The organism is Cupriavidus necator (assembly GCF_013141915.1).
In the GTDB taxonomy this organism is placed as follows: domain Bacteria; phylum Pseudomonadota; class Gammaproteobacteria; order Burkholderiales; family Burkholderiaceae; genus Cupriavidus; species Cupriavidus necator_B.
Map to the genome: position 1 here is coordinate 1 of NZ_SROX01000016.1, position 57,441 is coordinate 57,441.

A 57,441-nucleotide genomic window follows, 5' to 3' on the forward strand; every position below is an offset into this window, starting at 1 on the left:
CACAAGTTGATCCGGCGCCTGATGCTGCAGTTGGGCTTGAAGTCGCTGGTACGACCGAAGAAATACCGCTCTTACCGTGGAATGCTAGGACGGGTGGCGCCGAACTTGCTCAACCGGCAGTTCGCTGCGCAACGGCCCAACGAGAAATGGGTGACGGATGTGACCGCGTTCAACGTGAAGGGGCAGAAGCTGTACCTGTCGCCGGTGATGGATCTGTACAACGGCGAGATCATCGCCTGGCAGAGCTCCACAAGGCCCACCTTTGATTTGGTCCGTGGCATGCTGAAGAAAGCGATCCCACGCCTTAAGCGTAGTGAGCGGCCTTTGCTGCATTCGGATCAGGGCTGGCAGTATCAGATGCCAGCCTATCGACGCCTGCTGGGCAAGAAGGTCCGTCAGAGCATGTCACGCAAGGGCAATTGCCTTGATAATGCCGCGATGGAAAGCTTCTTTGGAACGCTCAAGTCGGAGTTCTTCTACCTGAACGAATTCGACAGCGTGAAGCAGTTGCAGGCTGGAATCCGGCAATACATCCACTACTACAACCACGAACGTATCCGACAGAAACTAAATGGGCTGAGTCCCGTGCAATACAGGACTCAGCCCTTGCAAGCCTAGTCTTCTTGAACCGTCCAACTTCTGGGGTTCAGTTCACATTGCGGGCTTTTCTTCTTTGTGTATGGTCCCCTACTTACTTGCAGACTTCATACATGGAGCTGTTTCCGTAGTTGCCGTTGCCGATCGTTGACAATTTCCACGCGCCCAGCCGATATTGGCTTGTCGCAAGGGCGGCCATAGCTTTATTTGAGAAATCCTGTTCATCAGAAATTTCTGCGTTGGACCACATTCTCGACCAGGCTGGTGTATAGCTTCCATCATTGACGACAATCCCGTAGCCAGCGCAGCCCCCATCCGCTGAGCAGTTGCCCATGGGCCCCATCGTGATCGCGAAAATGGGATTCTGAAACCGGCACGTCAGCGGCGGGGGCGGTGGCGGTGGCGGCGGCAGCGGTGCGGGTTCCGGGACGCCACAGTATGGCAATCCGTTTCCTCTCCGCAACCACTGTTGTCCCGGTAGGCAATCGGCAACGGTCATCGGGGGGGCGGGAAACGAATAGAGTTGCGCGTTGGCCACTATCGCTTCACAGGCGAGCACGCAAGTTAAAATAATTCGCTTCATCATGGATTCCTAATACATGCAACCGGTGGTTACGGTACCAACCAACTGGCCACCGAGTGCCCCGACGTCGTTACCGCTGTACCAGGCTGCTGGTGACATGGCACTGGCCTGCGCGTACCAGTAAGTGCCGTAGTCGTTCATTGAGAAGAACGTCCCTTGAATCGGTGGCATCACGTTCCCAGTAATGTTGACCATCTGCTGCTTCGGCGTGTACAGGGCCCATGCAGTACCGCCCGGGCAATAGTCCTTGCCGAATGTCATCCCATCGGTCACGTTGTCGTACTTCCGTGTAACGGACATGTTGCCGAGCGCATTGTTCAGCGACACATATCGATTGCCCTTGCAGATGTAGCCGACGTTGGTCGCACCCGTCGCCAGCTGGCCGCTGTTTGCGCATGCCATGCCCTCGTAGATGTTCGCCACCGCGGTGCCGATCGGCTGCCAAACACCACCGAAGCAGATCACGAAGCCTGTGCCTGTGCTGCTCCTGCGCGTAGATGGCTCCACATTGCAGGCCGAGCCAGGCACGGCGGTGTTGGTGATGTAGGTCTCGCCATTGCTGGTCAGCGCCGTGGTGGCGGTCGCGCGCCTGGCGTTGTTCACGTCGTTGCCACCCATGTCGATCGACGTCTGCATCCGGTTCAGCTCGGGATGCCCCGGCACCTGAACGCGGTACAAGTAGCCGTTGTTGGCTTGCGTGCCGGTAAAGGCTAGCAATGACGCCAGCCGGCCGCTGCCGGGATTGGTGTAGTTGGCCAGCGGCACCTGCCAGGCGCCGTAGGCGCCATAGGCATTGCTGGCCACCATCGTCGGATCCCCGTTCTGCCCCGGATACGGCACGAACCCGCCCTGCGCGCCCGCCTGGGCCGCGATTTGCACCAGCTGGCGTGTGTCCGTGATGGGCCGGCCGCCTTGCGAAGTCACGAGTGCCTGCAGGGTGTTCGGCGTCGGCTGCAGGACCTGGAGCAGCCACGTCTGTCCGAATACGTTCGCCGCCGAGAACCCCGCCGGCAAGTAGCCACCGTTGAGGAGCATCGCCGGCGTGACCGACACCGGTACACTGGCCGTGGCTTGCGCAGCAAGGGTGGCGGCTTCATCCTGCACAAACTGCAATGCCGCCTTGTCGAAGACCAGCATTTGGCTCGCTGCTGCCGCTGTCTGGACGTTGGTGACGCCAGCCTTTGCCCACGTCGCAAAGCCAGCGATGCTCAGCATCGACAGCATCAGCGCAACGAGATAACCGAGTATGGCTTCCATGCAACTCTCAGGTATTCAGCTGGACCCACTGGACCAGCGTGCCAACAGGAATTGACGCTGGCACGCTGTAGGCCGTGCCGGTCGTGAGGCTAATCGCAGTGCCCTGGCTACGAACCCGGAACCACGCCGCGCTACCTTCCGTGCTGCTGAGCAGCACCGCGCCGGCACCGGGAGAGACACGCACAAATCCATAGACATCCCTGCCACCCGCGGGGTTGGCCACCGCCATGCACCCCGCGCCAGAAGGTGCCACCATCCCCGCCGGCAGGATCGGCGCCACATTCGAACCTACGAGGCCTGGCGTTGCGCCGGCGGTCGAGACGCACGCGGCACCATAAGCCTGTGCTTGCTGCGCAGTCACCGCAGCCAAGGCCTCCATGCGCCCCGGCTCGCCGGCGCCGGGGACCGACTGCGACAGTTGGCGGCTCTGCGCCACGATGCCCAGACAGAACAGCACCGTAGCGAGTGGCAGAATGAGATACCCCATGCTCGTCTCCTCAGATCCCGGCGTCACGCCGGTCGCATCACTGGAAGGTCAGGGCGAAGGTCGCGGTGGCGCTGCAGGCGGCACTGGCGGTGACCTGGTCCGGCAGGTTGGTCTGGTCGAACGTCGTCGTGCCAACCGTCAGCGTCACGTAGTCCTTCATACCAAGCGTCGCGCTCACGCACTGCTTTGCCGTCTGCGCGTTGCCACCACCAAAGGTAATCACCCCGCGCGAACCATTGTTTGCCGAAGCCAGCGTGACCGCGTTACCCCAGGGGTCAACCAGCGCATTGCCGCGGACCATGTCGGTGGGGAACATGCCGCCGTTGATCATCGCCGCAATGTTGGCCGTGGTGAAGTTGGTATAGCCATTGTTGCCTTGGGAGAATCCGGCGCGAGCGTTGGTAATCAATTGCGCAATATTGGTCGCCACCACGCTCGCCTTGTGGTTCTGGAAGCCGTTGTAGCCGGCATAAGCGATGCCAACCAGTGCAAGCAGGCCCAAGACAATGGCGACGACGCGCCCGAGAATGCCATCCATTTGAAACTCCTATGCTGTTGAACACGCCAAGATTTAGAACTTGCCCATCGACGACGTGAGGATCGATGAGAGAGAGTTGGAACCCAGTTGCAGCACGACGAAGGCGAGGAACATCAGGCCGGTGAAGGCAGCGGACATGACCATCCCTTTGGCGAGCAATTGCCGCTCGATGACTTCAGCGTTCTGCCGCACGGCGACCGTGATCTTCTCGGTGAAGTCATCGAATCCAGCATACGCACCGATTTCGTCAATCAAGTCCATCGATGGGAAGCCATATCCGGTTTGCCGCATCGCCTCGGCCAGGTCCAGGCCGTCGGTGAGTCCGAGGCGGATAGGCTTGAGGCGCGACGCCATCCATGGCGAGGCGGTCTGAATCTGTCCCTCCAATGCGACCACGTCCGGCACGTTCGCCCGCAGTAGCGCAACAAACGACCTGAGCCAGGTGAATCCGTTAATCTCGCGATACACCGTAAAAGGGAAGACATGGTGGTCAAGGAACCGTCTGGCCGAGCCATCCCATCGCGGTAGCGCCCACCAGCTCCATATCGCATAGGCACCCAGGCTGCCGAACAGGACCGGCGCCGGCCAGCCCACCGCCAGCTGACCCATCCAGTACATGGCATAGGCCCAGTCCGTCCACTGGTCGAGCGGCACGAAATCCAGAAACTGCGGCACGATCTGGGCACCGATCAGGAACAGCACCGCGTATAGCGTCAGCAAATAGACCGTCGGAGCAAAAAAGCTAGCCTGCAACTTCTGACGCAGCCGCGTTGTCTGCTCGCGCACCTCAAGGACCAGACGCATGGCTTCCGGCAACTGCCCGGCGCGCTCGCCCGCATCCAGCACGCTGCGCTCCAGATCGCTGAGCCCGGCGCCCATGGCCGCCATCAGGGTCATGCCGTCCCGCACCTTGCGGGCGACGTCATGCGCCGCCTCGGCCGCTCGCTCACGCCCCCGACGGGCCAGCCGCTCGCGGAAGTCCTCCAGGATCTGTGCGAGGGTGAGGCCGTTTTCCAGCTGGCTCGATGCCTGCTGGTACAGGCGTCGGCGCATGGTCCAAGAAAGTCCGCTCATGTTTCGTCTCGGTGGGGGATAGCGTCGACACTGCGCTCGGCATCAATAGGCGATAGCCTGCCAGCGAGCACCAGATCCATCGCATGGGCAATCATGGGCTTGTCGGCGCCGGCGCGATTGCGATGCTTCCGGCGGGCCACCAGCACCCCTTCCTTGATGCAGTCCTGCATCAGATCCTCGCTTGTCACCACAACTTCAGCCACCGCCTGTTGGCCAACGATTGCATCGCCATGGCAATGGTCGCAACCTGCCCCGCGCACGCGCACCTCCGACAGATCGCCCCAAGTCCGCATGGCACGCAGCATGTATTCCGGCAAGGCACCCGGCGCGTCCTCCAACTTCACGCTGCACTTCGGACAGAGCAACGGGACCACGCGCTGTGCAATCAGGCCGATGATCTGGTTGTGGTTGCAGATCACCTCCATGGCCAGCCGGACGTGGTCCAGCATCATCAGACGCGAGAACGTTTCGAATGGATCCGTCACGTGCAGCGTGGTGAGCACAAGGTGGCCGGTGGCCGCGGCTTGCAGCGTGGCCACCGCTTCCTCGACACCACGGATTTCGCCAAGCAGGATGGCGTCCGGGTCCATCCGCAGCGTCATGCGCAGCATCTCCGGGAAGCGCTCGCTCTCGGTGGTCAGCTGGATCGCCCAATCCATCGGATACTCGGTCGGGTTCTCGATCGTGACCAGACGCTTTTCCGGGAACATTCGTGCCTGATGCCGGGTGCACTCGAATAGCGTCGTGGTCTTGCCGCTACCCGTCGGCCCTGTCACGACTACCACACCCATCGGCCGGCGCAGCAGCTGCGAGATCAGATCCACCTGCAGCGGCGTGTATCCCATCTGGCCGAGCATGAATTCACCCGAAGGGCTCTTCGGCGTGCTCAAGTCCAGCCGCTTCGCCGCATCGATGGCGTCTGCCTTGCGAGCGCCCTGGTGGTGCTCTCGATACTGCAGGCGCGCCACGAGGAAGCCGCCGCCGCTCTCCACCGGATAGGCCGGCCCTCGGACGATCCGCACGCTCGATAACCCGGTGCCAGGCAGTGCATCGCCCGCAATCTGGGCATCCTGTACGTCCAGAGGGTTGTAGGTCGCGGCTTTCACGGTGGCCAGGCCGGTGTACATGGCGCGCACGAGCCGCTCCCCCTCCTCCCGTCGCATCGACAGCGCCCCGACAGTACGCAGATCCCCCTGCACGCGTACCTGAATCTCGGTGTGGTGTTCCCGCACCAGCACGTGAATATCCGAGGCAATCAGCGCCGCGCAGTCGGCCACCAGCCGGCGCGCCAGGCTCAACGTCTGGAGGTCGGCATCCTGTTGCTGGCCGGAGCCGCGCTGCTGCCGCAGGACCGCCAGCTCCTGGGCCGACACTTTACGAACCTGAGGCGCAGCGCCGCTGCGGCGTACCTTAGCCTCCCAAGTGAGAAAGCGCGGGGTGCCGAAATGGCGGGCATCCACGTATATGTCGCAGGCGTGCACAGCGAGGGCTTTCTGGACGGTCTCACTGGTGAGCCCGTGGTCCAGGGCGAGGTCCTCGACATAGAGGCCGGTCTCGGCTACGCGTTGGCGCAGCGCTGCCGCATCCTCCGGCGCAAGCAGATTCAACATGCAGGCAACCTTGTCGAAGCTGCCCGCGAGCGTGCGCGGGTAGAGGATGTGCGGCGCCAGCACTTCTGGCGGGGGCGGCAGCGTGAGCATGTCGGACTTTGCCGACGGCTCCGATCGCGCGGCGACGACCGCGGTACGGTCCCCCTTGCGAGCGGCACCGCCCCACAGGCGCGAAAGTGTCCCGATCATCATGGCTTTCCTTGGTGTTGAGGCCCGGCAGCAGGAGCAGCGGCATTCCCGTTCCGCTGGGCGTACAGCTTCCCGACGCCCTTCCATGTCTGGTTCGCCGCTTCATAGCTGACTTCGGTCAGGCGCAAGCCAGCCACGTTATCGAGACCAGTGCCGATACCCATCCATGGCGGCGCGCCAAAGTGGATGTCCGCAGTCATCACAATCCATGGGTCGACAGGCGTCTTGCCATCCGAGGGAAGCAACGGCGGCGGCATCGTGACTTGCAGCGCCATGCCGCGCGCCTGCGCGTATGTCCAGATCGCGCGCTGGGCCTCGCGAACGGTGTCGATCCCTGACGGGGACGAGAGGAATGCTGCGCGGGCAACGGCGGTTGCATTCGCCTGATTGCCGTCCGCCGACAAGGAGCCTGGCGCGTTGGCAGCCACGCCACCCTCTCGCTTCCAGCTTGTCTCGATATTGAGCGTGGTCGCCGTCGCCGGCTTGCAGCTCCATGCGGCCATCGTCCAGCCGTTCTCTGCGAGCGGCTGCCCCTCCCATGCGCGCCGGCAGGCCTGCAGGAACGCCGACGGCAGCGCTTCTTCCACCCACGGAAGGGTTCGCGGGCGGGAAGCTTCGTTCAGCTGCTGCGCGGCGGCGATTGCGCGCTGGCGCGCCCGCTGTGCCTCCCGCTCAGCCTCCTGTTGCGCGTCATACCAGTACCAGCCACCGCCGACGAGCACGCCTAACACACCCACTGCGGCCAACGTATAAGCGGTTGACCGCCAAGGGCCTCGCAGCACATCGTGCATTGCCGACACGCCCTTGCTCGCGCGCGCCATGGCGGCGAGATCTCGTACGGTACCCTCGACCTCAGTCCAATCGCCCAGCGTGCGATGGCGGGCCCGGATCGTGTCCAGCTCCTCGAGGGTACCCACTCGATCGCCGCCCGAGATAATGGCGTGGCCCTGTCGAACCGCGACATACCAGTAGAGGTTGTCTTGAAGGTGAAAGAGGCCCATCCAAGGCTGGTGATGCTGGGCGGCCACGACGGCGGCGAGCGGCTTGACCGTGGCAACCTTGACACCAGCCATCGGCTCGCAAAAGCCGCTCTGCACGGCGCCTTCGGCGCTCTGGTGCACGACGCCCCAACGGAAGTGTCGGCCGAGTGCCATCGCGCTGCCGCGCACGGCGCTCTTGCTCGGCTGAACCTCCTCGTGCTGCCAGGTCAGCCCAATCGCGAAGGCGCCTTTCAACCCGGGAAACGACAGGATTTGCGCCATGAATCAGGGCCTCAGCGTACGCATGCGCTTGCCGTTGGCGAGCTTGACGCCGCCATCGTCGATGCCGACGACTTTCCAGCCACCATCCAGCGCGTCGCCGGCCACGACCGGCACAGTGCGCCCGTTGACCTCGACAACCGCGTTGAACTGGCCATCGAACGCGCGCAACGAAACGAGCCGCGGTGCCTCGGCCGCTTGCCGAGGCATCCGTTCAGCAACGCCGGCCGCCGGCATGGGTGCCCCAAGCGAAATGGCCGGCGCTGCTCCGGCAGGCGCAGCTGCACCTGCCGTGCCCGTCAACAGCGATTCTTCCGCCCGCTTCACCTCGGCCTTGAATTTCGCAATCTCGGCCCGGGCCTTCCACAAGGCAATCTGCGACTGCAACGCCGCGAGTTCCGATGCCTCGGTATGCCGCGGCGTTGTTGTCGCGTCGGCCGCCACTGCCGCATTGGCAGACGATGCCCCCGCCCCAGCAGCTGCGCCAGCAGCGCTGGCACTGGACGGCTGGGCCGCGGGCGTGGATGCAGGCGGCGCGGCCTCCTGCGTCCGCGCCGGCGGCCGAGCTGCCTGCTGCGAGGCTGGCTGTGACGCCTGCTTGCGGCCAGCTTCCGCAATCGCCGCGGAGATCGGGTCGGACATGGAAGACGCCGCGTTTGCCGAACCAGCCACCGATTGCAGCAAGGCTGCCGCGATAGCTATCCCGAGATGACTGCAACGAAGGTTGAATGCGCGATTCTGCATGGGATTGTCTGAAGTGTTACAGCAAGCGGGCCGAGATCATGATTGCGATGACGGTATCGCCACGGGTCGCCCCAACCCCGCCACCGAGCGCGGCCATCCACGGCTCACCCACGCCGTTGTTGGTGGTCGCCGCCTTCTGGTTGCGCAAGCCCGTGAGTACCAGGGATTCGCCCGGCTTCAGCGTGATGGATTGCGTGAAGCGGTTGGTCGGCATGGTCCGCAGCTGCACGCTGGTCTGATTGGCCGAGCCGCCCGAGTTGAACGGCTGCAGGGGCAGGAGGTCCGAGAGCGTCATGTCGAAGTTCATCAGGATCCGGCCATCAACGACCTTGGGCAGGAAGTTGCTGGTGAAGCCATAGGTGACCGTCGCAGTCTGAATCGAACTGGTGGAGCCGACATTCGCGGCGAGCGTCGTTTGCGCCTGTGCAACGTAGTCCTGCAGCGTCGCGGTCTGCAGCGCGAGGACCTTCCCGTTCTGCGTAACGCCCGAGCGAGACACCACCTGCGACACGTTGCCCAGCGTCGAGAGCGCCTGGATCACAGCCTTGCTGCCGGCAAATGGCCCGCTCATGATGGTCGCGCCGAGGTTCATCGGCGAAGCGCTGCCCGAGACATTCGGCATGCTGGCGGAATTAAACGTGACCCCTGGCTGCCCGCTGGAGCTCTGGTACGCGAGGGCCAGGTTCAGGCCATAGTTGTCCTCGCGCGTCACGCGGACCTCGTAGACCTGCACGTCGATGGCCACCTGCTTGCCATACATGGCGGCCAAGCTCTTGACGAACTGTTCGATGCGGTCGCACTGGGCCGGATCCCCGGTTACTGTGAGGGTGCCCAGGTTCTTGTCGACAACCACCTCGGCGCTGGCGCCGGCAACGGCCTTTGCGGTCACCTGGAGCGTCTCCCACGGCTTCATCTCGACCGACATGCTCATCGACTGCCCGCTGCGCCCGGCTCCGCTGCTACCATTGCTGGCCCCGGTCCCGCCGGCGCCCGACATGCCGCTCGAGCTGCTGTCCGTCGTGGTGATCGATCCATTCATCGAGGACGAATCAGCGAGGCTCGGCAGCATGAAGGTGCGGGTTTCCGTCTTAAAGAACGTGACCGTGCCGTCGTTGTACCGAGACCAGACCCCGAAATGCGCTTCCACGGCATCCAGGAAGCCCTTGAAACTTCCTTCGTACCGAAGGGTCAGCGGGAGCGCCGCGGCCCCGCCAGCGCTCCCACCCGCAGCAACGCTGAGCGGAGCGCCCAGATCTACCCGTGCCGTGCCGCCCATCGGAATCGGCCCGCCCGGGCGGACTGCGCCTGCCGGCTGTACCACCGGCGCTGCGCTTGACGCTGCAGCGACTGCCGACGGATCGACGGTAGAGCGCACGCCAACGCTTTGGGCGATCCAGTTGGCGGCTTCATTCAGTGAGCCGAGGGTGCCCTTGAACACCACATGCTTGCCGTAGATGTCAGGCTGAGGCTTGCTGGCGCGGATCTTCTCACCCATCAACCAGGCCCCTTCATGCACGCGGAACACCGGCCGGCTGCGCGGCGCGTCGGCGTAGCGCGCCTGCGCCTCGCTGTTGATGGCGCTCTGAATCTGGCGCGTCTCCATCACGCCGCAGCCGGAGAGCAGCGTGGCTGCCGCCACGGCCGCCGCGGTATAGCGTTTGCATTGCTTCATCATTGGACGATCCCGTTTTGGCTGATAATCACGGTGCGGTTGCCGCGCCAACTGTCGCCCACCACATCGGCACCGTTGTTGGCCAGCTCCTCAACCACACGCTTGACGGCGAGCTCGAAGTCCCCGCCGTAGTCCTTGTCGCCCGGGACGATCCAGCCATCCGGGACATTCCAGACCACCGTCCAGCCCGCGCGTGTAGCCCATTTCTGCAACTGCTGTTGCAGCGGCTCGCCTTTCACGAGGCGGTAGACGTCACCGACCACGGCGGCGGGAGGCGCGCTCACTGCGGTTGCGGCCGATAAACTCGCACTGGCAGCAGGCGAAGCGCCATTCGCTGCAAGCAGCGTGCGATCGATCGAGGCAGCATTCGCGCGGGAGGGCTGCAGTGACTGCCAGCCGTCGTTTTGCAACTGAGCGGCGTGCAAGGCCGGCGCGATGAACAGACCGCTCAAGAGCGAGCCCGCAGTCACGACTAGGCGGACGATTCGAAGGGGTTGGGACATAGCTATGGTCTCGATTGAACGGGTAGGACTAGCGCAGGGCCGCGCGCTGCAGCGCTTGCCATCGGGCATGAATCTGATTGGCGTACCGCAGTTGTTTGTCGGGCGACGAGGCGTTGTAGGCCCCGACCGCCTTCCACGTTGGGCCGAAGCGCTGAATGTTCTCGCGCAGAATCCACGCGCCGACGTACGCATTGGTGCATCCATCGAACAGATGCGCGCGCGTGATGCCGTATCGCCCCAGCCGAGGAAGATGGATGGAGTTGATCTGCATGAGTCCGATATCTTCCGAACCGTTGGTATTGCGGTTGGTCACCCATGGCCGCATGCCGGACTCCTGCCAGGCGATGCTGCGCAGCAGGGTCGGGCTCACACCGTGGAAGGTCGCAGCATCGTCCAGGCAGTCGGCACGGACGGCGCCCGCGAGCATGGCCAGACAGATGACTGTCCCGATTGGGATGACCCTCATAGCGCCACCTTCCCGGGCTGCTCTTTGAACCGAACCTGCGGTACACGATCCACGTAGACCACGTTCCCGTCGGCGATCACGGTCATCCGCGCGGCAATCCCGTTGAACTTGTAATAGCGGTCCTTCTGCTCGCCGTTGCGCTGGTGGTCGTCGCCGAACACCGACACGCTCACCATCGATTTCTTGAAGCTGAGGTAGGTGGCGCCGTCCTTCTCGAACACCATGTCCAAGCCGGCCCCGTTCTCCGCTGGGAACACATACTCGATTTCTGGGGTGCGATCCACCTGCACCGACTTACCGTTTGCGGTGGCGGTGAAGCGGTCGACCGTCGAAAACGACAGGATGCGCTGCGCCTCGTCCCACTTCGTCCAGATCTTGCTGTCGGAACCGTCACGCAGAGCCAGGTCCTTCGGTTCCTGCTCGAATCGGATTTCAATGAGCCCCTGCTTGTTGTCGCGGATCGCAACCGCGCCGAATGCCGAAGCCAGCGTGGGCCCTTCCGGTAGCGGCGTCGCGACAACGGGGATAGGCGCCGCTGTTGATTCGGTCGCGACTTGCAGCGTTCCGCCCTTCTGCGAAGGCTCGCCAATCACAGCGAAGCCCTTCGGCGGTGCAGCACGCAGCGCAATGTTGCGCCGGGTGAAGTCCACCTCCGCATACAGGTTGCGGCGATCCAGCACGCGCGCGAGCGCCTGCAACCAGTTCTCCCCGCTGCCGAGCTCAACGGTGACATCCTCGGTCATCGGAATGTCCTTCTGCGCGGTGCCGGTCCAGCCGGCCGGCGCGATGGACTTGATCATCTGCGCCAGAGGCAGGGTCGATCGGCCGGGACGCACCACCTGGAGCGTGGTATGGCTTCCGATCAGCGCCAGCCGCCCGGAAATGCCGGCCAGACTTCGTGGCAGGTCTCCTGCAGGATTCGCAGGCTCAGACGTGAATCCGTTCGCGCGCTTCCAGCGCGCCAGCACCGGCTGGCCGTTCACGGAATAGCGTACGACGTCGGGCACGCCATCGACCACCCAGTAAGGCCCGGTCTGCAAGGCGCCATCGGCCTGGACCGCCTGGCCCGGCCGAGGTTGGATGTACGTGGAGAGCCCGTCGTTGAAGATGAGCGCAGGACGATCGGCCGCCCGGGCAACGATCTGATAATCGAAGTCGAGCGGGTCGGTATCGGCCGCCATGGCGCTGGCGCTCGCCGTCAATACCAAAGCGGAGAGAAGGAGCGGCCTGATCATCGGAATTTTGCGACGTGGTTCATGAAGCGAGCGAAGTACGGGCCACCACGCTCCGGATTGGCGCTGTGGTACCAGGCCACAGCCTTCATCGTGGAGCCGCTGCGCCGCAGGTTTTCGGTCAGAATGTCTTCGGCCACGCGGATGTTGGTCGCCGGCGCCAGCGCGTCCCACGGCGAGGAGAAGCGCTTGCCGTGGTAGCACCAGTTCACCTGCATGAGCCCGACGTCGAAATCGCAGCGCTGGCTCGCCAGCAGCCGATTGATCGCCGTATAGGCTTCCTCTCGCGTGGCGAAGAACATGCCGCGACCGGCCACGTTCAAGGTCCAGGGCCAGGGCCGCCCGCGATAGGCCGACTCGTTCATCGCGATACCCGCGGTAATCTTCGGATCCACACGTTGGCCCATCTGCGCAAACGGCTCGGTTTTCGGCGCGCATGCCCATCCGCCACGGCGCTCAGCAAGCGCCTCCTGCGCTGCCTCAGTCAACTCGGACGGGCGCAGCCAGCCTTCGCGCGCAAAGAATCCCGAAATCGGCACCGCCTTGCCGCTGAGCTGGACAACAGGACCGGCATCCGACCCTGCTTCGATCGACGCGCCGATCAGGCGTGATGACCACGCAAGGAATGCGTCGAGCCCGCAGTAGAGCACCGGTTTTCCCACGATCGTGTGCAACAGGTCCTTGCCGTCGGCATTCACGACCACCGCATTCGGGCTGATGACCGCCTGGATCGTCGCGGCGGGCGCGGAGCTCATCAGCAGACCAGCAACGAGTGCGACCAGCGTCTTAATCACGGTAGGCCTCCAGCACCATGTCGTGCTTGACCTGCACCATCATCTTCTGGCCCGGCTCCGTCGTGATCGTCGGCCGGATGCCCTGGTTGCGGCTCAGGATCGTGGATGCGGTCTGGGCAGCGATTTGGCCGGCAGCAGTTCCATAGGTCGTCAGGCCATTGGCGCCGACTGTGGTCGCCGTGTTGTTGTCCTTAAAGGCATGCTCAAGCATGCCGATAACCAGGGCAGCGCCGAAGATCCTCAGGAAATGATTGTTGACGTCACCACTGATACCGGAGTAGCCGTTGGGGTCGGCACCCTGCATGCCCATCAGCGGCACGGTCTTGCCGTTCGGCAGCTGCATGCGCACGAAGGCGGCGAGGATGCGCTCCTGACCCACGGCGATATCCGCGCTGTACGTACCCACCAGCGTGCTGCCGGCCGGGATCACCTTGCACCGCCCCGTCACCGTGTCGTAGACGTCCTGCGAGACGGTCGCGCGGAATTCGCCTGGCTTGTCCGAGTTGAGGCCTCCTGCGAACGTCGCAGGAATGACGAAGCCGCGGCTGACCGTGCATTTCGGAAGTTTCCCGTCGAAACCGGTCCGCAAGGTCTTCGCGGCGGTGGCATCGCGCAGGAACTTGTTGTCGGAAGACGCGGGCGCTTCGGCAGGTTCGGGAACGCCATTGCTTGCACTGGCGCGTGCGACCGCTGCCTGCTGCAGGGCGCGCATCTGCGCGGGGTCGGTTAAGTCCGCCATGCCAGCCGGCATCTTCGTGCCGCCTATCTGCGACTTGCGCATGCCCTTCTTGTAAATCGATGAGGTGAAGATGTCGTCTTCCTCGTTCTTCTTCACCTCGGCAGTGGTTGGCTTGGCAGCGCCAACCAGGTCGCCAGCCTTCATGATCGGTGCCGTGCCGCTGTCCGGCTTCTCCGCGCGAGCCCGTTGCCGCTCAGCCTCTTCCCGTGCCCTTGCCGCCTGTTCGCGGATCGTGGCCTCGAGCGACTGGCCGTTGTCGCCGCTGCTGGCCCGCTGGCGCAGCTGCTCCGCGCGGTCCTGCTCGGCCTTGGCATCGGACTGCTCCTCGCTGACCGACTGGAAGTAGTAGCCGAGCCCGCCGACGAGGAACGCCGCGACGACACCAAGCGCCATCACGATGTTGCGCGGCAGCTTCCCCTTGACGGTGCGTTCCTGCGCATCCGTCACGTCGGAGACGTTGGTGGACGACTTCCGATCGCGCATCAGAACAACCCCAGAATGCGGCGACGGCCGCGCTCGATCTTCACTTCATCCGAGCCCGAGCGCAGTGCGATCGTTTCGGCCAGGCGCTGGACGACGAGGAATTCGCCTCGGCGGATGAAGTTCACCACCACGAAGTCGCTGCCGTCCTTGACCAGAGCAACCGGCCAGTCGGCGCCCTTCGGGATGCGCAGCCAGATCGCCTTGCCGTCGTCAAAGACGGTGTCCGGGCGGAAGCCAGCACTGCCGGAAATGGAATAGTCGAAGTTGAGCTGCTCCGGCGCCACCGCGACGGCATCGGCGCTGCGGCCACCAGCTTCGGGGGACAGCGCTTCTGCGCCGTCGGCACGCGATTCACTGCGCGCCTTCGCCTTGGCAGCAAAGGACGTCGGGATACGAAAGCGCACCTTCTGGTAGAAGATCCCACCCAGGGGCGAGGACACCAGTGTGAATTCGTAGCTGCGCTTGTTGGTGTTGACCGACAGTGTGTTGACCAGGCCGGCAGCCTGCGGCTTGACGTACAGGTGGTTGAGTCCATCTGTCTCGTAATCCCAGCGAACGCTCTCGCCCCAGGCTGGTTCGCCGACGATTTGTTCATCGTCGGGGAACTCGATGGTGGTCATCTTCAGCGGTGCGGACAGGATGCGAAAGATCTGGTCTCGGTTATAGGTGAAGACGACCAGTCGGGAATCGCCGGGCAGGGCTATGGGGTCCACCCCACCGTTGAAGGGATTGGCAGGGTTCATCGCATCGCTGATGTCGCCGATGCCCAGCGCTGCCACGCCTGCGCCGGGGCGGCGCATCGGCTTGTCGGCAGCGTGGGTTTCGGTCACGGCAAAGCTCAGCGCCAGCACGGCGGCAGCCAAGGCACTCAGCGGGGATGACTTGCGAATTTCCATGAGCGTGGTCGCGGCCTCAGGCCGGCGATTTCTGAAGGCTGAAGAAGACGGGGTGGACACCGAACGGATTGGTACCGAGCACGGCATCACTGGTCGGCGGCTTCACCTGGTAACGGAAGGTCATCGCGTACCGCATCTTGCGGGGCTTGTAGCCATCTTCCGTCGTGGTGGTGATGAACTCGACCGCGACCGTGCTGTCGGGAAGCACCGCGACATTGGTAACCTTGACCTCGCGCACCAGGGTGGCTGACGTGCCCACCTGCCGGAACGGCTCGTCCTCGGTCACCCAATCCTCGAATTGCTTGCGCGAAGATCCGATCATCTGTTCTCGGACCGACCGCAGGTTCCGCGCCATGCGGGAATCCTCGACCTGTGTGGTCAGAATCGGCTCGATCGTGAACCAGCGCGTGACGAGGTCCTTGAATGCCCACTGCAGCTGAATGCCTTCCGGCTGGAACGCTTCCAGCTCCCGCACGATGGGCTTGCCGCTGGCGTCGGCTGACACGCCGACCGCCTTCACCACGGAGGGCGGTGGCTCGCGGGTCATGATTGCCGCGAGCGCAATGCAACCCAGCCCGAGCGTGGCCACCTTCCAGTGATTTCGCTCAATGGCAATCCTGGTCGTACGGTCGAAGATCACCTGTTCGGGACTCTCATTGCCGTACATCCCCGGGGATACCGCCAGGGTCTTGGCATTGCTGGAATTCTTGCGGAAGAGAGGCATGCTGCGGCAGTCCATTGGGATGCCGCTAATTGAAGCAGTGAACCCTCACCGGAGTACCGAGGAAAGCAGTGCGATTTTGCGCGGCTTTCTGAAATTGTTTCCCTCTACGCAGTCCGCATCCGCTTTGGATGCTGACTCCATTGGGAGAGCTAGCGAGTTTCAATAGTCCGAAAAGCTCGCAGTTTTGGTATGGCTTTCCGGAAATCAGGTATGAGCATGCTCAGCCTTACAAGCACGGTCTGCTTCGCTTGAGATCACTTCAGCAGAGCGATGCGTGCGCAAGTTTTCTGGAAAGCTCGCAAAAATCACCCTGCTTTTGACGGCCCACTTCATGGGCCGGCCGCCAACAATAGCGGGCATGCAATCCTCCGACCTGACCCATCCAGTCCTGCAGCTCAGCCAGCTCGAAGCCAGCGCCGTTGCGATGTTCTTTGAGTCGCTGGCACCAATCCGCGCATTCATCGATGCGTCGGATGTGGCCGAGGTCATGGTGAACCGTCATGACAGCATTTGGGTCGAGCGACGCGGCGAAATGACACGCCTGGACGTGCAGCTGGAACCGGCCAAGCTCGAGGGCGCAGTCCGATCGCTGGCCTCCTCCGTCCAGAAGTCTGCCGTGCGTGGCACGGCACAGGGCATCATCAACGCCGGCCATAAGGGCCTGCGCATTGCTGCCGTGATGCAACCCACAGCCATTGATGGCCACGCATTGAGCATCCGACGTCACCGTGAGACGAACTTGTCCCTCAGCGACTACGTCAAGGCAGGCGCATTCTCGGCCCGGCATGCCCGCAGCAAACACACAGACCTTCCCATCTTCAAGGGGGCGGTCGAAGACGACGCGCTGAAGGATGCCCTCATCGAGTTGGTGCGCCAGCGCAAGAACATCCTCGTCGCCGGCGGCACCTCCTCCGGCAAGACCACCTTCCTGAATGCGCTCGTTGAGAACATCCCCGACGGCGAGCGCGTCCTGACCATCGAAGACACGATGGAGCTAAAGACGCGTGTGCCGAACGCGGTGCGCTTGCTCTCCAACACCGACAAGAACGTGACCACCCAGCAGCTGGTGGCCCTTGCACTGCGATTCCGCCCAGATCGCATTCTCGTTGGCGAAGTGCGCGGTGGCGAGGCCTTCGACCTGCTCCAGGCGCTCAACACCGGCCACGACGGCGGCATGGCGTCGCTGCATGCCAACAACGCCCGCTCGGCGCTCTCCCGCATGGAGAGCCTTGCGATGCTCGGTATCCCCCACGGCTCACGTTGGGAGCTGGACGACATGCGCAAGCTGATCGCGGAGTGCTTTAACTACGTCGTCCATATGCGCCGCACCGGCGAGATGCGCCATATCTCGGAAATCATTGAAATCAAGGGTTTTCGCAACAACGACTACGACCTCGAACGCGTTTTCTAACCACCAGGAGTCTCTCCCATGTCTCACCGCTTTACCCAACGTGCAGCCGCAACGGCGCGAAAATCCCTCCCCTCCATGCTGGTTCTGGTCGGATTGATGGGCGTCGCCACCTCGGCCGCGGCTGCCGATTTCGGCTTCCTCGGCAACCTCGGCGAGTTCATCTGCGGCATTGCCACCTTCATCAACACAAAGTACCTCTTCGTGGCCGGCCTGATCCTGATCGTGCTGGGCGCCATCGGTATTGCCAACTCCGAGTCGACCATCATGAAGTTCGTCTCGGTCATCTGTATCGGCATCGGTCTGGCCGCCGCTGCACCGGCAATCATGAAAACGCTGGGCGTCGCCGCTCAGTGCACCGGCTTCTGATCATGCGCGAGCACCACGTCAGCATCGGCCTTTCCCGGCCGCGCCAGATCGGCGGTGCCGTTCGTGGTCTGGCCATCGCCAATGGCACCGTTGTCGCCCTGCTGGTGTACGTGACCTTCCGCAGCGGCTGGAAGATCCCGGTGGCCGTCGTGGTGATGGGCATGGCCTTCCACGCGCTCCTGCGATGGCTTACCAGTCGGGACCCGTGGTGGAACCAGATCCTCAACGTCTACAACCACTACGGCGATCTGTACGAATCAACTCCCTGGCACGGCAAGCTGAGCACCCTCTTTCGCCGCCCCTATGGCTTTGACAGCGACCTGCCATGCTGAACCTGAAACGCCGCCCCCTCTACGAGATTGCGCCCTGGCTGACGTCGATCACCCCGGAGCTGATCCTGAACAAGGATGGGTCGTTACTCGCGACCTACGAGTTCCTGGGTGTCGATGCCGACAGCCCGGACAGCAACGACATTACGTCGGCCCGCAATCAGCTGGACCAGGCGTGCCGGTCGTTCGATAACCGGATCACCGCATGGTGGAAAATCAGCCATCGGCGGGCGCGCAGCTATATCGACGGCGATTTTACGGCGGGGGCGGATGCCCGGCTGGACGCGCTGAACCGCGCGCACATGACGACCGGGAAGTACTTCCACAATACCCACTCGCTGGCGCTCGCCTATACGCCGGAGAGCGGCATCGCGAAGTTCTTCGACAAAACCGGCTACCACATGACGGTTGGCGGCAAGTCGGTCATTCCTGCCATTTTCGAGGCGACGAAAGACACCCTCTTTGCGCGCAGCGCCTTTGCGTTCGATCTGGAGAAGCTGACGACGGACGCGCGCCGCTTCGAATCCATGCTGGACGCATTCACGGGGGGCGTGCCGCGCCTGCGCACGCGCCGACTGGTCATGCAGGACAGCTACGCCGTCCTGCACCAGGCGGCCAACCCGAGTGTGCCGCCCCGCCGGATTCGATACCCGGTGACCCTTCTCGATACCCATCTGACGGAATCCGAAGTCACGGTCGGCTCCGAGCGGCTGCTGTTCGAATCCGCCCACGGGAAGCGCTACGCCGCGATCGTTGCCGTCAAGGAATGGATGAGCTTCCAGGAAGCGGCACTGGATAGCCTGATGCAGATCGATGCCGAGCTCGACGTCTGCATCATGTACCGGTTCCTCGATACGGCGCGGGCGGCAGCCTACATCGAGAAGGTCCGGCGCTTCTACAAGATGGCGGCGCTCAACGTGCGGGCGATCCTGAAACAGTACTTCGCCAAGGAAGAAGCCGAGAACGATGAAGGTCGCGAGGAACTGGCCAAGGAAGCGGGCAAGGCCCTCAAGCGGCTGACGGCCGAAGGCACCCAGCACGGCTTCGCCAATATCTCGATCGTCGTCTATGGCGATACCGAATCGGCTCTGGAAGACTCGGTGAGCGAGGTGGTGGGCGCGCTCACAAACGCCGGCTTTGGTGCCATCCGCGAGAAGGCCAACCTGATGCCGGCATGGAACAGCACCCTGCCTGGCCGATGGGACAAGCAGCGGCGTCTCCAGTTTGTCGAGACACCCGCGGTTTCCGACCTTGCACCGGTGCGTTCCGTCATGCCCGGGCCCACCCGCAACGCGTGGCTGTCGGACAAGGCCGGCAAGGAGGTGCCCCCCCTCACCTGTCTGCCCACACGTCATCGCACCGCACAGCGCGTTGACCTGCATCAGCCTGGCGGCAACGGGCATCTGCTGATCATCGGCCCCATCGGCGCGGGCAAGTCAGTGTTCCTGAACTTCCTGGTCTCGCAGGCCGGGCGTCACGACGCGCGCCGGATCCGATTCGACAAGGACCGCTCGACCCGCATCCCGACGCTGCTCAGTGGCGGCGCATTCGTCGACGTGACCGGCAAGTTCCAGGCGGCGACACACGTGAACCCCCTGTCGCTTCTCAATAGCCCGACGAACTTCACCTATGTCACCGAATGGGTGACGCTGGCCCTCGAGGATGAAGATTTCTCCCTCAGCCCTCAACAATCGCAGGACATCTTCGAGGCGGTGAAGATTCTCGCGACGTACCCGCGCGAGCACTGGACCCTCGGGCGCCTGGCCACACTGCTGCACGACAGCCTGCGCGAACGGCTGCAAATCTGGCTGCAGGGCGGCCAGTACGGGCACTTCTTTGACCACGCAGAGGACGCATTTGACGTCAGCGACAACCTGTCGATCGAGATGGGCGACCTCTTCGAGAAGTATCCACGCGCCGCGGTGCTGTTCTCGGACTATGCGTTCTATCGCATCAGCCAGTCGATGGACGGGCTCCGGTACACCATCATCGAAGTCGAAGAGGCGGGCTTCTTCTTCCAGCATCCCCGGTTCTACAAGCGGCTGGAGACCTGGATCACCACCATCCGGAAGCTCAACGGCGCCGTCTGGATGGCCACGCAGTCGCTGCGGCAGCTCGAACGTGTCCCGGACTTCGAAATTCTCAAGGACAACGTCGGCAATCTGATCTACCTGCCGAACAGCCAGGCCAATACCAGCAAGGACCTCTACAAGGACAAGTTCGGCCTGACCGACGACCAGATCCAGATGATCAACGACGCGGTGCCGAACCGGGACTATCTGTGGATCACGCGGGCACAGACGCGGATGCTTCAGAGCACGTTCTCCGACGAGATGGTGGCGATGCTCCGCTCCGATGGCGTGGCCCAGTCGATCCTCGATCGTCACTACGCTTCCGGCGCCACGGACTGGCAGCAAAACTACGTGCGCGAGATGCTCGCGCGCTCTGCATAAGGAGAGACCCATGAAACGTTGGATTGTCCGTGCCGCCATGGTGGCAAGCCTCGCAGTTTCCACGAATGTTCACGCCGCGCTTCCGGTGATCGATGGCGCCAACCTCGTGCAGACGACCAGGACGGCACTGCAGGCGCTCAAGACTGAAATCTACGAGAACACCAATATCGCCTACCAGTACCGCATGATGGCGAATCAGTTGCTACAGGCCACCGGAATGGACCCGGCCCATCTTACCGAGCAGCTCGACGCGATCAAGGACGAGATCGGCAAGTTCGATCTCTACGGCGTGACGCTGAACGATCTCTATGGGGCCGTCTCCGACAACGCGGACTATTTGTCTAAGGTGCGCAGCATGGTCAAGGCTTCGGGCAAGCCCAGCGGGCAATGGCTTGAGGACCAGCGCACGCTGCTGGCAAATGGAGACAAGACCGCGAAGAACCTGTTCGATCTGGGCACCTCGGTGGTCAAGAACGTGCAGACGCAGGCCAAGCGTCGGCAGAAGATCCAGAAGGAGATGAAACTCACTGGCACGGCGCAGGCCGCGGCGGAAGCGACCAACGAAATGCTCGACGTCCTCGCAAACCAGAACTCGGATCTGCTGCAGATGATGAGCGCCAAGGTGCAGTCGGATGCCGACAAGGACCAGAAGGCGCTGGCCATCGAGACCGAGTCGCTCGACACGGCGCGTCGCCTGCAAGCCGAGCGTGACCAGCAACGTCAGAAGATCCTCAACCTCAAATGAACTGGACCTCGATCACTCCAACGCGGATGTGCTGGGGCTTTGTCGCGCTGCTCCTCGCCACGCTTTGCGTCGTACCACAGCTGGCCACGGCACAGGAAGCTACAGCGGGAAATCAACCGGTCGTAGCTGCAAGTGCAGGCAAGCCGGGCGACATCAGTGAGGGGATCAGGAAGACACTGAGCAAGCTCGATGGGATGCGCAGCAGCCTGATTCAGGCGGCTACGTCGCTGAGTAAAGCCACCGTGGAGGACGCCAACAAGATTGCATTCGGGCTGGGGGTGATCACGCTGGTCCTGGCCGGGCTTCGATTCGCGGCTACTTCGGATCCCGTCAGTGCCTGGACGGATCTCTTCGAGACCTTTCTGGTGCTCGGCATTTTTGCTTCGCTGTACGCGAGCTATACAAGCTTCTCCTCGGGCCTGTTCCTTTGGTTCGACCATCTCGCCACGTCTATCAACGGAGGAAATAGCATCTATGACCTCCCCGCATCATTGGCCGATACAGGTGGCAAGTTTGTAGATTCAATCTTGAAGACGCTGAAGGCCGGAATTGTGAATCCCCTTTCCCTACTTGATGCCGTCGTCGCCGCAATTCTGTTCGCGTTCGCATTCATCGCTGTCCTGATTGCCGCATTGATCTATTCGTGGTTCATCCTGGTCGGGCATCTGTTGGTGGCCGTGGGTATCGTCGTGGGACCTCTCGCCGTGGCATTCGGTATGGCGGAGATCTCCCGACGGTTCTTCAATGCCTGGCTGGACTACATGGTCACCGGCTCGATGTACATGGTGGTGGCAGCCATCATCTCGCAGCTGGTGAGCAAATCGCTCATCGCCATGGTCACAGACATCGGCAAAGTAGGGACTGACACAACCATTGCGGCCAGCTATGCGCTCAGCACCGCGATCATCCTGGTCTTCGTTGCCATGGAGATTCCGAAAATTGCGGGCTCCCTCTTCGGAACCGGCGGCGGCGTTGGTGCCACCGGCGGGATGAAGATGCTGGGCCGGGGCGCCTGGAGTCTCGGCAACAAGCTGGCAGGGAAATGATGACTACACATGTACACCTGCCGTCGGATGCGCTGCTGGCGTCCTTCTCCGACCGCGTTGCGCTGATCCGCCAGTACGCGAACGAAGCGGAGAGCGCCGATTTCACCACCAAATGGTTCGATGTGCTGGAGCGCTGCGCCACATGGTTTTCGAGCATGCCGCTGCGACCCGGCGAGCACGCTGAGCCAGGCGGAGCATTCCGCGCTACGGTTGAAGCAGCCTATTTCGCCATGCGTCTATCCGGCGCGCAGAAGTTCGCCGCCGACATGACCTCCGAGCGCCGCCGGAAGCTGGAGCCGCAGTACCTGTATGCGCTCTTCCTGGCCGCCTGCTGTTCGCGCCTGGATGAGCCATGCCGGCACTTCCAGTTTCATCGGGAAAGCGATGGCGTGGAATGGATGCCCGCCATCCACGGCGCGTTTGGCCCATGGCTTGCTGGCAGCACCTACCGTGTCACGCGTCGAGAGACCGCCCTTCCCATCGAGCGCATGCGCACAGCGCTCCTCGCACGCGAGATCCTCGGTGCGGAGCGCCTTGCGGGATTCGACGGCCAGGTGCTTGCCGACCTGTTCGGCGCCATCAATCCTGATCCCCGACCGAGCGGTCTCGAAACGCTTCTGCACAAGGTCGCTCGCCAAGCAATCGACACGGTTACGCAGTTCGAGATCAAGGCGCGGCGTGCCGCCTTCTCGCCCGATACGACGCCGGCGCCGAAGGCGGATTTGCTGAGCGCCGCTGCAGATGCCACAGCCCAAGCGAAGCCGCCTGCCGCAGCTGCAACCGAGCAAGCAGCGGCAACTGCGCCTGCCTCTGTCGACTCCCGTGCGCCCACCCCGCCTCCGGTAGGCGCTGATACCTCTCCCGCGCACCCGCCAGCGCCGTCGATGGCGCTGGCCCCGCGCGAAACGATCCGGCCTGCAGTGCAGCTCGACGGCTCGCGATCGCTCCGGCCGGAACAGGCGGAGGACCCGTTCAAGGAAGCACTCGCCGGCGCGTCTAACCTGCTGCGCGAGTTCTTCCGGGCCCTGGCCCAGGACGTGGCGGCCGGCAAGGTAAAGGTGTCCTGGGTTGACAACCGGCTCGCGGTCAGCAAGCGCATGTTGAGCAATTACGGCATCGCCTCGGAAACGCTGATCGAGAACCTCCGCAAATTCCAGCTGCTCTACAAGATCGTGGGGCAGGACATCCTGCTGGTGGACAAGGTCGCGAACCTGATCGCAACGCGGCCGCAATCCACGGGCAACGAGGTGGACGACTGATGCACCACTACATCAATCATTTCCGCCCGATCTATGAGTTCCGCGCGGCGGTCGGATGGTTGCTCGCCGCAGGACTGATTCTGGCCAGCGGAATGCCGGGAGCGGGCTACTTTTCCCTGTTCTGCCTGGCCATGCTGCTATTGCGCTCGGTGCAGGTCTGGCGGGCGCTGAAATTCCGTCTTGCCATTTCGACCAAGTGGCTCGCCGTCATTCCTGTGGGAAAGCTCCTGGCGCTCAGCGCGCAAATGCGGAAGACAGACAATGCCATGTATCTCGGCACGGGCTTCGAGTGGACCCAGAAGCATTGCCAGATTGCGCACGACATCCTGCGTATGCCCTCCAGTGACATTCCCGGCCTGCCTCGTTGGCTGCCAAAGCCTATAGTAGAGCGAGTGGAGGCTGTGTTTGCGCCGGCTGGAAGCATCGCCGACCAGTCTCCGCAGGGAAAATCGTGGATCCACGGCATGGAGCCACAGAAGATCCCGATCCCGTTCCATTACAAGGCGATGCCCGGCCATACCGCTGTGAGCGGCACGACTGGCGCCGGCAAGACTCGCACCTACGAGGTCATTTCGACCCAGGTGATCCACAACCCCAATGACGTTTTGATCGTCATTGACCCCAAGAACGACGCCGAGTGGGCCGCTCGGGTAAAGCGGGAATGCGAGCGCACGGGACGCAAGTTCCTTTATTGGAAGCAAGCGGCGCCGTCGCAGTCGATCCGGCTCAATCCGCTGGAAAACTGGGCCCAGCCGTCGGAGATCCCTACCCGCATTGCGCAGCTGATGGAGGAAGGCCCGTTCCGGCAGTTCGCATTCCTGTTCATCGACCGCGCGGTGAAGGGCGAACTCTATGTCGGCGACAAGCCCAACCTGCGTTCGATCCTGCAGTACGCCCAGAACGGCATCAACAATCTATTGGACCGCGCGCTCCAGCGCTTCTTCCCGGAAGCCGGCAAGCCGGATTGGGAGGAAGAGGTCACCGGCTACATGCAGCAGGTAGGACAGCGCGCCGGCGGCACAAAGCTCGATGCCATGGTCCGTCTCTACATCGAGAGGTTCTCGAACAAGGGACAAGGACATGAGGCCATTGACGGCCTGATCGCCACGTTCCAGCACGATCGCGACCACTACGGTCGGATTATCGCCTCTGCCCTGCCCTTGCTCCAGATGCTGGCCACCGGCGAAACGGGGCTGATGCTGGCTCCGAAGGCCGACGACTTTGAAGACGACCGGGAGATCTGGGATATCGACAAGGTCATCAAGCAGAAGGCCGTGCTCTATGTCGGCGCCGACTCGCTCTCGAACTCACTGGTTGCCCAGGCCGTCATGTCGATGCTGCTGGCGGACATCGCTTCTGTCGCCGGCGCCATCTACAACTTCTACGCCAAGCCGCCCGAGGTCGTTCTGATCATCGACGAAGCAGCCGAGGCGATCAACGAACAGATGCTGCAAATCCTGAACAAGGGTCGCGGCGCGGGCTTCAAGGCATTCGTCGCCTACCAGACACGCTCCGATATGACAGCGAAACTTGGAAACGTCGCCAAGATGCAGCAGGTTTTGGGCAATTTGAACAACCAGATCATCTTACGATTGGAAGATATCGACACGGCACAGTGGTTCTCCGAGAAGGCAGGCACGACCGCCATTCGGAACATCGTCGTGTCCAGCAGCACCAGCACCGGAACTGAGGCTCATGTCGGTGAATTTAGCGGCTCTGTGTCGCGCTCCATGCAGCTTGAGAAGGCGCCCCTGATTCCGCATGAGCTGATTATGCAACTACCGAACCTGCAGTACTTCCTGCGTATCTCTGGTGGCTCCGTCTACCAGGGTCGAATTCCAATCATCCAGGACTAATACGGTCAATGCCCTCCACCCTGTTCCGACAAATCGTCAAGGAATACAAGCTCTCGGCGAAGCTCTCACCGATGTTCATCGTGTCTCCCGACCTGGATGACGTCTGCACCCGTGTGGTCGATTACATCGGCGTGAATTTCCGGGTGCGAGAAGAGCCGCTGGTCAAGGAAATGCTGACGGACGCCATCGCCGCGTGGCGCGCGGCGCGCAAACAGGGCGACGCAAACGTCGCCTTCATGCAGGGCTTGTTCGGGCGCGCGCACGATCTTTACGCGAAGCGCTATGCCGCCTTCAAGGGCGAGAAGTACAACGTCTGGTATCCCTACCACGAGTCCATCCCTGCGTTCGAGCAGCGCCAACCCGCGGGCTATGTCTGCCAGGTGGTCGACGAACCCGTACCGGGAAACATCTCCCAACGGTGTGCGGCATTCCAGCTGGCCGCTCGCGTGCTGACCGGCTACAGCTTCACCCGCTACTTCGATACCTACGATGTCGCTCGAGACTTTGCACACTAAGGCCGCCCGGTCATTGGCAAGGTTGCGCCAGGTTCCGGTGCGGTGCGCTGCGTGGATCTTCCGCGTCGACCTCGAGCTTGCACTGGAAATGCACGCCTGGCTCAATCAGGGGACACCCGGGCCGATGCCAGAACACTTCATGCGCGGCAATGCCGCCCCTTGCTTCGCCCTGACCAGTATTGCCGCGCGCAAGCCGGTGGTCTTCTGGGGCGCGCTCGTCGCCATCCCGGCACTGCCGGTGCTACTTCTGCTGCGTTGGGTGTGAACCATGGCCAGTTCCCGATTCGTCTCTCACGTACGCGTGTGGCTGCTTGTGTCGCCGCTGATGATCTGTGCACTTGTGCCGTTCATCCAGAGCGATGCCGCCTTCGAAGTCAGCGATGCTGAACAGGCGTCGGTTTCGCAATGGATTGGCCAGGCCGGCGCGCGCGAGGCAGCATCGCAGGCGAACGACCGGTTTGACCGTTGGCTTGTCAAATCTGGTGCGCTGCAGGCATCGTTCTCTGGCTCGGACGCCGATACGGCACTACCAGACGCCGGTGCTTCGGAGTTCGGCCGCGGCTGGATGCGACGTTTCTGGCTGACCGTCTACCGAGCAGTCTATCGCGCGGCCGTCGCCCATCACTGGCTGTTCGGTGGATTCATCCTTTTTGCCGCGCTGCTTAACGATGGGGCCGTGTCGCGCAAGATTCGCGCCGCGGGCGCTGGCTTCGCCAACCCTGTGACCTTCCACGTGGCCGCCCATGGCCTGCTGCTTTGCTTTGGTCTTGGCGCCACCGCCCTGCTCTTACCGATTTCCCTGCTCGCTCACTGGTGGACGCTCGGCGTCTGTCTCGTGGGCCTCTTCAGCTGGCGCCTCGCGGCGTCCTTCCATGTCGGCAAGTAGCTGACACCACGTTTGTTTGATTTCAATGGCCTCGAACGCTGGCCACTCCAGGAGAAATGATGACCACCACCGACCTGCCCATTGCTGAATCGCCTGCTGGTATGGCCCATATCAACGCTGCCCCGACTGAAGTTGCTCCCGTTGTACCGATGGAGGCTGGCGGGGCCGCCGAGGGCGCATCGGATCGGGTTGATGACGTCGAAACCGAACTGATCGCCATGGAGGCGTCGGCCGACGCGCTCCGCAAGGAAGGGCTGATCTCGACGGCCGATCTCGAAAAGAAGAAGGCTGAGGTCGAGCGGACTCGCAAGCTCTTCCGCGAGCTGTCCCCCGAAGACCGGCAGGCCATCGTGCGCCGCCGGCGCGAACTTGGTCGCCAGATCCTCGATCGCGAACTCGCCGGCGCCGCGGTGGTGGCGGTCAGTCTGAAGCTCAACCACACCCGCCTGCGTCCGCTATTCGAGCAATGGTGGCCGTACATGAACCGCATGTCGCTGAACCTGCAGCGCTTCGGCCAGTCGACTTTTTCCAAAAGCGAGCTCGCGACCATTGAGGCGTTCCTCGAGCGAGAACTCGCCAAGCTGGAAGACTATGTCGACGAGCAGCTGCGGGTGGCCAGGGCCTACCGCGAGCAACGGGAGAGCGAGATGCGCGCCAAGGACGACATCATCTTCCAACCGACTATTACCCGTCCTTCGGTCGATATCGAAGTCCAGGCCTTCTCGCGGTTTGCGGTTCGTGCACTGCAGGTCCTGATCAAATTCGACCAGGCCATGGACCAGTTCGATTTCATGGTCTGGAACGGAATTCGCGATATGACCGACGTGAACGAGGAAGTGACGCGCTTCCTTCGCAAGTTCCAGCCGCTGGGGCTGCGCAGCTACACGACGCATCTGAAGCTCATGACCACCGTTCGCGGCGTGTGATTGTGAAGACGGCATTTGGTGCCACGTGAACTTGGATCTTGGCACCAATTGCCATATTGGTATTCGTTGTCGATGCAATACCGATGAAGTCCCACCAAGTGGCAGTTGATCCGTCCTGTCTGCTGTCCCGGTTAATGGCACTTGGACAGTGCTAGGCCAACTGTATCCAACGATCTGCCGAGAACTGCCACTTGGTGGTACTTGCTGTATTGAACCTTCACAAGATGCAAGTCCCACTTGCTCACCGATAGTCCCCCGTACAGACAGATCATCATGTCTCTCGCAGAAGTCCTAGATAGGCTGAATCCCTCTCAGCGTGAAGTCGTAGAGTACGTTGGTCATTGCGTCGCCGTCGCAGTGCCGGGCGCCGGAAAGACCGCGACGATATCTGCCAAAGCTGCTGTGCTTCTCTCCCAGCCGAATGTAACTGTGGGCGCGGTAACGTTCAGCAAGGATGCGGCCGTTGAGCTGCGGGATCGAATCTTGGCTCTCTCTGGCCCAGCAGCAAAAAGACGCCTGCTTGCTGGGACGTTCCATTCGCTGGCTTACAAACAGCTCCTCGGAGCGAACGGGAAGCGGCCAGACATCGCTACTGACGGAGACCGTACCGCGATCGTTGCACAGGTCCTACAGGATTTTGGGCTCGATTGGAAGGTCGAAGACGCAGTGACCGAGATCGAGCGTATCAAGAACGGTTTCGCGGCTCCCTCTCTGGAAACCGTAGAGGGTCAACTGTATTCCGCCTATCAAGAGGCCCTGGAGCGCAATGGTCGCGTGGACTTTCAAGATTTGATGCGGTATGCCGTTAAGGGAATGCAGGAAGGATCCATTCAACCGTACAAGGTCGATGTTCTGCTGGTCGATGAGTATCAGGACGTCGATTCTCACCAGGCCTTATGGACCGCTTTGCATGCGCGGGCAGGCGCCGCGGTGAGCCTAGTCTGCGACGACGACCAGTCTATATATGGTTTCCGGGCCGCAATGGGGCTACAAGGCATTGAAGCATTCACAAAGGAGTTTAGTCCACGCCAGATCGTCCTGGGCATTAACTACCGGTCGCGGTCAGAAATATTGGCAGTCTCCGATCGCGTAATCCGAAACAATCGTGAGCGAATTGTTAAAGAACTCATTTCGCATCACGGTCCAGGCGGCAGTGTCACGTTTGAGCGGCATGATGATGAATATAGGGAAGCAGTTGCGGTGATTGAGGCGCTATCCAGCGCTATTCGATCGGGAAAAACCGCTGCCGTTCTGGCTCGTACCAATCGTATCCTTGATCCAGTTGAAGCAGTGTGCCGATCCCACGGCGTGAAGTATCACCGCGCAGCAGGCCGGTCAATCCTGGACCGACCCGAATCGGCGTTGATGGGTAGCCTCCTTGAACTCGTCGAGGGAAAGCGCGAAACCGGTTTGGACGCGGTGCTTGGGTTCGCGGGAATCGGACTTGGCGATCTTCATACGCTGCACAAGTCATTCTCTTCAACTGGCAACACGAAGAAGCCGAAGAAGCAGGACCTCTTAGCTGCAAACGTCGGAGAGGAAGCTGCCGAAACGTACGTAGGCTTCATGAAGAAGCTGGATGAATGGCGTGGACTCTGTGTACGCCAGTTTTACTCACTCGTTCTCGACGGCGTGTATGAGTGGATGATGAAGTGGGCAAAAACGGACCAAGCTAAACGTTCCATCACCACAACCTACGATGTCCTCTCACGGCTTAGCGGTACATTCTCCGACCGCCTTGAATATCTTCGACGTCGGAACAACGAGCCTGCTCAAGACGCGGTGGTTCTTACAACATTCCATTCGAGCAAAGGTTTGGAATGGGACTACACCGCTCTCATTCGCCTGGAAGAGACAGTAATACCCGACGACGGCAGTTCCGAGGCCGAGGAACGCCGACTGTTCTACGTCGGGCTTACGCGGGCCCGCGAAGTTATGACTCTATCCACAGCAAAGAAGAATCCCACATCACGCTTCGTCATCGAAGCCGGATTGGCGTAGGTGCTTGGCTGAGCGCTTGACTTCGACATCGCAACGGTAGCCTTTCCACTTGATCCGATCAATATCTGGGTACGCCCGTGTCATACATTCGCCGTCCACATCAGATCGAAGCAATCGACGACGTTCTTGCTGGCTTCGAGACGCACGATCGCGGGCAACTCATTATGGCCTGTGGGTCAGGGAAGACCTTGACCACGCGTTGGATCGCCGAAGATCTCGGGGCGGACCTTAGCTTAGTACTTGTTCCTTCCATATCGCTTTTGGATCAGTTCGCAGCTGAATGGGCAGCGAACGCCTCGGCGCCGTTCACTGCGCTATGTGTATGTTCGGATGAAACAGTTGGCCTCGACCGAGACGCGGACATGTCCACTGAGGAACTCCGGCGCCAGGGTCTTACGGTAACGTCGTGCTCCACCGTCATTCGGGACTTTTTGGTATCCGGTCACGGCAAGCGCGTCGTCTACTCGACCTACCAGTCCACGCACCTGGTGGCGGCCGCTCAGGCAGACGATGATTCACCGCACTTCGATATCGCAATTGCCGATGAAGCGCACCGAACGGCGGGCGAATCCTCGTCGCAGTTTTCGATAGTGCTGGACGAACGTCGCATCAAAGCTCGCAAGCGCCTTTTTGCGACCGCCACCCCTAAGGTCTTCCGCGGTAGGAAGAGCGGGAAGGGTGAACTGCTGTTCGATATGTCGAATGAGGCAATCTATGGGCCACGCTTCCACACGCTTAGTTTCTCGCGTGCAATAGCACTCGGACTGCTTTGCGACTACCGTGTCGTCGTCGCCTTGACCGAAGATGAGGAGCTTCGCAGCATAGGAAACGATGAACGTACGCGCGTACCCGAGAGTCACACTGTCGACGCCGTGGCGATCAGTTTACTGAAAGCGCTGCAGCACTTTGGACTCAAGAAGGTCATCTCCTTCCATCGATCGCTCAAAGCCGCGTCGGAGTTCCGCAATCTACTGACGTCCATCGCACCCACCTTATCCCGCGAGGGCAAAGGACCCACCACTTTCAGAGCGGACTTCCTGGCTGGCGGTACCTCCATGGCCCGAAAGAAGGCTGTGCTCGCTTCGTTCCGGTCCAGCGACGCGGCAGCTCATGTACTGACCAATGCCCGGTGCCTCACGGAAGGGGTTGACGTCCCCGCCGTCGACGGCGTCTCCTTCACGGATCCGAAAAGCAGTGAGATCGATATCGTGCAGGCCATCGGACGGGCGCTGAGGCTGAGCCCCGGAAAAACCGTTGGAACGATCATGCTACCCGTCTTCCTCGCGAAGGGCGATTCGCCACACGAAGTGGTGGAGAAGACCGACTTCCGGTCGGTATGGTCAGTGTTGAACGCTTTGCGCGCACATGATGAGGACTTTGCGGCCAAAATTGTCGAGGCGAGCCGGTCCGCAGGTAGGCGACAAGGCGTCAGCGACATCTTTTCCAAGGTCAATTTCTTGGGCGGCGCGAACGTTGTCGGTATTGCTGATGTTCTTAAGCCCATAGTCATAGCGGACATGGTAGACCCGTGGATTGTCGGCCTTCATTACGCGACAGAGCGCTTCAAGGCAGTCGGCGATTGCAATGCGCAGGGTGCAGAAGTATGGCCTCCCGGGACTAGCGACGGTTTTCCCTTAGGAAAATGGATCAGAACGCAGCGACATGACCACAACCGAGGCCGAATCAATCCAATCCGGAAAGTTGCGCTGGAGAATCTCGGCATAGTCTGGAAGGTCGAGAACGCCATGGAAAGAGGCATCTCGTGCCTGGCCGCATGGAAAGAGCGCTTTGGCGACGCCAATCCGCCGGCGAACGCAGTTTGGTCGGTAGATGGCGGTTCGGATTTCCGGCTTGGTGCTTGGGTGAGCAATCTGCGCGTCCGCTACGCAAAGGGTCTGCTTCCGCCGACTTACGTTGAGCGGCTAAGGGCGCTTGGCGTGACACTTACCTCTATCCAAGACGAATGGTGGGCCGCCGGGTTCCGTGCGGCGACAAGCTGGGCCTCCAAATACGGTACCTGCAATGCGCCTCAAAGCTCAACCTGGCCCGAAGATGCGACCGAGGGCTACCCACTCGGCAACTGGATAGTCAAGCAACGGATACTCCATTCAAAAAGCCTGCTTAGTGAATCGCGTTGCAGGCAACTAGAAGAGCTCCGGATCGTTTGGAAGCTTGGTCAGCAGAAGGGTGAGAAAAGCTGGAACGCAGGCTATGAGGCGGCGAAGCTCTACGCAGAGGTCTTCGGAGACTGCAATGCGCCTCAATCGACGTGCTGGCCCGCCCCGGACGGCTTCAGGCTGGGCAAGTGGATTAGTGAACAACGTCAGTCACATCGCCGTGGTTCACTCTCCGAGGATCGAGTTAGGCGCCTCGAAGGGCTAGGTATTAACTGGTCGCCGCCTGTTGGACGACGGGCCGCCAATGGGCCTCAGGGATCAACTTCGGTGGGAAATGGGTATGCGTCTATTTCGCCAATGTCGATGGAACTTGGTCTTCAACGCACATGCTTCCTCGACTTTTCACTGACGCTAGCCACAAAACGGCACAGGATGGCATTGCGACGCAAACCTGCAGTCGAAAAGTCGAAATAAGGTATAGGCATTCCAGCAGGCGCGCCTTTTAGCAGATCGACAAGGAACTTGTGTCATATCCCGGGCCTTGCGGATCCGTTGCTTCTTCCCGAGGCTGTTGCAGCAGTAAAGGTTTTGGCGCCACTGCTGCGAGGCCGACGCCCCGCGGCGACCCGAATACGAGCAAGCATCCTTATCGGCATTGCCGTATCAGAAATTGCCGGTCAGGATAAAGCGCAGTAGATCATCGCTAGTTGGCTCGCCCCACGTTTCAAACGCCAGCCACTGATAAAAGGCAGTCTGTGCAGCCTTAGAGGGCTTCTTACCACTGATCACTCGTTGGTTCGGCACAGTGCACTGATCGTTGTACCTGGAAATCGCAGCCTCTTGTTCTTCTGGGTCGAGCTCTGCAAAATACCTTTGCGCTTCGGTGATCCTAGCTGCGATGTATTGACTCTTGGCTTCCTCTGGCGTCCGAGCCAACACTGCCTTAGGCGCGCTTTCAGATGGGGCTGCCGCCGTTTCCGAGTCCATCCCTTTGGCCCAGTTCTCGGTCACAGCCTTGCGGAAGTAGGCAGCGACGTTATCGATTGCCGGAACATTTTTCTTCGCGATTCTTTGCTTGGTGTAGGCGACTGCTTGTCGCACTCGAGCCGCCCCAAAAGTGCGAATTGCTTTTCGCGCCTCTGAAAGCGGAACGTTCAGCTTCACTACTGACTGAACTAGCTCGAGGTCTTCTCCCTCCGCTGCCTTTGCAGACTCTTTACGGCTGATGCGAAATTGAACCTCAGCTACCGAGCGCCCCACCTTGTGCTCAATCAACTCAAGAGTGTGATCCGAAACATCGTTGATTTCCGCAATGCACGGCAGAATGACCGCGCGCTTAAAGATCTTGTATTCCTTATACTTCGTCTCTCCCTCTTCCCTTCCAAGGATTAAGTTTCTGAACGTCTTCAGCGGGATCTTCGCTGTCATCCCAACACGCTCGTACCTGACAGTGTTCTCCCATAACGCAAGTGCATGTGAGCGTCGGAACAGCTTGGCAATACGCATGTCAATCATTGCGTAGCGCTCAGGGTTCAAGAGTTCCTCGCAGATTTCCGGAGCAAAGGAGTACGATAGGATCGGCCCGGTAATCTTCGCGCCAGCGACCAAGGTTGACCCTGTCCACGTAGCGGTCCCGTCGCTATTGAGCTGATCCCAGTCGACCACAGTTCGCATCAGCGACTTGGCCGTTTCCTTTATGTATGCTGTGTCCTTCGTCGTAAGACTTAGCTCCGCCATCATCTCAGGGATCGAGATCTTGAAGGTGCTCGCACCATCGTTGCGTTCGAGCCTATGCTCGATTGCATTCTTGATGAGCGAATTGAAGAGCCGGCGTTGCTGCAGCGTTAGTGCGCCGCCAACCGGCGATACATGAATGGCCTGGACAGCCTTCTTGAATGGTTCAGGAACTTCAGGTTGCTGAAACAGAGCAATCTGAACGTTCTTCGAGGCTGCGCTTCCCTTGGCCATAGTGTTCTCGGTACTCCGGACAGGTGAAATCTTAGTGTGCAATTCTTCACCTATCAAGAGGTTTCTCCCCTCACGTCCGCGGTCGCGATTCGAAAACTCCCTTTGCCTACGCGGATTTAGGCAACTCTATGAAAGCAATGCCCGAAACTGCTCGACCCCCACAAGGGTTCACCTTTGGTCGGAAAACACCCCAAAACCATGCACCTTTTGAGGGGACTCGGTGAAAGGTGCATGGTTTTGGGTAGCTTTCTGGCGGAAGGGTCACTAATGAGCCGCATAGAGCACTTTAGGGAAGGCGCTTTGTGAATGGCCCCTCATGTTCCTATGGGGTGCCCCATTTTCTTTCACCTTAATGGCGGCCTTAACTCGCAAGGTCCCCCGGCATCGGTGCCAGGCAGCCCCCAAATTCGTTCACCTCCAACTACCCCCAAAAACCTTCACCCTTCTAGGATTCTCAACACTTGTAGAAGTGAAAGGGCTCTACAACGGCCCCAAAAACGTTCACCTCGGCCCTCCCCCAAAAATATTCACTCGTCGTGGAGACCTTCGCCACTGGACGCTCGCACTTTAGCGGGGCGCATGAATACGATCCTCAAAAGCGTTCACCTTTCTGGGCTGCGGATTGGCTTGCCCCAAGCCACTTCACCTTTGCCCCAAATCCACATCCCCTTCGCCTCAAATCTCTGCACCGGTGGCCCCAAATCCACATCCCTTTCGCCCTAATGAAGTTCACCATTGCCCCAAGATCATTCACCGAAATGCCTTGGAAGCCTTATCTGGCAAAGGTTTCAAGCGCCTAAAGGTTTACTTAAAGGGGTTATAGTGTGTAAACACGTAAACGAGGTCGTACTTTAAATAAGTCTCCCCACAAACCTTCACCTAGGGAACGAGCCACGCATAACGGTGCGGACATCTGGAAGACGCAGGTGCGGGCTAGGGAGTGTCCGGAACGTGTGTACGCAACTGCGCCATAAAGGGAGGCGGAGGACACGTTGTAGGTGCCAGCCCGTATCGCTTTGAGAGCTTGCGCTGTCTCGATGCGGTGCGCCACCAGTTGCTTGGGCCCGGTCGCCTGGCTGATGCGGCTGCACCAGGATGCCGCTTTTTTGGAGCCCTTCTCAGATCCCCTTCACTCCCGTGGCTAGGGGCAATGCGGAAGTCATGTGTCGCGGTCAAGCAGTCGCAACCCCGTCGCCGGCCCGGCGGCTAGCGCATGCGCTAGGTCGGCCAGTGCACCCCTCTGCTCGGTCAGATCAGCCGTGGAGCCGACATGCTGCGGCAGCGCCTCGGTGGGCCGCCGCGAGGCATGGATTCGTCGTGACGCGCCTTCGAGGAACGCCAGGCGCGCACTCGTCCAGGACCTTCTGGAACAGGACGGGCATAAAGACGCACCGACACAGCAACGCCGCCGACATGTACCCACTTCATCCCCGCTTGAATTTTTCTTCCAGAATCTGTACTGCCCGCTCTAGCAGGGCTCCCGCAGGCAAGTTGAGTTCATCGGCCAGTGCGTTAAATCTGGCCACAGTTTCAGCTGTGGCTTTGATATTGATCTGCTGATTCCTGCCTGTCGTGAATCGCCGCTGCCTTCTTGGCGACGGCATCGCAGCTTCCACTTTCTTGGCGTCACGGCTGACAAAGCCATTTTCCTTTGCGACCTGGGCAACGGTCTCGCGGTCGACGCGAGGTTTCTCTTCACGGACTCGCGGAGCGAAGTCATCAAGAGCGAGGTCGAGAGGGTTAGCGCGGCTCATTGTTCCACCTCATGCTTCAGTACTTGTTTTGGTTGACGCAGTAGCTCGAGGAGCTCCGCTGCAAACGCTTCAGCGTTCTCGATTGCCTTGTCGACGTTTGACACCTCTGAGCGACTGAGGCCGCTGAGAGTTTGTCGATACGAGAACATGGCCTTGAAAGCTGCTCGCTCATTGAGTTCAACTTTGAAGACCGGGATATTCGCCTCGGCGAAGGTTTTCCGGATATGAGCGGTGTCTCGGCTTTGAATTGCAACGGACGTTCGAGTGAACAACACCGCGTACGGTAGTCGGTAGTCCGGTTTGTGCTTCTGAATCCCTCGCTCATGAGCTCGGATGAGCCTAAACGCACGCCCAGCTTGCTCTGCGTCTAGCTGAGAGCCTTGTGTGGGGACGACTACAAAGTCGGCTTCGCTGATGGCGTGCGCGACGATTGTTGCAGCCGTGCCCTCAAGGTCAACGAAAACGAATGTAGATGTCTTCGCGGCTTCATCGATCCGATCAGCGATATCCTCCTCCGTGACGTCGGAGATGATCTTCATCGATTCGGGAGCAGCGCCGTCCTTTGCCCAAGTCTGTACTGGATGATTAGGGTCAGCATCAATTACGGAGACGGTTTGTCCCTTCTCCGCGACGATTGTCGCGAGCGCAAGGCAACTCGTTGTTTTTCCAGCACCACCTTTCGGAGAGACAAACACAATAACGGGCATAGATGCTCCTGTTAGTGGTAGCTGGTCGCTACCTAGTAGATGGTTAGCTATCCAGTACCAGATGGTATCCAGTTGGCGCACATTATAGCTGATAGCTACCAAGTAGCAAGCTAGTACTGGTAGCGGGCTGGCTACCAGCCAGGTACCATAAGTCTTAACCCAATAGCTACCTGAAAGGCTAGCCTAAAAGGTCTCCATTTGATACCAGTCGGATAGCTGTAGGGTATCGCATTAGTAGCCTTCGTCGGCAGCTGCAATAGGTAAGACGAGGGCATATAAATGGAGGGGGATACTAGAGAGCTACCAGACAGAAAGCTATCAGAAACTTGTCAGATACCAGGGGTTGCGGCCGCGACCCGAAGAAATACTGCTTTCGAGTGGCTCCGTTCGCTGTAGCGGATAGCTACCAGTTAAGTATGGGGACTGTAGAAAGCGCTACTTCCTTCGCAATAGCGGGCGCCAGCATTTGATACCTGGTCGCTATCTAGTAGCCCTCGCTGAGGGCTGACAGTCGCGAAGCAATGGAGGCCTTCAATGGATAGCTATTAGGTTGTCCGATACCCGATCTGGGTGGGATGGCCCAGCCCGATCTGACCGCTTTTGATGGCTACTTGGTAGCTACCGGATATACGTAATCGCATTTGTTCCACAGTCGCGGAGCTTGCGCCGACGAGCGCTGCCTGGTGGGCCCAGATAGTGGGCAACGGCGTGAGTGACCCCCGAATTCTAAGCTGGTAGCTACCAGATAATATTGAGGCCTCATCTCTTGTGAGGCCTCAACTGCTCAGTGGAATGCCGATGCAAAGACGCGCTTTGGTAGCTAACAGCTAGCTCCCAGGGTAGACCGTTCATCGAGCCAACCGGGATGGTTCGAAAGGTTCAGTTTCGCCGAGCTTTGCGGGCAGCTACCAAGTCTAAGCATTACCTGGTAGCTACCAGATAGAATTCATGCGCCTCGTTCGAATAGGCAGAGGTTATATACTGAACTTTCCTTCGCAAACGCGCGGCTCCGATCACGCCCGTCGCGCTCCGGCACCTTGGTGGCTGCCAAGACAAGCAGCTGGCCGGCCGGGCAGTGTGACGCCTGTTCTGCCCTATGAGAAGAGGGCCACTTAACCCGCTTGCACTTTGGTGCCAGGCGTTTTGGACCATACAGCCTGCATGGCTGACATCCTGCGGGCTTTTTCTGTAGTGATATAGCGTGTCGTCGTATCAAGCGAGGCGTGGCCGGCATTCTGCTGCACGACCTCGAGCGGTGCTCCAGCCGCCAAGGCGTGCGAAATGTGGGTGTGGCGTAGCCAGTGCGCGCTGGCCGCTCGAAGCCTGTCGGCCGCCCGCTCGTTAATCGAGGCCAGCTGCTCGGCACTGACAGCGAAGAAGTCCTTCAGTTGCTCGGCCAGCGTGCCGGCCGCGACCGGAGCAGCAGCATCCACGGGCTTGCGGCCCGTCCACGCTGCTCGCTCCGCGAGATCCACGGCATGGCCAAGCAGGGCGACACCGCGTGGCAGGCGGCCGGCCTTGCTGTCCGCCGAAAAACCCCGGCTAGCCAGATAGCTATCTAGTAGCGTCATGACAGCTGGCGCCATCGGGACGCGGCGCAGCTTATTCCCCTTGCCCAGCACCTGGAGCCACCAACCCTCGATCGGTCCGCCGCCGTCCGGATCTGGCAAGCTTTCCCATTCGAGATGGTCTGTGGTGGCGGCCACGATCTCCGACAGGCGCAGCCCGGTGGTGTATAGCAACGGAAGAGCCAGGCGCAAACGGGCGTTGGCCGATGTCGGGGGCAGGGCGGTCAGCTGATCGCACAGGAACTCCCATTGCTCGGTAGTAAGGCTTCGGCCGGTATCGAGCTTGGGTGCCGCCAGGCGCGGCACATGGATGCCATGCCACGGATTGCCCATCAGATAATTCTGGTCGACGAGAAAGCGATACAGGTTGTTCAGCACACCAAGCGCGTAAGCCTGCGCACGTACAGAGAGCGGTCCTTCGAATGGCCGCCAGATGGGGCTCCAACGCTCCCGCGAGCGCGGCGCACACCACTCTTTGGGAGGCGCGGACAAAAAATCCCGGTAGGCAGTGCAGTCCTCGTGAGTCATCGAGGAGAGGGGCTTGTTGCGTACCAGGACGGCCCAGAGCATAAAGCGCTCGGCCTCCTTGCGGTAGGCGCGCTGGGTGTGGGACAGCGTGTGCAGCCAGTCCAGCGGGCCAGGCACGGTCGCAAGGTCTCGCCGTTTCTCACGTAGTCGCGCCACCTGAGCGGAAGAAAGCCCGGGCTTGGAGCGCAGCCATGCGAGGACAGCCTCGTAGTCGTTATGGGCAGACAACAGGCATTGGGACTGAGGCCGCCGGTAAAGTCCGCTCCGTCCATCGAGCTCAGCGGGCACCACTAGCTTGTCCAGCGGCACCAGCGCCGTGGCGCGCGGCACTACCTTGGCGAGTTCGTGCGCGTAGCGCTCGCGACGCGGCACGGCCACGTGCTGTCCCACTTGGCGGGAGAGGGTGTCGGCGTGCGCGGCGAGAAAGCGCTCGATCGCGCGGGCCTTGCCGGCGCCGATGCCGGGCAGCGCACGGGTCCATCCGATCCCAAGCCCATTGATGCGGTCGACCAGGTCACCGATGGTGGCGACACCGGCAGCCGCCAGCCGGTTGGCTAGCGCATCGGCCAGCCACGCACGGCAGCCATCCTCGACCAGCACCGGGCGCGCATACAGGCCTTCGAGCCAGTCGATGGCGGCCAGCTGCCGGGTCATCAGCGCTGCGCGCTTTTTCTCGCGCGCGAGCGCCTTGCCAAATCTTTCTTCGTAGGCCTCGAGTTGCTCGCGCTCGCTGAACCCGTCCAGGCCCTCTGCCGCCGCGAAGTCCTCGAGCGACGGCAGATCCAGTCCCGGGCGCCCGACCTGGCGGAAATCTACCTGGACCAGCCGCGCGGTACCCGGGCGATGCGCGCGCACGGCTGCTGCAGCAAGCTCTGAGCGCAACCAGGCGGTGACACGACGCACCTTCGGGTGCGCGGCGAACGCAGCGCCGTCATCGCCGGCCGCGGCAGCGGCGCGCGCATCGGCTTCAGCTTCGATCTCGCCTTCCTCGGCCAGGTACCGTTCCCACATCGGACGTGCGTTCAGGCCTTGCACGATGGCGCGCAGGAAGCCGAAGTGGCCACGGTGCAGTTGGCGGCGGGTGACGGTACGCCGGCGCCGCCGCGGCCCGGGGGCAGCCAGTGTGGGCGACACGCCCGGTATCGCAGATGCCGGGTTCTGTTCCGTCCTGGCGGCAACTGCCTGAAGCCTCTCAGGGGGCTGAGTCAGGGTATCCATGCTTGGCCCGGTGCATTTTGAGGAATTTCTGGCGCTCCTCGGTCATCGCCTGCAGCCCCTTGTCGTTGCGCAAGGCGCGTGACGGGTCGACTAGACCTAGCAGCGTGCGCTGCGCAGGACTGATGTCGTGGTGTACCAAAAGTGTGCCGCTGTTGTCGAAGCTGATCTGCCCTTGGTCGAACAGCGCGTCGAGTGTGGCCACCAGCAGCAGTCCGTTGTGAGGGTTGAGCCGCATGTCGTCATCGGCGCTCGGGTCGGCCCAAGGCACAATGTGGCTGGCCCGCAGCGCCTGGCGTACTGTCACGCCTGTCACTGCGCACGCGCCGGCCCAGTGCCACTCGAGGTCCTTGCGGAACTGGCCTTGGCCGAGACGCGCATCGACCAGACGCTGGCGTGTGGTCGGGCCGATTTTCCGCCGAGCTATTTGTGCCAGGTCGTCTGCGAGGGACCGCGCGCGCCCCCCGTCTGCGTCTGGAACCTGTCCTCTTGGCGCATGATCAATCCCCCTGCAATCCCGGCCTGGCCCCGGCCGTTTGCCCTTTGGTAGGACAGGAAAACCAAGCTTGATCAGCTGCTGACGCCAGGGGCCTTCGCTTGCATAACCGTATCCCTTTGGAAGCGCACCATCGGTGGCCAGCCAGAGGATGACCTTCGGCGGAAAGCCCTGCGGACCTTCGCCGTCGTCGAGGTCGATCCAGACATCTTCTACGCGGGACTGCCCGAAGCCGGGCGGCGGCGTGCCGCCAGCTTTCAGGAAGTTTTGCGCGGCGGCACGCACGGCGGTGGGCGTGAGCTGATCGGGGCGCGGGAGGTTGGGAGGCATACGGCGGTTCTGACGACGGGCGCTGGCACCGCCCAGCCCCATGCTGGCGCGCCTTTCACGCGTTTCGGTCACATTCTAGCCGCAAGTGCACCGACGTAGGTAAGCCATGCGTACCTTATTTTTTCATCCATTGATAAGAAAGGTTATCAACGGATGGCAAAAGAGCACTTTGATGCCGGGAGTGGCGGCGGCGCCATGCTAGAATCCGCCAAACCGGTTTTGGAGCTCGCGGTGTCCCTGATCCATGACATACAGGCGGAGGCCATCGATGCGACGTCGAGCGTGACGGCGCTGCTTCGCAAGTGCAAGCTGCTGGCTGCGCGGCTCGACCATGCCGAACTGGCCCAGTGGGTGGGATACGAATTGGGCGGATATCCCAACGGCGCTGCGTTGCCGCCGTACCGCCTCGCGACGCCAATGTCCTACGGGAACTTTGCCGGTGCTTTCAGCGCTCGGGCGGAGAACATCCAGATTCCGGTAGAGGTCTTGCCGGAGCACTTGCAAGAGCACTATCGAACGGCCCGCCTTGATCAGCCTGTCAGTACCTATGAAAACCTGGTCCGTGCAGGCACCCCCGGGCGACTCCACATCCCATGGCCGATTCCTATGGCAATAAGACATGCATCGAAGATCACTCGCGACATGCAGTGCATCGAGGCGTGGCAGGACCTGCCGACCGGCGTGATCGACAGATTGTTGGATGCCGTGAAAAATGCGGTGCTCGGCTACGCGATCGAGATCGAAAAGCTCAGCCCGGACGCCGGGGATCTGCCCATGGGCTCGAAGCCCGTCAGCGAGGACAAATTGACCCAGATCTTTAACACCCAAATTGCCGGCAACGTCGGCAACGTAGCCAACGGCGGTAGCGGCGTTTCCCAACGAGCGACGGTGAACGTGGGGGCAGGGGACTGGGATACGCTGCGTCGTTACCTCCAATCGCTTGGACTGCAGGACGCGGACCTGGCCGGTTTGCAGGCTGATCTCGACACGGCGCGCGCCGCTGGCACGGGTATGGACGGCAAGCCGTCGAGCTGGGTTGGCAAGCTGATCGGGAAGGCGGCTTCCGGGGTCGCGGGCGTCGGCGTGGAAGTCGCTGCCGGCGGGATTGCCAAAGCCATTGCCGCCTACCTGGGTCTGTCGTGACAGGACCCAAAATGAAAAGGGCGCTCCGCAGAGCGCCCCCAAAGCAGGAAGTCGGGGGTCCGCCCACCCTTACAGGCAGCTGCCAACACTGATCCCGACTTTTCACTGCCAACTATAAAGATCTTTGCACGTCAAGTCAATGGACCACCTGTCCGACGAAGAAATAGCGGCAGTAGCCGTTCTCCTGTCAAGTGAGCGATTGAGCACCTTTGAGCGGCTCGCCGGCTCTAACCGCGGCGCCATTGCCCTGCACCAGGAAATGCTGCGCCTGGGCGCCTCCCTGATGACGGTGACGGCCGTGGTCGAGATCGCCCTGCGCAACGCGGTTTGTGACCGGCTGACCGAACACTTTGGCACCGCCGACTGGCTGCGGAGGCCTCCGAGCCATTTTCGTTGGGATGACGAGCTTAAGGGAAAAATTGGCCTTGCAGAAAGTAGCGCGCGCAAGGCGGCCTATGCAAAGCTGACACAGGAACAGAAGCGGCAACTCGACCCGGTGGCGTTTCGAAAACACGGCGGCACGCCCCCTGCAGGCTTGTCGCATGAGAAGGTGTCCAAGGCCCGGCAGGCCGCGATAACGGTGCCGATGGGCCAAGTGGTGGCGCAGCTGACCATGTACTTCTGGAAGCGACTGTTCTCGGCGGACTACGAACACGCATTGTGGAAGCCCGCGCTAAAGCGCGTCTTTCCTGACAAGTCTTTGACCCGGGCGGCGGTCGCCACGCAACTGGAGGCGATCTACCAGTCCCGTAACCGAATCGCCCACCATGAGCCGGTGTATGGTCGTCGGCTGGTGCAGACTGAGGCGGCGATTGACTTCGTCGCGCGCCACCTGGGCAACCGCGGGCATGACGGGGCGACACCCCTGGAGAAGCTGCTCGAACTGGAACTGAATGAGCTGAAAGTTCGGGCCGACGCGATGCGACAGCGTTTGGCCGCCTTGCAGGCGGGGGAGCCAGATTGACTGATAGGGAAGAGCTGATGTTGATGCCACCAGACCTCGCCGGAGAGGAATGGAACTCTACTGCACGCCAGCACCGCAAGGAGCCAGCGTGACCACAAATCCTCCGAAGGGCAATGACGCTCGCAATCATCACTATGTGCCGCAGTGCTACCTGAAGGGCTTCGCACGCAACCGCAGCAAGAATGCGCAATTGTTCGTGGTCGATACAAAGACGAAGCGGGCCTTCGTTACGACCCCTCGTAACCTGGCGGCTCAGCGCGATTTCAATCGCGTCGAGATCCCGGGCCACGACCCAAATATCGTGGAAGCTGGCTATGCCGACTTAGAAGCCCAGCTTGCCCCCGCCCTCGTGCGCATTGATCAGCACGGGGACTTCTATAGCGAAGAAGACAAGGCCCTGGTCCTGGAACTCATCGCGCTGCTGGCGACGCGCAATCCAGGATTTCGGGAAGCCAGGCGCCAGGCCTTGGAGAAAATTTACAAGATCGTGGGGGGCATGGTGGTTTCCACCCAGGAGCGCTACGAGAGCCAGTTCGGCCAAGCACGTGCGGCTGGCTACCTCAAGGGAGAGCCGCTTCCCTACGAGGAAATGCGTGAATTCATAGAAAGCGAGCGCTATACGGTCGAGGTTCCCTCCACCAGTCCCACCAGTCATGTGGCTACCGAGTTGAAGTTGCTGGCTCACATGCGCGACCTGATTCACCGCCGCGGCTGGACTCTCTTGAGAGCACCATCCCACTGCGGGGGCTTTGTGACATCCGATCATCCAGTCGTTCTCGAATGGGATGACCCCGAGAGAATGAACAGCAAGATCTATTCACCGGGGTTCGGATTGCGAAGCACCACGATTTTTTTCCCCGTAACGAAGCACTTTGCGCTTCATGGGCATTTTGATCAGCAAGACGGTCGCACCATTCAGATCAACGAGCAGGGAGTCGCCGCGATCAACTTCAAGGTGTTCTTGCATGCCCATCGTCAGATCTATGCCGAGAGCGAGCGTTTTGGCTTCATTGGCGTCAACGGCGAGATTCAGCGTGGCAGCGCTTTGCTGGATTTGATCGCGGGCAGATAGCGGGGCATGCCAAGATAAACGTCGGCTATCATAAGCCTTGCGGTCATAACCAACAACATTTCGGTTAGTTATAAGCGCCTGCGGTTGAGATCTGTCACGGCAATGAGTAGTCGCACCTTCCGCGTGAAATCCGGCGATGGTCACCCGCAGAGCCGTTGCAGCACGACTTCACGACAGCGCCGCCTCTTCTCCGCACCCTCAGATGACCAGGCTTGGTTCCCCGCGCGTATCGGCACATTGTGGTTCCCGCACCCTGGTAACCCTTTGATACAGCATCGCGCCGAGGCCCGATGCTATGCTGCCGCCAGAGGCATCACGATACCTAATGCTCAGCATGCAGTCGAAACGCACACAGACCTACTGGCTGGCTCTGGCCGCCGCGCTTTGGGCCAGCCCTGCCTTTTCCGATGATTCTTACTATCGCGCCGGCGGTAAGGAATACAAGGAGAGATTCCACAGTGGCCGCTGCCAGGTCGAGCGCGAAGGCAAACACAACGGAGATTTCAAGGAAGAACGCAAATGCAAGGGTGGGCCGCGTGGCTATGGACAGAAAGAGAAGGTTCGGGACGGTCCTTGCCTAATCGAGCGAGAATGGAAGAGCGATGGGGAGTACGTGAAAAAGGTCGAATGCAAGTAGCCTTGCCATAGGCTGGCGTATTCGGCTGGTCGAAGAGTTCACGCGAATCAGCGTGCATTCCAAGACACCAAGCCAAGCGGGTGCTTGATGCCGACGGTAGTGATCTTGAAATCGATTGGGAGGTTGTGGACCTGCAGCTCCGAGGTTCAAGACCTTATCGCGCACCAATTCCTCCATCGACGTTCGGATGGCGCGCGACATTATTAATAGTTTGCCACCGTCCTCGGCTAGACTATCGACGGGCTTGGCGATTTCTCTTGCGCAATCGCCGGCGTGCCAGCCTCGAAGCTGCGCTCGCTGGCCAGCCAGGCCATGAGCCTGGACGCGGCCAATCTACGGGAGATCCTGCCTGAGAAGCGCTACACGCTGATCGTCGCCTTGCTCAACCATATGCGCGTGCGCACCCGCGACGATCTCGCGGAGATGTTCATCCGTCGCACCGAGGAAGGGCTGCCTTCCTCGGCGGCGAACAAAAGCTTCGCGCCTGACATGGGCTCACACCTTCGCCGCATGTTGCGATCGCAAATTATAGCTGGATGAGCATCCGGAACGAGCCTGGCAACTCATTGGTCGCATCCTCGATCAGCTCCGGCACCTGCCTGGCAATGTTCCCAATGCCCTGGGGAACAACCAACCCAAACTCAGCCAGCAGTCCGCGGATCTGATTGGCCTGCGAGGTACGCGCTTTCACGAAACCCTGACGCGCACGGTGCAGTGCCAGCACCGCCTGCTGCTCAACATTCTTGATCGGCACGAATCTCATGTTCGGTCGTGCTACCGCTTCGCAGATCGCCTCAGCATCGGCCGCATCGTTCTTGTTGGTCTTGACGTACGGTTTGACAAATTGCGGCGCCATCAGCCGCACCGTGTGCCCAAAGCTTTGCAGCTTACGGGTCCAGTGGTGCGCGCTGCCACACGCCTCCATCCCAATCACACTCGGCGGCAGAGTCGCAAAGAACTCGGCCACCTGGGCACGCTTGAGCTGCTTCCTCAACGTCGCTTTGCCAAGCTCATTCACACCGTGGATCTGGTCGGGTAGCAGCGACGCATTACTGCGCCGCCGCCCCCTCAGAACCGGACGTGCAGGTCGCCCCGCATCCGGCTCAAGCCATTCCTTCAGCGCCATTGGGTGGCACCGGGCAACCCGACAGAGCGTTTCGCGGATCGACGGCGGGCAAGGTAGAGGTCCCATGCCGGATCAAATGGATTGGCCAGTCCCCGGATTTTGACGTGGCGCTGAATCGCGACCGTCGTTGCGCGGAAGAGTTGTAGGCCGCAGGTGTCATCCTCGGTCGAACTCCTCGTTGCAAAATCCCAGGACCGGTGTCCGTCTCGCCGGAAGTACCGTTGCCTGACCCACCGGGCTCCTTTCGTGGGGTGCCTACGTCTTGCCCACTTCCAGAGCAGGTGCCAGATGTGCGAGTCGATCGTCGAGAAGGCCGCTTTTGCCACGACGTGGCGATGATACATAGCCCAACCCCGAATGATTGGGTTCAGCCTACGGATCAACGCCTCTTGGGTGACACTCGCGTTGCCCTTGATGACTTCCCTGGCCTTGTCGAGCAGCGATTTGATACTTTTCTTCGCTGGCTTGATCAGCAGTTTGCCGCCGTACTTGCGCACGTTTTGGCCAAGGAAATCGAAACCCTCCGCTATGTTGGTGATCCTGGTCTTCTCTTCGGAGAGTTCCAGACCTCGGGCGGCCATAAACTGCCTGACCGCGGGAAGCACCCGGGATTCCAGCACATCTTTCGACACGCCAGTCACCACAAAGTCATCGGCATAACGGACGACGTTGAGCTGAGCCTTGCTGCGAGCAAGTTTGGATGTTCCCACACTTGCATGGACTGCCGCTTCAAGCCCATCCAGCGCCATATTCGCGATTACGGGCGAGATAACACCCCCTTGGGGTGTAACCCGCCCGCGACTCGAACAGAGTTCCCTCATCGATATCTCCGGCCTGAAGCCACTTTCGCAGAACCCCCTTATCCATCGGTACGTTCTCCAGGAACCAGGAATGACTGAAGTTGTCGAAACAGCCTCGAATGTCACCCTCCAGAACCCATTCTGGCGAGGCACGCTTAGCCAGAACGTTGAAGCACTGCTCGATGGCATCGGCGGTCGAGCGTCCGGACCGAAAGCCGTAGGAATTGGCATCCGCTAGAGTCTTCGCGACGGGTTCCAGAGCGAGCTTCCATAAAGCCTGCATCGCCCGGCACCGCATACAAGGAATTCCTAACGGACGCTTCTTGCCGTTACCCTTGGGAATGTAAACCCGCCGCAGCGCCATCGCCCGATAGCCGCGATGACGTAGCGACACCATTCCGTTCCATCTGGCCGCCGGGGACGACCATATCCTGCCATCCATCCCCGGCGTCCTCTTACCGCGATTTTCCGTCACACGCTTCACGGCCAACATCTTGCCGCTATGCGAGCGGGTCAGCAGACGTTGCAGGGCTTTCACCTTGCCCCATCGGCCTTCCCGGACCACCTTGGCGATACGCACCTGAAGCCGTTTCACCTCTGCCTCAATGTGCGGCCAGTTCGCCTGATCCCACATCTGTGCAGCGTGCGAGGACGCACCAGCTCCCGACACTTTCGCATCGTACGCCGTCATCTGCTTTCCCTCGTATAACGGTTGGTCAAAGTTCTCTCGCCATGAATGACCCTGCGGAAGTCTGCCCACTTTCGTGTCGGGCAATGTTGCAGCCCGTATCCCGGCCATTACAGCCGGGCGTTCGCTTTCTCCGCATTCCTTTACCCACCGTGCCAACAGCGTTCCTTACGGTTCGCCTGCCGTCACCGGCAGCATGATGGGCTTACCCTGTTCCGCATGAATCTCCGAGCGGGGCGGACCCTTCCTCTTCGCCGGCGGCTGGTTGTCCATTGGCCCAGTATTCAAAGACCACTCCTCACCGCATACCGTTTTGGTTCAAGCCTGTCAGCACGTTTGGCTTGTCAAAGATCACGACGTTTATCAGAAGTTCACATATGTTGGTCGTACCCACTCATCCCTTGCTCCTCTCCGCCTTCGTGCTGGCAGATTCCGCTTCGCCTCGCGGCTGGGCGTACCGGTTATCCGGCGGCTACGTTGTCCCCAGAGCTTCACACCGAGCTGTTACCGGCTCCGCATGTCTGGGTAGGGAACGGTTGATGGAACAACCGGTTTCGTCAGGCCATACGTTCTCCTGTGAAACAGAAATTCAGGCGACTTGCAGGTCGCACAAACACATTCTTCGCCAAGTCGATGCCGATCGTCGTGACCTTCATGAGGGATGCTCCTGTTTGAGAGGTTGCCAGGCTCACCAGTTTGGCACTCATGTACCTTCACGGGGAGGGGGCGTCCATCCCATTAACGCCCGGTGCGTCATACACCTTACGCATCACTTGGCCGGCCTATTGCCGTTATTGCAGAGGACAGTAGCGCGGGCGCGATTCGAATTGGCGATACGATCCAGGAAGTCCTGTGTGTTGGCATGCTGTCGGACGGTGATCTCGCCTCGCGCCAATAACTGATCGTTGATGCATTCCAGTTCGGCGATTGCCCATTGCTCCGCAAGCACGACTAGGTCAAACAGCGTCGGCGCTCGCATGACGGTTGGCAGAGCGGCCTCGGTACCGCATCGTCTTGGATTGGACCAAAGATGCATGCCTGCACGCAGCGTGATGCCATGCCAACTGAACGATTTCATCTTCGACTCATGGGAATGTGGTCTCGTTACCACTGCCTGTTGGGCATACGGCTGCGGGATGGCAGCTCCGCGTGCCAAGGTAGCCAGGCGTGGCTAGGGCCTTCCGCGCATACTGAAGACCCCCGGATTCGATTGCTAAGTTGTAATGCGTGCGCAACATCACGGTTAACTCGTGCGTTCTATATTTGATAGTGCCTGATCGACGCTGGCGGGGTAAGCGGCGCGTCCATCTTGCCATAGCTGGTGCCTCTCTCCCCGGGGTCCAGCATGCTTAAGTCCCCGCAGCACCTAGGCTGCGGGGACTTCGTTTTTTCCGATGCACAGATTTCGACGAAAAAGCCCGAAATCGGCATCCGGCGTACCAACCCCGGATGCCGTTGTGCCGCTTGTGCTCCTCAGATCAATTGGGGCGCCAGAGGCCAGGGTCACCTGGGTGTCTTGCCTTGGTCTAACCAGCGATCGAACTTGCCGATATCGCGTTGTGCATCCTTGATGATCTGTTTCGCCAAGGCTTTCATTTCTTTCGAGTCGCCTTTTGCCAGTTCAGTCTTGGCCATGTCGATCGCCATCTGGTGGTGCATCTTCATCATCGTGGCAAAATCCTTGTCAACGTTGCCTGACGATTGCATCGCCAACATTTTGTCCATGCCTGGCGCCATCGAGCCGTGAATCTCTTGTGCGGCGGAGCCGCCTGGCACGGCGCTTTGACCGTGTTCACCGGAAGCATGTTGCGCAAGGCCGGATGAGATGCCCGTCAGCAAAAGGCAAGCCGCCACAACAAGCCGGCGATTCGCATGCAGTTTGGGTTGTAGGATCAGCATGACGGATGCTCCGCAAGAAAGAAGACATTGGCTGTGCACCGCTCCTTTTCAGGCGCACATACATCTTCAGTCATCCCCGCGATGTTGGCCGCGAGGGCTACCGTGTACCGGCTGCAGCGACGGCTGGTAGTCTGGAATGTTAAAGTCACGCTCCAGCATTTCACGTCAATGCCCATGCCTTCGGCATGCCACGTCTCGTTGCACATCCGGATGAGCGCATCATGCCGCCGATCTGCGCCGGTGATGCGGACATTGAGCGGCTCCAGCGAAGTGAAGTGGTGCCTGCTAAAGACTTCGAGAAAGGCGTGCTCAAAGCCCTTGCCCAGTTGAACTCATTCGAGGATCTCGATGGCGGTCTGCTGCTCCGGCCGGACTCGGGGCTGATAGGGAACGCCGTACCAATCGCGTAGCATCGCGAGTAGTCGCAGGATCTCTTCCCGCTGGGCACGATTCTCCTGACGAGCATTTGACTTGATCTTGTTCTAAAGTTGGCCGCTACGGCGCGGGTCGGTACCAGGTAGCCAACTCGGTCATGCGCAAGGCGGAGTAGTGATGGTCGATCAGGAGCACCATCAGCGCAACTTCGAAGTTGGCTGTGATGGCGCGACCAAGGACGGCAGACCAAGTGGGCAGGGCCGACCCGTCGCCATACAGATGCGCCACGTGGGGAGATACTGGGCGCGGCGGCGTGATCGCGGGTGCCAGCCCCTCCCTCTGCGACGCGTCGTTGGGCCGTGTGCGGTTCATGGCAGCCTCTCCTCATCGATCTCTCGTTGGTATGCGGACCATTGTAGAAGGCACATCGCTTCAATCAAGAAGTAGTCAGGTTTGACTTTGCTCACATGGCGAAACATACAAGGACACGTAGTAGAACATGCGCGCGCGTGGCGGATGGCAACGGCGCAATATGAAAGTGGCAGTGTGGCAAATCGCGATTTCTCTTAATTTTTCGCTCGCATTGATTACACGATAATGACGCGTGCGTAAGGTTCCCCTTGGCACGCGCCATGCGTGCATAAGCCGACTGACGACGACGTTGAGTTGGCACTTTAAATGCCGTGCTGGTGGAAGTGTCACCAAACTGCGCATGGCCAACTGAGGGAGGCTACGGATGGGCATGACATCACTGAGGGCGGCGACTTCTACATTGCCGCACCGGGCGGCGCTGACCGGCCGGATTCAGGTTGAGGTCATCGTGGTCGGCGCGGGCATTGTCGGCCTGACTACCGCGCTGATTTTGGCCCAGCAAGGGCGTTCGGTGGCTGTCATTGATGCGCATCGCATTGGGCGCGGCGCTACGGGCGGTTCGACAGGCAATCTCTATGCAACGGTCGCTGACGGTCTTGCGGCCCTTGTCAAGAAATGGGATGCCCAGACAGCGCGAGCAGTGGTGGCTTCACGCACTGAAGCCATCGCCTGGATCGAGCAGCAAACCACTGTCAGGCATTCAGACTGCGCGTTTCGGCGCTGCCCGATGTTCCAATACGCGATTAGTGAGCAAGCAGAAGGGCGACTTCAGGACGAGTTGGACGCGGCGAGATTGGCGGGCATGGCCGTTGACTGGACTGACCACGTGCCAAAGCCGCTACCTGTACCTTGCGGGCGGGTTCTGGTGTTGCCCGGGCAAGCCCAATTCCATCCACTGCGCTACATGCATGCCCTGGCCGCGCACGCCGAGCAATGTGGAGTGCAGGTCTACGAGCACAGTCCGGCCATGGAGCTGGATGCGGGGTCAGGGGTCGTGCGGACCCCCGCTGGCAGGCTGGTCGGCCGCCACATCGTGCTGGCGACGCATACTCCCATTGGGTTTCATTTTATCCAGGCGGGTATGCAAGTTCGCCGCGAGTATGGCCTCGCCTTTCGGCTTGGGGGAGATGCTCTAGCGCCAGGCATATTCTGGGCGTTGGGCATGCCGCGTTTATCCGTGCGTTCATTCGAAACCGACGGCCAGCGGTATTTGCTTTGCATTGGTGAACATCACGAAACGGGTCGTCATGATGCCGCCGCGGCTCTGGCGCGATTGATCGCCGAAGCGCAGACCGCCTTGCAGTTAGGCGAGCCGGCCTGGCGGTGGTCGGCGCAACACTATCACTCGCCCGACGAATTGCCCTATATCGGTCAGGACAGTGCTGGCTTCTATGTCGCCACGGGCTTCTCTACCGACGGCCTTGTGTACGGCACGCTGGCCGGTCGACTGATTGCTGACCAAATCAATGGTGAGAATCGTTGGAGCGAATTGTATCGCGTGCGTCGGTTTCATCCTGAGCGGGCAGGGTCCAACATGTTCAAGGCGAACGCCGGCGTTGCCAAGGAGTTCTTCTACGACTATGTGACGCACCGCAGCGCCAAGCCGGCGCAGGCGCAGGCGCTGGCGCCGGGGCAAGGGGCGATCGTGCGGCTGGGGCACGAACGGGTGGCGGCCTATCGCGACGCAGCCGGCGCGCTTCACGTGGTATCGGCAGTATGCACCCACATGAAGTGCATGGTGCACTGGAATGCCGTCGAACGCAGTTGGGATTGTCCACGTCATGGCAGCCGGTACTCCCCCGATGGCCAAGTGCTAGAAGGCCCGGCGCTGTCCCCGCTGCGCAATCAACTGGTCCTCCTTCAAAACCACGAAGTCGGGGAGTGCCATCCAACCGAGACGGCGTCAAATGACACGCGCGGGCGTCCCGCTATGTCAGCACGCCAGTCCGATGACGAAGGTGCGCGGCGTAACGCTTCCGACGCGGCCAGCGACGGAGACTCGCAATGAGAACCTTCACAATTTCGATCATTGCGCTGCTGCTCCTTGCCGCCGCAGCTGTATTCGGGATCGCGTACTGGGGCGCCTATAATGTGGCCGCCGACGAACCGCACTGGCCGATTACAGAGAAAGTCCTGGCGATGGTGCGTTCGCGCGCCATTGGCCAGCAAGCCGACAAACTGGAGCCGCCGAATCTGAATGATGCCCAGCGCGTTCTCAAAGGCGCCGGCCAATATGCATCCATGTGCGTGGCTTGCCACCGCGCACCGGGCTTGCCCGACAGCCAGTTGACGCGTGGACTGTATCCCGCGCCGCCGCGCCTGGACCAGGGCCGGGCCGATCCGAAGCATGCCTTTGTTGTGATCAAACACGGCTTGAAGATGACCGGCATGCCAGCGTGGGGCAGCGATCACGACGACGAGGCAATCTGGGATCTCGTCGCTTTTCTGGATAAGCTGCCCGCCCTGACGCCAACCGAGTACCGCGACATGGTCGATCGGTCACCTGGCGACAACAATGAACAGTTCGGTGCTGAGATTGGTGGGCACCGTGCGGCTGGCCCGCGCCAACCCGCAGCGCAGGCATCGGGCCAATCAGGAGCGGAAAAAGGAGGTGGCAGCACAGGCGGTAGCCATGATGCCGCGCAACATTGATCATCATCCCGAACGAGAGCATGCTCCCAAGGCAAGTTGCACACAGCGGTACCAAGTACGGCCCACATCTTGGCGCGGTTTGGCGACCTCCCCCTCATTCCGTCAAGCTCATGCCGCGTCGATGACGAGCTTGCCATTAGGCATTGGGCGCGTCGGTTCGACCAAGCGCCGTTGCCCGGGAGATCGCGACGGCGATGATGGCAACGCAAGGTATCGCTCAACCGATCGCAATCCGTGCCGACGACGTCAGGAAGGGAGCGCCATGAATAGGTCGACCATTTGGAGAACCATCTTGACCGTACGCGCTACCATCGGCGTGATCGCCCTCTTGGATGCGGTCGGCATGCGGTTGATGCACCAGCGCATGATGTGCGGACTGAGTTGTTGCTAATCTGGGCGGCAGCGTAGTGCGCCGAGCAAGGGCGTGACCGCCCCGTTGATGCCGCGGCAGGCACGAACCGGTGCTGCATCGCATTCCGCTGCGAACGAACCGTTGTCGCCGCTATTTGCGACGTCTCGTCGATTTTCTGTTGCGCTTACGCGACGCCGCGCCGCGCGGATTGCGCATTCTCGAGGCAGGGCCATGTCGGCGTCTGACATACCAGGCAAACAGGCCGAGCATAACTAGGATGGCGGCCAGTCCGAATAAGACGACAACAAGGACATCGTGTGGCAGATCAAAAGGGGGGCGGCGCACGGTCTGATTCGATTCGGAATTGGCCAGTCAGGATCGTTGCGCAAATGCGCCCATCGGCCGGCTAGACGTTGCTAGCATCTACAGGACGCGCACGGCCACTGGCAGCGCAACCGTGCGCGCATAGCGCGAATTATTTGCGCTGCATGTCCACGACCATGGGCGCGCCATCCACCTTGTCGAAGGTCACCGACACGGCTTCGCCTTCCTTGAACTGGCTAAGCGAGGCGCGATCCTTGACCGGAAACGCCATGGTCATGCCGGGCATGCCCAGGTTCTCGATGGGGCCGTGCTTGAGCGTAACCTTGCCGGCTTGCGCATCGATCTTCTTGATCTCTGCGGGCACCCGTCGAGGCGCCTGTGGTGAGGCGGCCGGGGCCTTCATGTCCATGCCGTCCATTGAACCCGCGGCGAATGCGACCGGCCCAGTAAGGATGGCCACGACGGCCGCGAGGGTTTTGAGGTATTTCATTGCGATTCCTCCTGAGGTGAGAGGTGGTGGGGGGAAAGGGAAGTCTGCTTGAGCTGGCGGCGGCGTAACAGCAGGTACACCGCCGGCACCACAAACATGGACAGCAGCGGCGCCGTCACCATGCCACCAACCATCGGGGCAGCGATGCGCTGCATTACTTCTGAGCCGGTGCCGTGCGACCACATGATCGGAAGCAGGCCGGCCAGAATCACCGCCACGGTCATCGCCTTCGGGCGCACACGCAGCACGGCGCCTTCCTGGATCGCATCGAGCAGGGCCGCGAGATTGCTTTGACCATCCTCAAGCCGTTCCTGCCAAGCGTGTTTCAGATAGAGCAGCATGATGACGCCAAATTCCGCAGCGACCCCGGCGAGTGCGATGAAGCCGACAATCCCGGCTACCGACAGGTTATAGCCCAGCAGATAGAGTAGCCAGAAGCCGCCGATCAAGGCGAGCGGTAGCGTCCCCATGATGAGCAGCGCCTCATCCAGCCGGCCGAACACCAGATAAAGCAAGACGAAGATGATCAACAGGGTGAACGGCACCACCACCTTCAGCTTGGCGGTAGCGCGCTCGAGATACTCGAACTGCCCTGACCAGCTCAGGGAGTATCCGCCTGGCATCGGGACGGCTTTGGCCACCGCCGCCTGCATGTCCTGCACGGCCGAGCGCAGGTCCCTGCCGCGAATGTCGACGTAGATCCATCCGGAGAGCCGCGCATTTTCACTGCGCAGCATCGGCGGCCCTTGCACGACCTGGATGCGCGCAACGTCGGCCAGGGTGATCTGCAGCCCCTTGTCGGTCACGATCGGCAGACTGCGCAGTTGCTCGATGGAGTCCCGATAGTCGCGCGGATACCGGACATTGATTGGATAGCGCGCGAGCCCGTCGACCACTTCACCGACGTTTTCGCCGCCGATGGCCGAGGAGACGATGGCCTGAACGTCTTCAATGTTCAGGCCATACCGGCCGGCAACCGCCCGGTCGATATCCACGTCGATGTACCGGCCGCCAGTGAGCCGTTCGGCCAGCGCGGAGGTGACTCCGGGGACCGTCTTGACGGCCTCCTCGATGCGAGTAGCCAAGCGATCGATTTCCTTCAGATCCGTACCGGCGACCTTGATCCCCACTGGGCTTTTTATGCCGGTCGCCAGCATGTCAATGCGGTTGCGGATCGGCGGCACCCAGATGTTGGACAGGCCGGGCACACTGACGACCCGATCGAGCTCCTCCACCAGCTTGTCGGTAGTCATGCCAGCACGCCATTGGTCCTTAGGCTTGAACTGGATAGTAGTCTCGAACATTTCGATCGGCGCTGGGTCGGTCGCGGTATCGGCGCGGCCCGCCTTGCCATACACCGTTGCGACCTCCGGCACGGTCTTGATGAGCCGATCGGTCTGCTGCAGTAGCTGGGAGGCCTTACCTGCAGAGAGACCTGGCAACGCGGAGGGCATGTAGAGCAGATCGCCTTCATCCAAGGGCGGCATGAATTCGCCGCCAATGCGCATAATGGGCCACGCGGTGGCGACGAGCAGCACGGCGGCGACTGCCAGGGTGGTCTTGGGATACGTGAGCACCTTGCCGAGCAGCGGCTGGTAGCCACGAATCAGCCAGCGATTGAGCGGATTGGCCTGCTCCGACGGGATCTTGCCGCGGATCATGTAACCCATCAACACTGGTACCAAGGTGACGGAAAGTCCCGCTGCGGCTGCCATGGAATAGGTCTTGGTAAAGGCGAGCGGCGAAAAAAGACGGCCCTCCTGCGCCTCCAGCGTGAACACCGGAATAAACGACAGCGTGATGATCAACAGGGAGAAGAAGAGGGCAGGTCCGACTTCGACAGCAGATTCGCCGATGACGCGCCAACGCTCATGCTCGCCGAGGTCGCGCTGCGGGTTGTCGGCATGCCAGTGCTCGAGATGTTTGTGCGCGTTCTCGATCATGACCACCGCGGCATCAACCATCGCGCCGATGGCGATGGCGATGCCACCCAGCGACATGATATTGGCGTTCACGCCTTGATAGCGCATCACCAGGAAGGCGGCCAGCACGCCCAGCGGGAGCGAGACGATGGCCACCAGCGCCGAGCGCAGATGAAAGAGAAACACCAGGCAGACCAGCGCAACGACCGCGAATTCCTCGATCAGCTTGGTGGTGAGATTGTCCACTGCCCGTTCGATCAGCGCCGACCGATCGTAAGTCGTGACGATCTCGACGCCCTTGGGCAGGCTCTTTTGCAAGGTGGCGAGCTTGGCCTTGACCGCTTCAATAGTTTCCAGGGCATTCTTGCCTGAGCGCAGGACGATGACGCCACCAGCCACTTCGCCCTGACCATTCAGTTCGGCAATGCCACGCCGCATCTCGGGGCCGAGTTGCACGGTGGCAACGTCGCCCAGCCGTACCGGGATGCCGGCGTCGCTGGTGACGAGCGGAATCTGGCGAAAGTCGTCCAGCGTTTTCAGGTAACCGGTCGCCCGAACCATGTACTCCGCTTCACCCAACTCCAGCACCGAACCGCCAGTTTCCTGGTTGGCACCCTTGAGCGCTGCGAGCACCTTGGCTTGCGACAGGTTGTAGGCGCGCAGCCGATCCGGCATCAGCACGATCTGGTATTGCTTGACCATGCCGCCAAGCGAAGCCACTTCAGCGACGTTGGGCAGGGACTTGAGCTCGAAACGCAGGAACCAGTCCTGTAGCGCCCGTAGCTGGCTGAGGTCATGCTGGCCGGTCTTGTCAACCAAGGCATACTCATAAATCCAGCCGACGCCGGTTGCATCGGGGCCGAGCGCGGGCTTGGCCGCTGCCGGCAGCCGCGATTGCACCTGGTTCAGGTACTCGAGCACGCGCGAGCGCGCCCAGTACAGGTCGGTCCCGTCTTCGAACAACACATAGACATAGGAGTCACCAAAAAACGAGTAGCCGCGCACGGTCTTGGCGCCGGGTACGGATAACATGGTCGTGGTGAGCGGATAGGTGACCTGGTTTTCCACGATCTGTGGTGCCTGGCCTGGGAACGGCGTGCGGATGATCACCTGCACATCGGACAGGTCCGGGAGGGCGTCAAGCGGTGTGCTCTGTACCGCCCAAAGTCCCCACGCGGTGACCATGACGGTGGTGAGCAGCACCAGGAACCGATTGCGGATGGACGCGAGGATGAGCCGGGCAATCATGGCTTGGCTCCCGCAGTGGCGTCGGCGGTCTCAACGGCGGAGAGGGTTGCCACGCCGTCGCTATCCAGGCGGAAGCGGAATCGGACCCGGTCCCCGGGCTTGAAACCTTTGGGCATGCCGGCTGGCGGCGCGCCAAACTCCATCGTCATGGCGCCCCACTGCGCCGAGGGAATGGCACCATGGGAGATCGTCATGCTCTGCTCGGTGAGGGCCTCGATCCGGCCGACGCCTTGATGCTCCGGCCCGGGCGCCGCAGCGGTGCCAGGCGCCGACGCGCCGGCTGCAGAGGCGGCTGTGGGGGCGGTCATGCGCTGAGTAGTGCCGCGCAGGCTCGCCTCCGAGTCGATCAGGAACTGTCCTGATACGACCACCTTCTGACCCGCTTTGAGCCCTTCAATGACTTCGGTTTGACCGCCTGCCGCCGCGCCGGTCTTGACCTCCACGGGGCTGAAGCCGCCTTGGCCGGATGCGACCATGGCGATGGTGCGCGTGCCGGTGCGAATCAGCGCCTCGGTTGGCACGAGCACACGATCTGGCCCTGGGGCGGCGTCAAAGCGCACCGAGACAAACATGCCGGGCAATAGCTGACGGGCCTTGTTCTGCAATTCGATGCGCACCTTGACCGTGCGGGTGCCGGCGCTGATATCTGGCAAGATGGCGTCGACCTTGCCCGACAGCGGGTGGCCGGGCAAGGCTGCCGCGGTGGCCGACACTGTCTGGCCGGGCCGCAACGGGGCGGCCTGGCTCTCAGGCACCTCGGCGATGACCCAAACGGTTGCTAGGCTCGCAATGCGAAACAGAGTCGTTCCCGGCGAAACCGTCATGCCATCGCGCGCCCCGATTTCGGTGACGATGCCGTCGACCGAACTGGTGATCGTCAGCCGCGGCTGCAGTTTGCCGGTGGACTGGACCAACCGGATATGGCTCTCGGTCATGCCCACCTGACGCATGCGCGCAATGGCGGCCTCACGCAGATCGCGCTGGAGGCTGCCGTCCATCCGGCTCACGGCCAGATATTCCTCCTGCGCGGCGACCCATTCCGGCGCATAGATTT

51 protein-coding genes and 3 pseudogenes (1 of these 54 only partly in view) are annotated in these 57,441 nt (G+C 61.1%); 23 read left to right on the forward strand and 31 right to left on the reverse strand.

Going from position 1 to position 57,441, the window contains the following annotated elements:
- Positions 1-618, forward strand: a 618-nt coding sequence (locus E5S69_RS24005) for an IS3 family transposase (protein WP_171517099.1), incomplete at its 5' end; no start/stop codon positions are given.
- Positions 619-691: 73 nt separating this feature from the next.
- Here the strand turns inward: E5S69_RS24005 and E5S69_RS24010 are convergent.
- The 16 genes from E5S69_RS24010 to E5S69_RS24085 all read right to left on the reverse strand — a co-directional run bounded on the left by E5S69_RS24010 (position 692) and on the right by E5S69_RS24085 (position 15,847).
- Positions 692-1,183 carry a hypothetical protein gene (locus E5S69_RS24010; RefSeq protein ID WP_232348063.1) on the reverse strand — a complete coding sequence of 164 codons (492 nt, stop codon included), beginning with the start codon at positions 1,181-1,183 and terminating at the stop codon, positions 692-694.
- Positions 1,184-1,189: 6 nt separating this feature from the next.
- Entirely contained in the window at positions 1,190-2,437 is a 1,248-nt protein-coding gene (pilV, locus tag E5S69_RS24015; RefSeq protein ID WP_171517100.1) for a shufflon system plasmid conjugative transfer pilus tip adhesin PilV, read from the reverse strand.
- A gap of 7 nt (positions 2,438-2,444) precedes the next feature.
- Complete coding sequence (locus E5S69_RS24020; RefSeq protein WP_115737247.1) at positions 2,445-2,924, reverse strand: hypothetical protein; 480 nt, start codon at positions 2,922-2,924, stop codon at positions 2,445-2,447.
- 37 nt (positions 2,925-2,961) lie between these two features.
- The gene (locus E5S69_RS24025; protein ID WP_115737246.1) at positions 2,962-3,462 is read right to left on the reverse strand and encodes a prepilin type IV pili; all 501 of its coding nucleotides are present in this window, start codon (positions 3,460-3,462) and stop codon (positions 2,962-2,964) included.
- A gap of 33 nt (positions 3,463-3,495) precedes the next feature.
- A complete protein-coding gene (locus tag E5S69_RS24030; protein WP_115737245.1) occupies positions 3,496-4,536 on the reverse strand; it encodes a type II secretion system F family protein in 1,041 nt (346 codons plus the stop codon).
- On the reverse strand, positions 4,533-6,338 hold the full coding sequence (locus E5S69_RS24035) for an ATPase, T2SS/T4P/T4SS family (RefSeq protein ID WP_115737244.1): 1,806 nt from the start codon (positions 6,336-6,338) through the stop codon (positions 4,533-4,535). Before E5S69_RS24035 ends, E5S69_RS24030 begins: the two co-directional genes overlap by 4 nt.
- Positions 6,335-7,597: a type 4b pilus protein PilO2 gene (pilO2, locus tag E5S69_RS24040; RefSeq protein ID WP_115737243.1), complete on the reverse strand. Its 1,263-nt coding sequence runs from the start codon at positions 7,595-7,597 to the stop codon at positions 6,335-6,337. Before pilO2 ends, E5S69_RS24035 begins: the two co-directional genes overlap by 4 nt.
- A gap of 3 nt (positions 7,598-7,600) precedes the next feature.
- Complete coding sequence (gene pilP, locus E5S69_RS24045) at positions 7,601-8,236, reverse strand: type IV pilus biogenesis protein PilP (protein ID WP_236901423.1); 636 nt, start codon at positions 8,234-8,236, stop codon at positions 7,601-7,603.
- Between the two features lie 118 nt (positions 8,237-8,354).
- The gene (locus tag E5S69_RS24050) at positions 8,355-10,013 is read right to left on the reverse strand and encodes a type II secretion system protein GspD (protein WP_115737241.1); all 1,659 of its coding nucleotides are present in this window, start codon (positions 10,011-10,013) and stop codon (positions 8,355-8,357) included.
- The gene (locus E5S69_RS24055) at positions 10,010-10,513 is read right to left on the reverse strand and encodes a toxin co-regulated pilus biosynthesis Q family protein (protein ID WP_115737240.1); all 504 of its coding nucleotides are present in this window, start codon (positions 10,511-10,513) and stop codon (positions 10,010-10,012) included. The genes E5S69_RS24050 and E5S69_RS24055 overlap by 4 nt, the downstream gene beginning before the upstream one ends.
- A gap of 28 nt (positions 10,514-10,541) precedes the next feature.
- On the reverse strand, positions 10,542-10,979 hold the full coding sequence (locus tag E5S69_RS24060) for a lytic transglycosylase domain-containing protein (protein WP_115737239.1): 438 nt from the start codon (positions 10,977-10,979) through the stop codon (positions 10,542-10,544).
- Entirely contained in the window at positions 10,976-12,214 is a 1,239-nt protein-coding gene (locus E5S69_RS24065; RefSeq protein ID WP_115737238.1) for a pilus assembly protein PilL, read from the reverse strand. The genes E5S69_RS24060 and E5S69_RS24065 overlap by 4 nt, the downstream gene beginning before the upstream one ends.
- Positions 12,211-12,966, reverse strand: a complete 756-nt coding sequence (locus E5S69_RS24070; protein WP_115737237.1) for a transglycosylase SLT domain-containing protein — start codon at positions 12,964-12,966, stop codon at positions 12,211-12,213. The genes E5S69_RS24065 and E5S69_RS24070 overlap by 4 nt, the downstream gene beginning before the upstream one ends.
- 31 nt (positions 12,967-12,997) lie before the next feature.
- Positions 12,998-14,227, reverse strand: coding sequence for a TrbI/VirB10 family protein (locus E5S69_RS24075; RefSeq protein ID WP_115737236.1), 1,230 nt, complete (start codon positions 14,225-14,227; stop codon positions 12,998-13,000).
- Positions 14,227-15,123: a TrbG/VirB9 family P-type conjugative transfer protein gene (locus E5S69_RS24080; protein WP_115737235.1), complete on the reverse strand. Its 897-nt coding sequence runs from the start codon at positions 15,121-15,123 to the stop codon at positions 14,227-14,229. Before E5S69_RS24080 ends, E5S69_RS24075 begins: the two co-directional genes overlap by 1 nt.
- A gap of 16 nt (positions 15,124-15,139) precedes the next feature.
- Positions 15,140-15,847, reverse strand: coding sequence for a VirB8/TrbF family protein (locus E5S69_RS24085; RefSeq protein WP_115737301.1), 708 nt, complete (start codon positions 15,845-15,847; stop codon positions 15,140-15,142).
- 358 nt (positions 15,848-16,205) lie between these two features.
- Between E5S69_RS24085 and E5S69_RS24090 the strand changes: the two genes are divergently transcribed.
- The 14 genes from E5S69_RS24090 to E5S69_RS24155 all read left to right on the forward strand — a co-directional run bounded on the left by E5S69_RS24090 (position 16,206) and on the right by E5S69_RS24155 (position 32,231).
- Complete coding sequence (locus tag E5S69_RS24090) at positions 16,206-17,258, forward strand: CpaF family protein (RefSeq protein ID WP_115737234.1); 1,053 nt, start codon at positions 16,206-16,208, stop codon at positions 17,256-17,258.
- Between the two features lie 18 nt (positions 17,259-17,276).
- Positions 17,277-17,624 (forward strand): TrbC/VirB2 family protein, encoded by a 348-nt coding sequence (locus E5S69_RS24095; RefSeq protein ID WP_115737233.1) that lies wholly within the window; start codon positions 17,277-17,279, stop codon positions 17,622-17,624.
- Between the two features lie 2 nt (positions 17,625-17,626).
- Entirely contained in the window at positions 17,627-17,956 is a 330-nt protein-coding gene (locus E5S69_RS24100) for a VirB3 family type IV secretion system protein (protein WP_115737232.1), read from the forward strand.
- A complete protein-coding gene (locus E5S69_RS24105) occupies positions 17,950-20,406 on the forward strand; it encodes a VirB4 family type IV secretion system protein (protein ID WP_115737231.1) in 2,457 nt (818 codons plus the stop codon). Before E5S69_RS24100 ends, E5S69_RS24105 begins: the two co-directional genes overlap by 7 nt.
- Positions 20,407-20,416: 10 nt before the next feature.
- Positions 20,417-21,151 (forward strand): conjugal transfer protein TrbJ, encoded by a 735-nt coding sequence (locus E5S69_RS24110; RefSeq protein ID WP_115737230.1) that lies wholly within the window; start codon positions 20,417-20,419, stop codon positions 21,149-21,151.
- Positions 21,148-22,197 carry a type IV secretion system protein gene (locus E5S69_RS24115; RefSeq protein WP_115737229.1) on the forward strand — a complete coding sequence of 350 codons (1,050 nt, stop codon included), beginning with the start codon at positions 21,148-21,150 and terminating at the stop codon, positions 22,195-22,197. The genes E5S69_RS24110 and E5S69_RS24115 overlap by 4 nt, the downstream gene beginning before the upstream one ends.
- Positions 22,197-23,456: a TraI domain-containing protein gene (locus tag E5S69_RS24120; RefSeq protein ID WP_115737300.1), complete on the forward strand. Its 1,260-nt coding sequence runs from the start codon at positions 22,197-22,199 to the stop codon at positions 23,454-23,456. Before E5S69_RS24115 ends, E5S69_RS24120 begins: the two co-directional genes overlap by 1 nt.
- Positions 23,456-25,312, forward strand: a complete 1,857-nt coding sequence (gene traD / locus E5S69_RS24125) for a conjugative transfer system coupling protein TraD (protein ID WP_115737228.1) — start codon at positions 23,456-23,458, stop codon at positions 25,310-25,312. Before E5S69_RS24120 ends, traD begins: the two co-directional genes overlap by 1 nt.
- Before the next feature lie 8 nt (positions 25,313-25,320).
- The gene (locus E5S69_RS24130; protein WP_115737227.1) at positions 25,321-25,827 is read left to right on the forward strand and encodes a hypothetical protein; all 507 of its coding nucleotides are present in this window, start codon (positions 25,321-25,323) and stop codon (positions 25,825-25,827) included.
- Positions 25,802-26,092, forward strand: a complete 291-nt coding sequence (locus E5S69_RS24135; RefSeq protein WP_115737226.1) for a hypothetical protein — start codon at positions 25,802-25,804, stop codon at positions 26,090-26,092. The genes E5S69_RS24130 and E5S69_RS24135 overlap by 26 nt, the downstream gene beginning before the upstream one ends.
- A 3-nt stretch (positions 26,093-26,095) precedes the next feature.
- The gene (locus E5S69_RS24140) at positions 26,096-26,713 is read left to right on the forward strand and encodes a DUF4400 domain-containing protein (protein ID WP_115737225.1); all 618 of its coding nucleotides are present in this window, start codon (positions 26,096-26,098) and stop codon (positions 26,711-26,713) included.
- A gap of 59 nt (positions 26,714-26,772) precedes the next feature.
- Positions 26,773-27,639, forward strand: a complete 867-nt coding sequence (locus tag E5S69_RS24145) for an ATPase (RefSeq protein ID WP_115737224.1) — start codon at positions 26,773-26,775, stop codon at positions 27,637-27,639.
- A 273-nt stretch (positions 27,640-27,912) separates the two neighbouring features.
- Positions 27,913-29,640, forward strand: coding sequence for an ATP-dependent helicase (locus E5S69_RS24150; RefSeq protein WP_115737299.1), 1,728 nt, complete (start codon positions 27,913-27,915; stop codon positions 29,638-29,640).
- A 77-nt stretch (positions 29,641-29,717) separates the two neighbouring features.
- A complete protein-coding gene (locus E5S69_RS24155; RefSeq protein ID WP_115737223.1) occupies positions 29,718-32,231 on the forward strand; it encodes a DEAD/DEAH box helicase in 2,514 nt (837 codons plus the stop codon).
- A 189-nt stretch (positions 32,232-32,420) separates the two neighbouring features.
- Here the strand turns inward: E5S69_RS24155 and E5S69_RS24160 are convergent, their stop codons facing one another.
- The 5 genes from E5S69_RS24160 to E5S69_RS24180 form a co-directional block, all read right to left on the reverse strand.
- The gene (locus tag E5S69_RS24160; protein ID WP_115737222.1) at positions 32,421-33,725 is read right to left on the reverse strand and encodes a replication initiation protein; all 1,305 of its coding nucleotides are present in this window, start codon (positions 33,723-33,725) and stop codon (positions 32,421-32,423) included.
- A 1,424-nt stretch (positions 33,726-35,149) separates the two neighbouring features.
- Positions 35,150-35,479: a stability/partitioning determinant gene (locus tag E5S69_RS24165; protein ID WP_145987317.1), complete on the reverse strand. Its 330-nt coding sequence runs from the start codon at positions 35,477-35,479 to the stop codon at positions 35,150-35,152.
- Positions 35,476-36,186, reverse strand: coding sequence for a ParA family protein (locus E5S69_RS24170; protein WP_115737221.1), 711 nt, complete (start codon positions 36,184-36,186; stop codon positions 35,476-35,478). The genes E5S69_RS24165 and E5S69_RS24170 overlap by 4 nt, the downstream gene beginning before the upstream one ends.
- A gap of 1,112 nt (positions 36,187-37,298) precedes the next feature.
- The gene (locus E5S69_RS24175; protein WP_115737220.1) at positions 37,299-39,500 is read right to left on the reverse strand and encodes a phage integrase family protein; all 2,202 of its coding nucleotides are present in this window, start codon (positions 39,498-39,500) and stop codon (positions 37,299-37,301) included.
- Positions 39,475-40,323: an HNH endonuclease gene (locus E5S69_RS24180; RefSeq protein WP_115737298.1), complete on the reverse strand. Its 849-nt coding sequence runs from the start codon at positions 40,321-40,323 to the stop codon at positions 39,475-39,477. Before E5S69_RS24180 ends, E5S69_RS24175 begins: the two co-directional genes overlap by 26 nt.
- 153 nt (positions 40,324-40,476) lie before the next feature.
- On the opposite strand from E5S69_RS24180, the gene E5S69_RS24185 reads away from it, so the two are divergent.
- The 5 genes and pseudogenes from E5S69_RS24185 to E5S69_RS32995 form a co-directional block, all read left to right on the forward strand.
- Complete coding sequence (locus E5S69_RS24185; protein ID WP_232348064.1) at positions 40,477-41,466, forward strand: hypothetical protein; 990 nt, start codon at positions 40,477-40,479, stop codon at positions 41,464-41,466.
- 139 nt (positions 41,467-41,605) lie between these two features.
- Entirely contained in the window at positions 41,606-42,430 is an 825-nt protein-coding gene (locus E5S69_RS24190; protein WP_115737219.1) for a hypothetical protein, read from the forward strand.
- A gap of 49 nt (positions 42,431-42,479) precedes the next feature.
- Entirely contained in the window at positions 42,480-43,502 is a 1,023-nt protein-coding gene (locus E5S69_RS24195) for a DUF4238 domain-containing protein (protein WP_115737218.1), read from the forward strand.
- A gap of 325 nt (positions 43,503-43,827) precedes the next feature.
- Positions 43,828-44,139: a hypothetical protein gene (locus tag E5S69_RS24200; RefSeq protein WP_232348065.1), complete on the forward strand. Its 312-nt coding sequence runs from the start codon at positions 43,828-43,830 to the stop codon at positions 44,137-44,139.
- Between the two features lie 234 nt (positions 44,140-44,373).
- A pseudogene (locus tag E5S69_RS32995) lies at positions 44,374-44,577 on the forward strand (transposase); the annotation flags it as partial.
- 97 nt (positions 44,578-44,674) lie between these two features.
- On the opposite strand, the pseudogene E5S69_RS24210 reads toward E5S69_RS32995, so the two are convergent.
- The 6 genes and pseudogenes from E5S69_RS24210 to E5S69_RS24230 all read right to left on the reverse strand — a co-directional run.
- A pseudogene (locus tag E5S69_RS24210) lies at positions 44,675-45,211 on the reverse strand (IS110 family transposase); the annotation flags it as partial.
- Positions 45,212-45,255: 44 nt separating this feature from the next.
- Entirely contained in the window at positions 45,256-45,846 is a 591-nt protein-coding gene (locus tag E5S69_RS33000; RefSeq protein ID WP_232348069.1) for a group II intron maturase-specific domain-containing protein, read from the reverse strand.
- Positions 45,820-46,864, reverse strand: a pseudogene (locus E5S69_RS33005) (reverse transcriptase domain-containing protein); the annotation flags it as partial. The gene E5S69_RS33000 and the pseudogene E5S69_RS33005, both read right to left, overlap by 27 nt.
- A gap of 446 nt (positions 46,865-47,310) precedes the next feature.
- Positions 47,311-47,460: a hypothetical protein gene (locus E5S69_RS24220; RefSeq protein ID WP_171517101.1), complete on the reverse strand. Its 150-nt coding sequence runs from the start codon at positions 47,458-47,460 to the stop codon at positions 47,311-47,313.
- A 62-nt stretch (positions 47,461-47,522) separates the two neighbouring features.
- Positions 47,523-47,831 (reverse strand): hypothetical protein, encoded by a 309-nt coding sequence (locus E5S69_RS24225; RefSeq protein WP_145987316.1) that lies wholly within the window; start codon positions 47,829-47,831, stop codon positions 47,523-47,525.
- A 425-nt stretch (positions 47,832-48,256) separates the two neighbouring features.
- Positions 48,257-48,652: a DUF305 domain-containing protein gene (locus E5S69_RS24230; RefSeq protein WP_115737216.1), complete on the reverse strand. Its 396-nt coding sequence runs from the start codon at positions 48,650-48,652 to the stop codon at positions 48,257-48,259.
- Positions 48,653-48,837: 185 nt separating this feature from the next.
- Between E5S69_RS24230 and E5S69_RS32460 the strand changes: the two genes are divergently transcribed.
- Positions 48,838-49,062 carry a hypothetical protein gene (locus tag E5S69_RS32460; RefSeq protein ID WP_232348066.1) on the forward strand — a complete coding sequence of 75 codons (225 nt, stop codon included), beginning with the start codon at positions 48,838-48,840 and terminating at the stop codon, positions 49,060-49,062.
- Positions 49,063-49,147: 85 nt separating this feature from the next.
- Here E5S69_RS32460 and E5S69_RS32465 read toward each other — a convergent pair whose 3' ends face one another.
- On the reverse strand, positions 49,148-49,399 hold the full coding sequence (locus tag E5S69_RS32465; RefSeq protein WP_232348067.1) for a hypothetical protein: 252 nt from the start codon (positions 49,397-49,399) through the stop codon (positions 49,148-49,150).
- 370 nt (positions 49,400-49,769) lie between these two features.
- On the opposite strand from E5S69_RS32465, the gene E5S69_RS24240 reads away from it, so the two are divergent.
- Together E5S69_RS24240 and E5S69_RS24245 are read left to right on the forward strand one after the other, a co-directional pair.
- Positions 49,770-51,407, forward strand: a complete 1,638-nt coding sequence (locus tag E5S69_RS24240; RefSeq protein WP_171517102.1) for an FAD-dependent oxidoreductase — start codon at positions 49,770-49,772, stop codon at positions 51,405-51,407.
- Positions 51,404-52,051 (forward strand): c-type cytochrome, encoded by a 648-nt coding sequence (locus tag E5S69_RS24245; protein ID WP_115737214.1) that lies wholly within the window; start codon positions 51,404-51,406, stop codon positions 52,049-52,051. Before E5S69_RS24240 ends, E5S69_RS24245 begins: the two co-directional genes overlap by 4 nt.
- Before the next feature lie 827 nt (positions 52,052-52,878).
- Here E5S69_RS24245 and E5S69_RS24250 read toward each other — a convergent pair.
- The 3 genes in view from E5S69_RS24250 to E5S69_RS24260 are tightly spaced (each overlapping or abutting the next) and all read right to left on the reverse strand, a layout consistent with a single transcriptional unit that may run on beyond the window.
- Complete coding sequence (locus tag E5S69_RS24250) at positions 52,879-53,217, reverse strand: copper-binding protein (protein ID WP_115737213.1); 339 nt, start codon at positions 53,215-53,217, stop codon at positions 52,879-52,881.
- Entirely contained in the window at positions 53,214-56,387 is a 3,174-nt protein-coding gene (locus E5S69_RS24255; protein ID WP_115737212.1) for an efflux RND transporter permease subunit, read from the reverse strand. The genes E5S69_RS24250 and E5S69_RS24255 overlap by 4 nt, the downstream gene beginning before the upstream one ends.
- Positions 56,384-57,441: the 3' portion of an efflux RND transporter periplasmic adaptor subunit gene (locus E5S69_RS24260; protein ID WP_115737211.1), read on the reverse strand. 520 nt of this gene lie beyond the right edge of the window; the window shows 1,058 of its 1,578 coding nt (coding positions 521-1,578); the start codon falls outside the window, past its right edge; the stop codon is at positions 56,384-56,386. The genes E5S69_RS24255 and E5S69_RS24260 overlap by 4 nt, the downstream gene beginning before the upstream one ends.

Bases quoted from the DNA above. Each gene is read 5' to 3' on its own strand.
- E5S69_RS24010 (WP_232348063.1), bottom strand. From the start codon at position 1,183: ATGATGAAGCGAATTATTTTAACTTGCGTGCTCGCCTGTGAAGCGATA.
- pilV (WP_171517100.1), bottom strand. From the start codon at position 2,437: ATGGAAGCCATACTCGGTTATCTCGTTGCGCTGATGCTGTCGATGCTG.
- E5S69_RS24020 (WP_115737247.1), bottom strand. From the start codon at position 2,924: ATGGGGTATCTCATTCTGCCACTCGCTACGGTGCTGTTCTGTCTGGGC.
- E5S69_RS24025 (WP_115737246.1), bottom strand. From the start codon at position 3,462: ATGGATGGCATTCTCGGGCGCGTCGTCGCCATTGTCTTGGGCCTGCTT.
- E5S69_RS24030 (WP_115737245.1), bottom strand. From the start codon at position 4,536: ATGAGCGGACTTTCTTGGACCATGCGCCGACGCCTGTACCAGCAGGCA.
- E5S69_RS24035 (WP_115737244.1), bottom strand. From the start codon at position 6,338: ATGATGATCGGGACACTTTCGCGCCTGTGGGGCGGTGCCGCTCGCAAG.
- pilO2 (WP_115737243.1), bottom strand. From the start codon at position 7,597: ATGGCGCAAATCCTGTCGTTTCCCGGGTTGAAAGGCGCCTTCGCGATT.
- pilP (WP_236901423.1), bottom strand. From the start codon at position 8,236: ATGTCCGACCCGATCTCCGCGGCGATTGCGGAAGCTGGCCGCAAGCAG.
- E5S69_RS24050 (WP_115737241.1), bottom strand. From the start codon at position 10,013: ATGATGAAGCAATGCAAACGCTATACCGCGGCGGCCGTGGCGGCAGCC.
- E5S69_RS24055 (WP_115737240.1), bottom strand. From the start codon at position 10,513: ATGTCCCAACCCCTTCGAATCGTCCGCCTAGTCGTGACTGCGGGCTCG.
- E5S69_RS24060 (WP_115737239.1), bottom strand. From the start codon at position 10,979: ATGAGGGTCATCCCAATCGGGACAGTCATCTGTCTGGCCATGCTCGCG.
- E5S69_RS24065 (WP_115737238.1), bottom strand. From the start codon at position 12,214: ATGATCAGGCCGCTCCTTCTCTCCGCTTTGGTATTGACGGCGAGCGCC.
- E5S69_RS24070 (WP_115737237.1), bottom strand. From the start codon at position 12,966: ATGAGCTCCGCGCCCGCCGCGACGATCCAGGCGGTCATCAGCCCGAAT.
- E5S69_RS24075 (WP_115737236.1), bottom strand. From the start codon at position 14,227: ATGCGCGATCGGAAGTCGTCCACCAACGTCTCCGACGTGACGGATGCG.
- E5S69_RS24080 (WP_115737235.1), bottom strand. From the start codon at position 15,123: ATGGAAATTCGCAAGTCATCCCCGCTGAGTGCCTTGGCTGCCGCCGTG.
- E5S69_RS24085 (WP_115737301.1), bottom strand. From the start codon at position 15,847: ATGCCTCTCTTCCGCAAGAATTCCAGCAATGCCAAGACCCTGGCGGTA.
- E5S69_RS24090 (WP_115737234.1), top strand. From the start codon at position 16,206: ATGCAATCCTCCGACCTGACCCATCCAGTCCTGCAGCTCAGCCAGCTC.
- E5S69_RS24095 (WP_115737233.1), top strand. From the start codon at position 17,277: ATGTCTCACCGCTTTACCCAACGTGCAGCCGCAACGGCGCGAAAATCC.
- E5S69_RS24100 (WP_115737232.1), top strand. From the start codon at position 17,627: ATGCGCGAGCACCACGTCAGCATCGGCCTTTCCCGGCCGCGCCAGATC.
- E5S69_RS24105 (WP_115737231.1), top strand. From the start codon at position 17,950: ATGCTGAACCTGAAACGCCGCCCCCTCTACGAGATTGCGCCCTGGCTG.
- E5S69_RS24110 (WP_115737230.1), top strand. From the start codon at position 20,417: ATGAAACGTTGGATTGTCCGTGCCGCCATGGTGGCAAGCCTCGCAGTT.
- E5S69_RS24115 (WP_115737229.1), top strand. From the start codon at position 21,148: ATGAACTGGACCTCGATCACTCCAACGCGGATGTGCTGGGGCTTTGTC.
- E5S69_RS24120 (WP_115737300.1), top strand. From the start codon at position 22,197: ATGACTACACATGTACACCTGCCGTCGGATGCGCTGCTGGCGTCCTTC.
- traD (WP_115737228.1), top strand. From the start codon at position 23,456: ATGCACCACTACATCAATCATTTCCGCCCGATCTATGAGTTCCGCGCG.
- E5S69_RS24130 (WP_115737227.1), top strand. From the start codon at position 25,321: ATGCCCTCCACCCTGTTCCGACAAATCGTCAAGGAATACAAGCTCTCG.
- E5S69_RS24135 (WP_115737226.1), top strand. From the start codon at position 25,802: ATGTCGCTCGAGACTTTGCACACTAAGGCCGCCCGGTCATTGGCAAGG.
- E5S69_RS24140 (WP_115737225.1), top strand. From the start codon at position 26,096: ATGGCCAGTTCCCGATTCGTCTCTCACGTACGCGTGTGGCTGCTTGTG.
- E5S69_RS24145 (WP_115737224.1), top strand. From the start codon at position 26,773: ATGACCACCACCGACCTGCCCATTGCTGAATCGCCTGCTGGTATGGCC.
- E5S69_RS24150 (WP_115737299.1), top strand. From the start codon at position 27,913: ATGTCTCTCGCAGAAGTCCTAGATAGGCTGAATCCCTCTCAGCGTGAA.
- E5S69_RS24160 (WP_115737222.1), bottom strand. From the start codon at position 33,725: ATGGCCAAGGGAAGCGCAGCCTCGAAGAACGTTCAGATTGCTCTGTTT.
- E5S69_RS24165 (WP_145987317.1), bottom strand. From the start codon at position 35,479: ATGAGCCGCGCTAACCCTCTCGACCTCGCTCTTGATGACTTCGCTCCG.
- E5S69_RS24170 (WP_115737221.1), bottom strand. From the start codon at position 36,186: ATGCCCGTTATTGTGTTTGTCTCTCCGAAAGGTGGTGCTGGAAAAACA.
- E5S69_RS24175 (WP_115737220.1), bottom strand. From the start codon at position 39,500: ATGGATACCCTGACTCAGCCCCCTGAGAGGCTTCAGGCAGTTGCCGCC.
- E5S69_RS24180 (WP_115737298.1), bottom strand. From the start codon at position 40,323: ATGCCTCCCAACCTCCCGCGCCCCGATCAGCTCACGCCCACCGCCGTG.
- E5S69_RS24185 (WP_232348064.1), top strand. From the start codon at position 40,477: ATGGCAAAAGAGCACTTTGATGCCGGGAGTGGCGGCGGCGCCATGCTA.
- E5S69_RS24190 (WP_115737219.1), top strand. From the start codon at position 41,606: ATGGACCACCTGTCCGACGAAGAAATAGCGGCAGTAGCCGTTCTCCTG.
- E5S69_RS24195 (WP_115737218.1), top strand. From the start codon at position 42,480: ATGGAACTCTACTGCACGCCAGCACCGCAAGGAGCCAGCGTGACCACA.
- E5S69_RS24200 (WP_232348065.1), top strand. From the start codon at position 43,828: ATGCTCAGCATGCAGTCGAAACGCACACAGACCTACTGGCTGGCTCTG.
- E5S69_RS33000 (WP_232348069.1), bottom strand. From the start codon at position 45,846: ATGGCCGCCCGAGGTCTGGAACTCTCCGAAGAGAAGACCAGGATCACC.
- E5S69_RS24220 (WP_171517101.1), bottom strand. From the start codon at position 47,460: ATGAGTGCCAAACTGGTGAGCCTGGCAACCTCTCAAACAGGAGCATCC.
- E5S69_RS24225 (WP_145987316.1), bottom strand. From the start codon at position 47,831: ATGAAATCGTTCAGTTGGCATGGCATCACGCTGCGTGCAGGCATGCAT.
- E5S69_RS24230 (WP_115737216.1), bottom strand. From the start codon at position 48,652: ATGCTGATCCTACAACCCAAACTGCATGCGAATCGCCGGCTTGTTGTG.
- E5S69_RS32460 (WP_232348066.1), top strand. From the start codon at position 48,838: ATGCCACGTCTCGTTGCACATCCGGATGAGCGCATCATGCCGCCGATC.
- E5S69_RS32465 (WP_232348067.1), bottom strand. From the start codon at position 49,399: ATGAACCGCACACGGCCCAACGACGCGTCGCAGAGGGAGGGGCTGGCA.
- E5S69_RS24240 (WP_171517102.1), top strand. From the start codon at position 49,770: ATGACATCACTGAGGGCGGCGACTTCTACATTGCCGCACCGGGCGGCG.
- E5S69_RS24245 (WP_115737214.1), top strand. From the start codon at position 51,404: ATGAGAACCTTCACAATTTCGATCATTGCGCTGCTGCTCCTTGCCGCC.
- E5S69_RS24250 (WP_115737213.1), bottom strand. From the start codon at position 53,217: ATGAAATACCTCAAAACCCTCGCGGCCGTCGTGGCCATCCTTACTGGG.
- E5S69_RS24255 (WP_115737212.1), bottom strand. From the start codon at position 56,387: ATGATTGCCCGGCTCATCCTCGCGTCCATCCGCAATCGGTTCCTGGTG.